The organism is Streptomyces sp. So13.3, from assembly GCF_005860785.2.
Classification (GTDB): domain Bacteria; phylum Actinomycetota; class Actinomycetes; order Streptomycetales; family Streptomycetaceae; genus Actinacidiphila; species Actinacidiphila fildesensis.
Map to the genome: position 1 here is coordinate 6,247,261 of NZ_CP048835.1, position 57,671 is coordinate 6,304,931.

43 protein-coding genes (2 of these 43 only partly in view) are annotated in these 57,671 nt (G+C 72.2%); 27 read left to right on the forward strand and 16 right to left on the reverse strand.

What is annotated here, in order from left to right; all coding sequences use genetic code 11:
- Positions 1 to 775, reverse strand: the 5' portion of a protein-coding gene (locus tag C8250_RS28265; RefSeq protein WP_232484645.1) for a diiron oxygenase. 116 nt of this gene lie to the left of the window's left edge; only the first 775 of its 891 coding nucleotides appear in the window; it begins with the start codon at positions 773 to 775; its stop codon lies beyond the left edge, outside the window.
- Between the two features lie 182 nt (positions 776 to 957).
- On the opposite strand from C8250_RS28265, the gene C8250_RS28270 reads away from it, so the two are divergent.
- From C8250_RS28270 to C8250_RS28280, 3 genes are all read left to right on the forward strand, one after another.
- The gene (locus C8250_RS28270; protein WP_138350872.1) at positions 958 to 2,073 is read left to right on the forward strand and encodes a ferritin-like domain-containing protein; all 1,116 of its coding nucleotides are present in this window, start codon (positions 958 to 960) and stop codon (positions 2,071 to 2,073) included.
- Positions 2,074 to 2,133: 60 nt separating this feature from the next.
- Complete coding sequence (locus C8250_RS28275; protein ID WP_138350871.1) at positions 2,134 to 3,273, forward strand: CapA family protein; 1,140 nt, start codon at positions 2,134 to 2,136, stop codon at positions 3,271 to 3,273.
- 106 nt (positions 3,274 to 3,379) lie between these two features.
- The gene (locus C8250_RS28280) at positions 3,380 to 4,150 is read left to right on the forward strand and encodes a polysaccharide deacetylase family protein (protein ID WP_138350870.1); all 771 of its coding nucleotides are present in this window, start codon (positions 3,380 to 3,382) and stop codon (positions 4,148 to 4,150) included.
- Positions 4,151 to 4,189: 39 nt separating this feature from the next.
- Here the strand turns inward: C8250_RS28280 and C8250_RS28285 are convergent, their stop codons facing one another.
- On the reverse strand, positions 4,190 to 5,641 hold the full coding sequence (locus C8250_RS28285; protein WP_138350869.1) for a penicillin-binding transpeptidase domain-containing protein: 1,452 nt from the start codon (positions 5,639 to 5,641) through the stop codon (positions 4,190 to 4,192).
- Positions 5,638 to 6,987 (reverse strand): FtsW/RodA/SpoVE family cell cycle protein, encoded by a 1,350-nt coding sequence (locus tag C8250_RS28290; protein WP_138350868.1) that lies wholly within the window; start codon positions 6,985 to 6,987, stop codon positions 5,638 to 5,640. Before C8250_RS28290 ends, C8250_RS28285 begins: the two co-directional genes overlap by 4 nt.
- 96 nt (positions 6,988 to 7,083) lie before the next feature.
- Here C8250_RS28290 and C8250_RS28295 point away from each other — a divergent pair, with 96 nt between their 5' ends.
- The 3 genes from C8250_RS28295 to C8250_RS43010 all read left to right on the forward strand — a co-directional run bounded on the left by C8250_RS28295 (position 7,084) and on the right by C8250_RS43010 (position 9,176).
- Positions 7,084 to 7,737, forward strand: a complete 654-nt coding sequence (locus tag C8250_RS28295) for a pentapeptide repeat-containing protein (protein ID WP_138350867.1) — start codon at positions 7,084 to 7,086, stop codon at positions 7,735 to 7,737.
- Between the two features lie 37 nt (positions 7,738 to 7,774).
- Complete coding sequence (locus tag C8250_RS28300; RefSeq protein WP_138350866.1) at positions 7,775 to 8,263, forward strand: glutathione peroxidase; 489 nt, start codon at positions 7,775 to 7,777, stop codon at positions 8,261 to 8,263.
- Positions 8,264 to 8,543: 280 nt separating this feature from the next.
- A complete protein-coding gene (locus C8250_RS43010; RefSeq protein ID WP_198356987.1) occupies positions 8,544 to 9,176 on the forward strand; it encodes a hypothetical protein in 633 nt (210 codons plus the stop codon).
- Between the two features lie 303 nt (positions 9,177 to 9,479).
- On the opposite strand, the gene C8250_RS28310 is transcribed toward C8250_RS43010, so the two are convergent.
- Entirely contained in the window at positions 9,480 to 9,671 is a 192-nt protein-coding gene (locus C8250_RS28310; protein WP_138350865.1) for a hypothetical protein, read from the reverse strand.
- A 154-nt stretch (positions 9,672 to 9,825) separates the two neighbouring features.
- Complete coding sequence (locus C8250_RS28315; RefSeq protein ID WP_138350864.1) at positions 9,826 to 10,833, reverse strand: LuxR C-terminal-related transcriptional regulator; 1,008 nt, start codon at positions 10,831 to 10,833, stop codon at positions 9,826 to 9,828.
- A 384-nt stretch (positions 10,834 to 11,217) separates the two neighbouring features.
- Here C8250_RS28315 and C8250_RS28320 point away from each other — a divergent pair, with 384 nt between their 5' ends.
- The 8 genes from C8250_RS28320 (at position 11,218) to C8250_RS28355 (ending at position 22,362) form a co-directional block, all read left to right on the forward strand.
- A complete protein-coding gene (locus tag C8250_RS28320) occupies positions 11,218 to 13,038 on the forward strand; it encodes a fatty acyl-AMP ligase (RefSeq protein WP_138350863.1) in 1,821 nt (606 codons plus the stop codon).
- A complete protein-coding gene (locus tag C8250_RS28325) occupies positions 13,035 to 14,813 on the forward strand; it encodes an acyl-CoA dehydrogenase (protein ID WP_138350862.1) in 1,779 nt (592 codons plus the stop codon). Before C8250_RS28320 ends, C8250_RS28325 begins: the two co-directional genes overlap by 4 nt.
- 38 nt (positions 14,814 to 14,851) lie before the next feature.
- Positions 14,852 to 15,145: an acyl carrier protein gene (locus C8250_RS28330; RefSeq protein ID WP_138350861.1), complete on the forward strand. Its 294-nt coding sequence runs from the start codon at positions 14,852 to 14,854 to the stop codon at positions 15,143 to 15,145.
- Complete coding sequence (locus C8250_RS28335) at positions 15,145 to 18,180, forward strand: type I polyketide synthase (protein WP_138350860.1); 3,036 nt, start codon at positions 15,145 to 15,147, stop codon at positions 18,178 to 18,180. The genes C8250_RS28330 and C8250_RS28335 overlap by 1 nt, the downstream gene beginning before the upstream one ends.
- On the forward strand, positions 18,177 to 19,196 hold the full coding sequence (locus C8250_RS28340) for a 3-oxoacyl-ACP synthase III family protein (protein WP_138350859.1): 1,020 nt from the start codon (positions 18,177 to 18,179) through the stop codon (positions 19,194 to 19,196). Before C8250_RS28335 ends, C8250_RS28340 begins: the two co-directional genes overlap by 4 nt.
- A 29-nt stretch (positions 19,197 to 19,225) precedes the next feature.
- Positions 19,226 to 21,199, forward strand: coding sequence for an HAD-IIIC family phosphatase (locus tag C8250_RS28345; protein ID WP_138350858.1), 1,974 nt, complete (start codon positions 19,226 to 19,228; stop codon positions 21,197 to 21,199).
- Complete coding sequence (locus C8250_RS28350; protein WP_138350857.1) at positions 21,196 to 21,450, forward strand: phosphopantetheine-binding protein; 255 nt, start codon at positions 21,196 to 21,198, stop codon at positions 21,448 to 21,450. The genes C8250_RS28345 and C8250_RS28350 overlap by 4 nt, the downstream gene beginning before the upstream one ends.
- Positions 21,451 to 21,513: 63 nt before the next feature.
- A complete protein-coding gene (locus C8250_RS28355) occupies positions 21,514 to 22,362 on the forward strand; it encodes a 4'-phosphopantetheinyl transferase superfamily protein (protein WP_138350856.1) in 849 nt (282 codons plus the stop codon).
- A 30-nt stretch (positions 22,363 to 22,392) separates the two neighbouring features.
- On the opposite strand, the gene C8250_RS28360 is transcribed toward C8250_RS28355, so the two are convergent.
- The gene (locus C8250_RS28360) at positions 22,393 to 23,424 is read right to left on the reverse strand and encodes a LuxR C-terminal-related transcriptional regulator (RefSeq protein ID WP_138350855.1); all 1,032 of its coding nucleotides are present in this window, start codon (positions 23,422 to 23,424) and stop codon (positions 22,393 to 22,395) included.
- A gap of 197 nt (positions 23,425 to 23,621) precedes the next feature.
- Between C8250_RS28360 and C8250_RS28365 the strand changes: the two genes are divergently transcribed.
- Positions 23,622 to 23,795: a hypothetical protein gene (locus C8250_RS28365; protein WP_187145010.1), complete on the forward strand. Its 174-nt coding sequence runs from the start codon at positions 23,622 to 23,624 to the stop codon at positions 23,793 to 23,795.
- Between the two features lie 41 nt (positions 23,796 to 23,836).
- Here C8250_RS28365 and C8250_RS28370 read toward each other — a convergent pair whose 3' ends face one another.
- The gene (locus C8250_RS28370; RefSeq protein WP_138350854.1) at positions 23,837 to 24,559 is read right to left on the reverse strand and encodes a 4'-phosphopantetheinyl transferase superfamily protein; all 723 of its coding nucleotides are present in this window, start codon (positions 24,557 to 24,559) and stop codon (positions 23,837 to 23,839) included.
- 337 nt (positions 24,560 to 24,896) lie between these two features.
- Here C8250_RS28370 and C8250_RS28375 point away from each other — a divergent pair, with 337 nt between their 5' ends.
- The 3 genes from C8250_RS28375 to C8250_RS28385 all read left to right on the forward strand — a co-directional run bounded on the left by C8250_RS28375 (position 24,897) and on the right by C8250_RS28385 (position 29,133).
- Positions 24,897 to 25,742 carry a metallophosphoesterase gene (locus C8250_RS28375; RefSeq protein WP_138350853.1) on the forward strand — a complete coding sequence of 282 codons (846 nt, stop codon included), beginning with the start codon at positions 24,897 to 24,899 and terminating at the stop codon, positions 25,740 to 25,742.
- A 240-nt stretch (positions 25,743 to 25,982) separates the two neighbouring features.
- Complete coding sequence (locus C8250_RS28380; protein WP_138350852.1) at positions 25,983 to 28,832, forward strand: LuxR family transcriptional regulator; 2,850 nt, start codon at positions 25,983 to 25,985, stop codon at positions 28,830 to 28,832.
- A gap of 79 nt (positions 28,833 to 28,911) precedes the next feature.
- Positions 28,912 to 29,133, forward strand: coding sequence for an MbtH family protein (locus C8250_RS28385; protein ID WP_138350851.1), 222 nt, complete (start codon positions 28,912 to 28,914; stop codon positions 29,131 to 29,133).
- Here the strand turns inward: C8250_RS28385 and C8250_RS28390 are convergent.
- The 3 genes from C8250_RS28390 to C8250_RS28400 all read right to left on the reverse strand — a co-directional run bounded on the left by C8250_RS28390 (position 29,098) and on the right by C8250_RS28400 (position 31,168).
- Entirely contained in the window at positions 29,098 to 30,015 is a 918-nt protein-coding gene (locus C8250_RS28390) for a hypothetical protein (protein WP_138350850.1), read from the reverse strand. The two genes, C8250_RS28385 and C8250_RS28390, sit on opposite strands and share 36 nt — an antisense overlap.
- Positions 30,016 to 30,777, reverse strand: coding sequence for an SAM-dependent methyltransferase (locus tag C8250_RS28395; RefSeq protein ID WP_138350849.1), 762 nt, complete (start codon positions 30,775 to 30,777; stop codon positions 30,016 to 30,018).
- 148 nt (positions 30,778 to 30,925) lie between these two features.
- The gene (locus C8250_RS28400) at positions 30,926 to 31,168 is read right to left on the reverse strand and encodes a hypothetical protein (RefSeq protein WP_187145011.1); all 243 of its coding nucleotides are present in this window, start codon (positions 31,166 to 31,168) and stop codon (positions 30,926 to 30,928) included.
- Positions 31,169 to 31,460: 292 nt separating this feature from the next.
- Between C8250_RS28400 and C8250_RS28405 the strand changes: the two genes are divergently transcribed.
- Positions 31,461 to 32,414, forward strand: coding sequence for a polyprenyl synthetase family protein (locus C8250_RS28405; RefSeq protein WP_244809414.1), 954 nt, complete (start codon positions 31,461 to 31,463; stop codon positions 32,412 to 32,414).
- Between the two features lie 26 nt (positions 32,415 to 32,440).
- Here the strand turns inward: C8250_RS28405 and C8250_RS28410 are convergent, their stop codons facing one another.
- The 5 genes from C8250_RS28410 to C8250_RS28430 form a co-directional block, all read right to left on the reverse strand.
- Positions 32,441 to 34,231: an AMP-binding protein gene (locus C8250_RS28410; protein WP_138350847.1), complete on the reverse strand. Its 1,791-nt coding sequence runs from the start codon at positions 34,229 to 34,231 to the stop codon at positions 32,441 to 32,443.
- Positions 34,222 to 36,486: a LuxR C-terminal-related transcriptional regulator gene (locus C8250_RS28415; RefSeq protein WP_138350846.1), complete on the reverse strand. Its 2,265-nt coding sequence runs from the start codon at positions 36,484 to 36,486 to the stop codon at positions 34,222 to 34,224. The genes C8250_RS28410 and C8250_RS28415 overlap by 10 nt, the downstream gene beginning before the upstream one ends.
- Positions 36,487 to 36,568: 82 nt before the next feature.
- A complete protein-coding gene (locus C8250_RS43730) occupies positions 36,569 to 39,337 on the reverse strand; it encodes an AfsR/SARP family transcriptional regulator (RefSeq protein WP_138350845.1) in 2,769 nt (922 codons plus the stop codon).
- Between the two features lie 91 nt (positions 39,338 to 39,428).
- Positions 39,429 to 40,430: an AfsA-related hotdog domain-containing protein gene (locus tag C8250_RS28425; protein WP_138350844.1), complete on the reverse strand. Its 1,002-nt coding sequence runs from the start codon at positions 40,428 to 40,430 to the stop codon at positions 39,429 to 39,431.
- 315 nt (positions 40,431 to 40,745) lie between these two features.
- Positions 40,746 to 42,182 carry an AAA family ATPase gene (locus tag C8250_RS28430; protein WP_138350843.1) on the reverse strand — a complete coding sequence of 479 codons (1,437 nt, stop codon included), beginning with the start codon at positions 42,180 to 42,182 and terminating at the stop codon, positions 40,746 to 40,748.
- Positions 42,183 to 42,428: 246 nt separating this feature from the next.
- Between C8250_RS28430 and C8250_RS28435 the strand changes: the two genes are divergently transcribed.
- Positions 42,429 to 43,796: an MFS transporter gene (locus C8250_RS28435; protein ID WP_138350842.1), complete on the forward strand. Its 1,368-nt coding sequence runs from the start codon at positions 42,429 to 42,431 to the stop codon at positions 43,794 to 43,796.
- Positions 43,797 to 43,823: 27 nt separating this feature from the next.
- On the opposite strand, the gene hypE is transcribed toward C8250_RS28435, so the two are convergent.
- The gene (gene hypE, locus C8250_RS28440; protein WP_138350841.1) at positions 43,824 to 44,831 is read right to left on the reverse strand and encodes a hydrogenase expression/formation protein HypE; all 1,008 of its coding nucleotides are present in this window, start codon (positions 44,829 to 44,831) and stop codon (positions 43,824 to 43,826) included.
- A gap of 228 nt (positions 44,832 to 45,059) precedes the next feature.
- On the opposite strand from hypE, the gene C8250_RS28445 reads away from it, so the two are divergent.
- The 7 genes from C8250_RS28445 to C8250_RS28475 form a co-directional block, all read left to right on the forward strand.
- On the forward strand, positions 45,060 to 46,583 hold the full coding sequence (locus C8250_RS28445) for an amidase (RefSeq protein WP_138350840.1): 1,524 nt from the start codon (positions 45,060 to 45,062) through the stop codon (positions 46,581 to 46,583).
- An 8-nt stretch (positions 46,584 to 46,591) separates the two neighbouring features.
- Positions 46,592 to 47,362 carry an alpha/beta fold hydrolase gene (locus tag C8250_RS28450; RefSeq protein WP_138350839.1) on the forward strand — a complete coding sequence of 257 codons (771 nt, stop codon included), beginning with the start codon at positions 46,592 to 46,594 and terminating at the stop codon, positions 47,360 to 47,362.
- Positions 47,363 to 47,542: 180 nt separating this feature from the next.
- Entirely contained in the window at positions 47,543 to 48,298 is a 756-nt protein-coding gene (locus C8250_RS28455) for a hypothetical protein (RefSeq protein WP_138350838.1), read from the forward strand.
- Positions 48,299 to 48,301: 3 nt separating this feature from the next.
- Positions 48,302 to 50,134, forward strand: coding sequence for a non-ribosomal peptide synthetase (locus tag C8250_RS28460; RefSeq protein WP_138350837.1), 1,833 nt, complete (start codon positions 48,302 to 48,304; stop codon positions 50,132 to 50,134).
- 92 nt (positions 50,135 to 50,226) lie between these two features.
- Entirely contained in the window at positions 50,227 to 51,255 is a 1,029-nt protein-coding gene (locus C8250_RS28465) for a methyltransferase (RefSeq protein ID WP_187145012.1), read from the forward strand.
- Positions 51,256 to 51,278: 23 nt separating this feature from the next.
- On the forward strand, positions 51,279 to 51,527 hold the full coding sequence (locus C8250_RS28470; RefSeq protein ID WP_138350835.1) for a phosphopantetheine-binding protein: 249 nt from the start codon (positions 51,279 to 51,281) through the stop codon (positions 51,525 to 51,527).
- 250 nt (positions 51,528 to 51,777) lie between these two features.
- Positions 51,778 to 57,671, forward strand: the beginning of a protein-coding gene (locus C8250_RS28475) for a type I polyketide synthase (RefSeq protein ID WP_244809415.1). It continues 9,718 nt past the right edge of the window; 5,894 of the gene's 15,612 nt are visible here — the first part of the coding sequence; its start codon is at positions 51,778 to 51,780; its stop codon lies off the right edge, out of view.

Genomic DNA, 57,671 nt, shown 5'->3' on the forward strand with positions numbered 1-57,671 from the left:
GGCCGCTGGCCTTCACCTGCGCCATCGCGTAGGCCGGGTTCAGCCCGACCGCCGCGTACACCTTCGGGCTGACCAGCGAGCCCGCCACGATCCTGGCGGTCTCCCCGGAGGTCAGCCGGGTGAGCTCGCGCTCCCAGCGCGGGGCGGTCGACATCTGGCGGGTCAGCTCCTCACGGGCGTACCGCACGTGCCGGGCCTCCTCGACCACATGGATGCGGGTCACCCCGCGCACCAGCGGCTGGACACGCTCGTCCGGGAAGGTCAGCCGCTGCATCCAGTCGAGGATCTCCTCGACGAGCAGCGTCCCGGTGAAGGCGCCGGGCGTCGTCGAGTACGTCTTCAGGATCCGGCCGAGGTGCAGATGGAGCTTGCTGGGCCGGTAGACCGGGGTGCCGGACTTCTTGACCAGCCGGCCGAACATCATCGAGTGCCGGCACTCGTCGGCGACCTCGGTCAGCGCGTACCGGACGTGCTGGCTGGTCGGGTCGAGGGCGTAGATGTGCCGGGCGAGCAGCTGCATCAGGATGATCTCGAACCAGATGCCCATCGAGGCGATGCTCGCGCCTTCGTGCCGGCTCAGCTCGATCCGCTGCTCCTGCGACATGTGCTTCCACAGCGGTGTGTCGTAGAGCGAGCACAGCTCCGGGGGCCAGAACCACTTGCCGTCCTCGAACGGGGCGTCCCAGTCCAGCTCGGTGTCGGGGTCGAAGGAGTGCTTGGCGGAGGCGTCGAGCAGCCGCTCCGCGACCTTCTCGCGCTCCGTGATTTTGGTCATGATGGGGGCCATACGCTTATGAGACTGCGTGTCAGCAAGGACGTCAATCCCTCGCGCAGAACTTGTTGACCCGGCGGTAACCGGCGTGTGAGTCTGCGAACGACCGCCAACGACCGCCAACGACCGCACGGCCAACGACCGGACCCCGTAACGAATTTCGGGCGAGCCACGAGGAGGCGTCAGTGTCGACGCACGAGCTCTACACGACAGCACCGACCGAAGCGCTCTGGGAGGTCACGGCGAGCGGCGCGGCCCGCTTCTCCTGGGAGTACGACGACGGGCGCGACCGGCTGCTGGCCCTCTACCAGAAGGGCAAGGACAAGCAGTGGGACGCCGTCCGGAGGATCGACTGGGACCTGGAGGTCGATCCCTACGACCCGCTCGGCGTCCCGGACGAGGCGCTCACCGTCTACGGGACCCGTTACTGGGACAAGATGGACGAACAGAACAAGAAGGACCTGCGACGGCACTACGCGTCCTGGCAGTTCAGCCAGTTCCTGCACGGCGAGCAGGGCGCCATGGTCTGCGCGGCCCGCATCGTCGAATCCGTCCCCGACCTGGACGCCAAGTTCTACTCCGCGACCCAGACCATGGACGAGGCCCGGCACGCCGAGATATACGCCCGGTTCCTGCAGGAAAAGGTCGGGATGCTGTATCCGATCAATGATTCCCTGCAGGGTCTGCTCGGCGACACCCTGCGCGATTCCCGCTGGGACATGCCCTATCTCGGAATGCAGGTCCTCATCGAAGGACTCGCCCTCGCCGCGTTCGGCATGCTCCGCGACACCACGGACAAACCGCTGCCCAAGCAGATCCTGGCCTACATCATGCAGGACGAGGCCCGGCACGTCGCTTTCGGGCGGATGGCCCTGCGTGACTACTACCAGCAGCTCAGCGACGGTGAACTCCGGGAACGTGAGGAATTCGTCATCGAGGGCTGCTATCTGATGCGCGACCGGCTGCGCGGGGTCGAGGTCCTGGAGAACTTCGGAATCCCGCGAAAGGACTCCGAGGAACTCAGCGAGAACTCCGAGTACCTGCACCTGTTCCGGAAACTGCTCTTCAGCCGGATCGTGCCCTGTGTGAAGGACATCGGTCTGTGGGGCCCCCGGCTGCAACAGGCCTATGTCGACATGGGCGTCTTCGACATGGGCGACTCCAGTCTCGATCTGCTCATGGCCGAGGACGAGGAGATCGCCGAGAAGCTCGACGCCGAGCGCTTCGCCGCCGAGGAGTCGGCCCGCGTCGCGGAGGTCGCCGACGCGATCACCCTCGGCTCGGGAACGGAGACCGCCTGAATCCCGGGGAGAGTTCCCAGGACGTCAAGAACATCTGCTCGGGAGTCGTACGCTTGCTCGATGCTTGAAGGACCGAGAGCGCGACGGCGCGTACGCATGGCGCTGGGGCTCGCACTGCTGACCCTCAGCGCCGCCTGTGGATCCGGCTCGAAGCCGTCGCCCGAGGTACTGGCGCCGGTGTCCGCCGCGCCCACCGCACAGGTCGACGGCCTGCCCGAAGGCTCGGTGGCGCCGGAGGCGACGACACCGGCCGCACCGGGGACGATCACCCTCGCGTTCGGCGGCGACGTGCACTTCACGGAGCGTACGCAGCCCCGGCTGGTCAACGGGATGACGGAGCCGGCGATCGGTCCGCTCTCCAAGACCCTCGCGGCGGCCGACTTCTCCATGGTCAACCTGGAGACGGCGATCACCACGCGGGGCACCCCGCAGCCCAAGACGTACCACTTCAGGACCCCCGCCACCGCGCTCGACGTCCTCAAGAAGTCGGGCGTGGACGCGGTCTCGATGGCGAACAACCACGCCGTCGACTACGGCGCGCAGGGGCTGACGGACACCCTCGCGGCGGTCAGGGACGCGCCGATCCCGGTCGTCGGCATCGGTGCGAACGAGGCCCAGGCCTACCGTCCGTATCTGAAGACGATCCGCGGGGTGAAGCTCGCCGTCCTCGCGGCCAGCCAGGTGCAGGACATCACCAACCAGAACTGGCGCGCCACGGCGTCCAAGCCGGGCATCGCCTCGGCACTGGAGCAGACCAAGCTGGTGGCGGCGGTCAAGGCGGCGAAGAAGAAGGCCGACGTCGTGGTCGTCTATCTGCACTGGGGAACCGAGGGGCAGTCCTGCCCGGGGCCCGAGCAGAAGTCCATCGCGGCCAAGCTGGCGGCGGCCGGGGCCACCGCGGTCGTCGGCACGCACGCACACGTGATGCTGGGCTCCGGGATGATGCGGCAGACCTATGTCGCCTACGGCATGGGCAATCTGCTCTGGTACGGCACCTCGCCCTACCCGAACTCCAACGACACCGGCATCACCACCCTGACCATCGCCAAGGGGAAGGTCGCGGGCGAGCGCTTCACGCCGGCCTTCGTCGACAACCACGGTGTGCCCATGCCCCAGGAGGACGCCGGGGCCAAACGCATCAACGACCGCCGCGCCGGGCTGCGCGGCTGCACGGGATTGTCAGCGGCGCCGAAAAAGTAGGAACCGCCGCGCTGTCACCGGCATCTATCACTGCAGATGTACGGGGGTTTGGCTGTGTGTTCAGTCCTGCCGTGCTGCGACGCGACGAGAGAAGGGGACTCAACCCATGGCGCGACTCACCGCGAGCCAGCGGAACGTAGCGATAACCGTTGCCTCGGTCATCGCCCTGATAGCCGCGATAGCCGGTGCCCTGGCGGTGTCCGGATACAACAAGGCACAGGCGGACGCGAAGGAATCCAAGCCCACGGTGGACGCCAAGCCCGCCCGGCCGGTGCCGATCGAGATCGTGCACATGCCGGAGAGCGGCGGCAAGGCCGTCAACATCACCATCGACGACGGCCCCGACCCCACCTGGACGCCCAAGGTGCTCGAGGTGCTGAAGCAGAACGATGTGAAGGCCGTCTTCTGCGTGATCGGTCCGCAGGCGAAGGCCCACCCCGACCTCATCCGGCAGATCGTGGCCGCCGGACACCGGCTCTGTGACCACTCGATGACGCACGACACGGGGATGGACAAGAAGTCCGAGGCGTACCAGAGCCAGGAGATCCTCGACGCGCAGCGGATGATCGAGGAGGCCTCCGGCGGTGTGAAGGTGCAGTACTGGCGGGCCCCGGGCGGTGCTTTCACCCCCTTCAACCGCAAGCTCGCCGCGGCGCACGGAATGCGGCCGCTCGGCTGGAACGTGGACTCCAAGGACTTCGAGAAGCCCGGTGTCGGCGCCATCGTGAGCACCGTCAAGAAGGAGGTGGCGGGCGGTCCGACCCTCCTCTTCCACGACGGCGGCGGTAAGCGCGAGCAGACGGTCGCGGCCCTGGAGAAGGTGCTTCCGTGGCTGAAGCAGCAGGGCTACGCGTTCAGCTTCCCGAAGATCTACTAGACCCCGCAGCCCCGCAGCCCCGTTCAGCGGTGGCGCCGGTCAGCCCAGGACGGCCCGCATGACGTCGCGGGCGATGGGGGCCGCGCTGCCGCCGCCGGAGATGTCGGCCCGGACGGCCTCGGCGTCCTCGACGACGACGGCCACCGCGACGGCCGGCTGGCCGGCGGCGGACTTGGCGTAGGAGATGAACCAGGCATACGGCATGCCCTTGTTGCCGACGCCGTGCTGGGCGGTGCCGGTCTTGCCGCCGACCGTGATGCCGGGGATGGCCGCGTTGGTGCCGGTGCCCTTGGTGACGACGGCCTCCATCATCTGCTGGAGCCGGACGGCGGTGCCGGAGCTGACGGCCTGGTGCAGGAGGCGGCCGGCGGCCGCGGCGACCGTGACCCCGTTGGAGTTGGTGATCCGGTCGACGAGGTACGGGGACATCAGCTCACCGCCGTTGACGACCGCCGCCGCGACCATCGCCATCTGCAGCGGGGTCGCGGTGGTGTCGAACTGGCCGATGGACGACAGGGCGACCTGGTCGGGTCCCATCCTGGTGTCGAAGTTGCTCGGGGCGACGCTCGGCGGGATCCGCAGCCGGTGGTCGTTGAAGCCGAACGCCTGCGCCTGCTTCACCATCCCGTTCAGCCCGACGTCCACGCCGAGCTTCGCGAAGACGGTGTTGCACGAGACGGTGAAGGCGACGACCAGGGTGGCGTCGGCGCAGCCCGCCGCCTCGTTCTCCAACTGGGTGGTGGTGCCGGGCAGCGTGTAGGGCTCGGGGGTCTTCGTCGGGGCCTTCGGATCGGTGACCTTGCCCGACTCCAGGGCCGCGGCGGCGGTGACGACCTTGAAGGTGGAACCCGGCGGGTATGTCTGGCGGATCGCCCGGTCCAGCATCGGCTGCTCGGGATCGGAGGTGAGCCGGGCCCACTCGGCGTTGACGTCACGGCCGGTCCCCGCGATCCCCGAGGGGTCGTAGGAGGGCGTGGAAACCAGCGCCAGGATCCGCCCGGTGGCCGGGTCGAGCGCGGCGACGGCGCCCGTGCGGTCGCCGAGCCCGGTGAAGGCGGCCTCCTGGGCGGCCGGGTTGATGGTGGTGTGGACGTCACCCCCCTTCTGCCGGGCGCGGGTGATCTCGTTCCACAGCGGCAGCGAGGCCAGCTGCGGGTCCGTGCCGGACAGCACGGCGTCCTCGGTGCCCTCCAACATCCTCGTGCCGTACAGCTGCGACACATAGCCCGTGACGGGCGCGTACAGCGGCCCCTGGGTGTAGGTGCGCAGATACGTCAGCTGGTCGTCGGTCTCCCGGTAGCCGGTGACGGGCCTCCCCGCGACGAGGATGTCGCCGCGCGGCTGGTCGTAGCGGGCGATCATCGCGCGGCGGTTGGCCGGATTGGCGTTGAACGAGTCGGCCTGGAAGATCTGCACCCGGCTGGTGTTGATCAGCAGCGCGACCAGCAGGACCAGACAGCAGGCGGCGGCCCGCCGGATGTAGCGGATCACCAGGCACCCGCGTCCGGCAGGGGACGGCGCGCGCTGTCGCTGAGCCGGATCAGCAGCGCGACGATGATCCAGTTGGTGACGACGGACGAACCGCCCTGGGCGAGGAACGGCATCGCCATGCCGGTGAGCGGGATCAGGTCCATCACCCCGCCCGCGATCACGAAGACCTGCAGGGCCAGGATCGAGGCGAGGCCGATCGCCAGCAGCCGGCCGAACGGGTCGCGCAGCGCCAGCCCCGCCCGGTAGCCGCGGGCCACCAGCAGCGCGTAGAGCACGAGGAGCACCGTCAGCCCCGCCATGCCCAGCTCCTCGCCCACCGTGGAGAGGATGAAGTCGGACTTGGTGGCGAAGCCGATCAGATACGAGTGGCCCTGTCCGAGGCCGGTGCCGAGCATGCCGCCGGCGCCGAAGGCGAACAGCGACTGGGCGAGCTGGTTGGGTCCGTCGCCCGCCTCGATGCTGGCGAACGGGTGCAGCCAGTCCTCCACCCGCGCGTGGACATGCGGTTCGACCGCACCGACGGCGAAGGCGCCGAGCGCCGACAGCAGCAGCCCCACCGCGATCCAGCCGGTCCGGCCGGTCGCGACGTACAGCATCACCACGAACAGCCCGAAGAAGAGCAGCGAGGTGCCCAGGTCCCGCTCCGCGATCAGCAGGCACACGCTGAGCAGCCAGATCGTCACGATCGGGCCGAGCACCCGGCCGGTGGGCAGCTGCAGCTTCCAGAAGGTGCGGCCGGTGTACGCCAGGGCGTTGCGGTTGGTGGCGAGATACGCGGCGAAGAACAGCGCGAGCAGGATCTTGGCGAACTCGCCCGGCTGGATCGAGAAACCGGCGACCCGGATCCAGATCTTGGCGCCGTTGATCGCCGGGAAGGAGATCGGGACGACCATGAGGAACAGGGCCGCCGCGCAGCAGACGTACGCGTAGCGCGACAGCACCCGGTGGTCGCGCAGCACCAGGACCACCGCGATGAAGAGCCCGATGCCCAGCGTCGACCAGACCAGCTGGGTGGGAGCGCCCTCGGCACCGAGCACCGGCTCCAGATCGAGCCGGTAGATGAGGACCAGCCCGACCCCGTTGAGCAGGACGGCGATCGGGAGCAGCAGCGGGTCGGCGTAGGGCGCGCGGGCCCTGACCGCGACATGGGCGAGCAGGGCCAGCACGCCGAGCCCCGCTCCGTACCCCGCCGCGTCGGGCGGCACGGCGCCGTTCCTGGCCAGTCCCACTTCCGCGTAGCCGTACACCGAGATGAGAACCGCACCGATCAGCAGGGAGAGCTCCACGCCGCGCCGCTTCGGCAGCAGCACGAGGGGCGGGGGAGCGTCGGTGGTCGTTGCGCTCATGGGCTGCAACGTAGCAAGCGGCGGGGCCAATGTCCCTTATGTGACCGATGGGCACCGCGAGCCCCGCTGTCGGAGCCGGGACGTAGGCTGCAGGATGTGACACCACCCGAGGAGCTCGCCGACCTGCGCTACGCCGACCTGCTGCGCCCGCACGAGGGCGGCCTGGAGGTCGACGAGCGGTACGACACCGTGCACTTCGACCGGCTCACCTTCGAGGACGAGAAGGCCTCGGGGGCACACTTCCTCGAGTGCGCCATCACGGACTGCAGCTTCACCGGCACCCCGCTGCGCGGCGCCCGGTTCAACGACGTCTGGGCGCAGGCCACCCGCTTCACCGGCACCGCGCTCGCCGAGTCCTCCTGGCTCGACACCACCTTCTCGGCGTGCGCCCTGGCGGGCATCGAGGCGTACGGCTCGGTGCTGCGGCGGGTGGTGTTCCGCCAGTGCAAGTTCGACTCGGTGAACCTGCGGGCCACCACGCTGCACGACGTGGTCTTCGAGGACTGTGTGCTGCGGGACGTCGACCTCGGCGGCGCCAAGCTCACCGGGGTGACCTTCCCCGGCACCCGGCTGGAGCGTGTCCACCTCGCCCGCGCCACGCTGAAGAAGACCGATCTGCGCGGCGCCACCACCCTCGAACTCGCCGACGGCCATGAATCGCTCAAGGGTGCCCTCATCACCACCCTCCAGCTCTTCGACCTGGCCCCGGTGCTCGCCCAGACCCTCGGCATCACCGTCAAGGACAAGTAGTCAAGGACAAGTAGTCAAGGACAAGTAGGAGACCCCTGTGAGCCTGTACGACATCCCGCTGCGCACCCTGTCCGGCGAGCCCGCCTCGCTGGCGGACCAGCGCGGCAAGGCGCTGCTCATCGTCAACGTCGCCTCCAAGTGCGGTCTCACCCCGCAGTACGAGGGCCTGGAGCGGCTGCAGCAGCGGTACGCGGAGCGCGGCTTCACCGTGCTCGGTGTGCCCAGCAACCAGTTCGCCGGCCAGGAGCCCGGCAGCGCGGAGGAGATCCAGACCTTCTGCTCCACCAGCTACGGTGTGAGCTTCCCGCTCCTCGAGAAGGCGGACGTCAACGGCGAGGAGCGGCACCCGCTGTACACCGAGCTGACGCAGGCGAAGGACGCCGAGGGCGAGGCCGGTGACGTGCAGTGGAACTTCGAGAAGTTCCTGATCGGCCCGGACGGCGAGGTGGCGGGAAGGTTCCGGCCGCGCACCGAGCCCGAGGCCGCTGAGCTGGTCGAAGCCATCGAAGCCGTGCTGCCCGCCTGACCTCGCAAGATCGCCTCGGGGGCTCCTAAGGGCGAGGCCACGCCATGGCGCGATCCGGCACGTTGGAACTCATTGTCCGGGTGGTCGCTCTCCTGCTTTTCTCTTCTTACCGCCTCGGCGAGGAAGGGACAGCGGAGTGCAGGAGAGCGAATTCCGTACCGGGCATCTATGCGTGGACACGGATCCTGCGCTGTGCCTCCCCTGCCAGGAGCGGTTGGATCGGCAACTCGCCTTGCTTCCCCGGGTATATGGCGAGTTGGAGGCTGCGCTCGTTCCGGCTGTGGACGGTGGCGACCGTGTCACCGCAGGTGGCCGGCCCGGCATCCCGCTGAACGGGCCGGCTGTCGATGCGCGCGCCGACATCCGAGGCACCCTCGCCTCCTGGGCCGATCTGATAGTCGAGGGCCGCACCGTCCGCCTCCCCCTGCGGACGGTGCCGGCCCTCGCCGCATTCCTACGACGCCATCTGGCGTGGCTGGCCGTCCACCCCGCGGCCGAGGACGCCGCGGCCGAGGTCGACGCACTCGTGCGCCGCTGCATGAAGATCGCCCGACCCCGTCTGGAGCGCCGTATCCCCGTTGGCCCGTGCATCGTGCAGTCCTGCCCCGGCCGCCTCACCGCCGTCGTCCGTGAACCCGGTTCCACGCTTCCCCCGGCTGTGGAGTGCGATACGGAGCGCGCGCATGTCTGGCCGCCGGAGCGCTGGCGCGCCCTGTACCGGGGCCGGGCCTGTGACGGGGTCCCGCCCGGGCTCAGCGCCCGCGAGATCTCCTCGGCCTGGCGGATTCCCGCAGGCACCGTCTACTGGCTCGCCAATGAGCACCAGTGGCGGCGCAAGCGCGACGGGCGGCAGGTCTTCTACGCCCAGGAGGACGTGCTGCGGACGCTGGGCCGCGACCGCCTCACGGGCTGAGCGCGCCCCGGCCTGCACGGAGCGGACCCGGGCCGGCGACGGTCCGTGAGCGGCCGGGCGAGAACGGCTGAAAAGATTCGGTGCCGGCTGGCCGGGAACGGCCCCTCATGGCTGAAAAGGCACCCTTGCCTCGTGCCGCACTCCGTAACCCGCGTAACCACGCATCCGGGCGGCCTTCCGAGCGACATGGCTGAAAATCGCTGTCGCTCTGGCCGAAACGCGTCCGGACGTACACAGCGCTGTACGGCCCGCGGCGTAGCCGCGAGCCGTACAGCGCTGTGGGGGAGGGGGGAAGGTCTGTTGTCAGGCAGTCGCCGAGGCGGGCACCCAGATGGCGGGTGCTGCTGTCTGGTCCCACAACTCCGGGCTGGCGCTCTGTGACGTGCGCTGCGACTCCGTGCCGGAGTCATGCGTCGCTGCCATGGCGGTCCCGCCGACTGAAGAAAGGGCGAGCACCAGGGCTGCGACCGCAGTGATCTTGGTCAGGTGCTGCATGCTCGACATCGTGATCCTTGTCTGGGAAGGCAGGAGATTGCTCACGGGTTCGGGATGCCCTTGTAGCAATGCCAGAGTGCCAAAAATGGACGGCAAGTGGCCAGTTAGGGCAGGTGCGTAAGTGCGCAATGGCGCGAATCGGAAGGTCATGAGGTCAGATGAACCCATGAGTGACGGCGAGGACGCCGGCCTGGAACCGGCTCTCGGCCTGCAGGTATCTCATGACCTCGGAGACCAGGCGGCTCACCGTACGCAGTGAGATCCCCAGTTTCCTGGCGATCCGCTCATCGGTGAGTCCATTGGCCAGGAGACGCATGGCGGTGCGGTGCTGTTCGGTCAGCTCGCTCGCGGAGTCGAACCGGTCAGCCACTTTGGTCGAGTACGGCACGGAGCGCAACCAGCAGTCCTCGTAGAGGGCGCTGTAGGTACGGACCAGCGCCCTACCGCGGACCAGGAGCGCGGCTTCCGACGGGTTGTCGGGGTTGGCCGCGAGGATCGCGGTGTGCATGTCGCCGATGCTCAGGTCCAGCGGGACCTGGGGCGCCAGCCGGACCTCCACACCCGCGGAGGCCAGCTCGGAGAGGTACTTGCGCTGCCGCGGCGCCGAGTTGATGCCCTGGGTGTAGATCGCCTGCACCCGGATACCGCGTTTGACCATGTCGGCGTCGCCCTGCAGGGACTCGGCCAGTACCTCGGCCGGCGGCAGCGGCCCCGGATGCATGGACCGCGAGCGGGTGGTGAGGGTGGCGTAGTAGTCACCGACCATCTGCCGCTTGCGGCCGTCACCGGTGATGATCTCGACCTCGACCTTGGCCGCGTCCCGCTGGACCGCGGGACGGTAGCGCTCCATCAAGGACTCCGACGCCCTGACGATCGCGGTCAGCTCTTCACGCTGCGCCTGCAGTGCGGCCCGCTGCCGGTCCAGCAGGCTGATCAGCGCGGTGTCCGGATCCACGGGGTCGACCTCCTCCGGGCTGCGTCCGGCGCGAATCAGCCCCAGCTCCCGGAGCTCAGCCCAGCCGGTCGCCGCCTCGGTGGCGGTGAGACCCAGTCGTGCCGCGGCCGTCGCCGGTGGGCACGACCCCTGATCACGCAATGCCTGGTACAAGGCAAGACCGACATCGTCGGATTCCGCCGCCCCGCCTCGAACAGTCACAGCCATGGCTACCCCCTCACCCAGAGGCGACTTTAGCAACGGTTGTGCCATATGCCAGCGGCCCGCTGCCAGCAGATGGCCGGTCATCGCGGTCGCACGTCGCCGCCGGGCCGCTGTGGCCGGGCCCCGGGGGCGGGGGGAGGAAACACTGTCCGGAATGCCGGGCTCCGCACGGCTCCTCCGGGAACTGCCGGGGGTCCGCTCCGCAGGATCGGTGACGCACGTCACCAACCTCCAATCCATCCTCTTGGCCGCTGGTCGGCCGTGTCAACCGGTTCACGCAACCGCTGCTTTAGCCACTCGACCGATCCTCCAACGACATGTGCGGGACCCGTTCCACGCCGGTCTGTCAGCGGACCGGTGGCTGCGCCGCGAGGGGATGTCGAGGGGATGTCATTGTCAGGCTTCGCCACTTTCACCGAGCTTGTCCTGGAACGGGCCGCGGAGCTCGCCGACGCGGACGCCCATGTCTTCCTCCGGGACGCGGGACCGGCCATGGCGGCCGAGCATCTGACCTACGCGGAGCTGGACCGGGAAGCGCGGCGGATCGCCTCCGTCCTGCAGCTGCACGGCGTGGAGGGGCAGCCGGTGCTGCTCCTGTACCCGACGACGGCCGAGTTCCTGAAGGCGTTCATCGGCTGCCTGTACGCCGGAGCGGTGGCCGTGCCGGCGCCGCTGCCCGGTGACGCCGGCCAGGAGAAGCGGCTGAGCCGTACCTCCGCGGTGATCCGGGACTCCGGAGCGAAGCTGGTGCTCACCGACCGGGCCAACGCGCCGGACATCGCGCTGTGGCTCTCCCGGGCCCGCCGCGAGGACGTGGTCTGCCTGGCCACGGACAACACCGGCTTCGGCGACCCGGCCGCCTGGCAGCCCGTCGCGGCCCGCCCCGACGACCTGGCGTTCCTGCAGTACACCTCGGGCTCGGTCTCCGACCCGCGCGGCGTCATGGTCTCGCACCGCAACCTGATGGCCAACGAGGCGGCCATCGCCCGGTCCCTGGGCACCACGTCGGAGGACCGGTTCGGCGGCTGGCTGCCGCACTTCCACGACATGGGCTTCATCGCCCACCTGCTGCACCCGCTCTGGCTGGGCAGCTCCTCGGTGCAGATGTCGCCCACCTCCTTCATCAAGCGGCCGGTGCGCTGGCTGCAGGCGATCGACGAGTACGGCGTGACCGCGGGCGGCGGCCCCAACTTCTGCTTCGAACTGTGCCTGCGCCGCGTCACCGACGAGCAGATCGAGGCGCTCGACCTGTCCCGCTGGCGGCTCGCGCTCAACGGCGCCGAGCCGGTCCGCGCCGACACCCTCAAGGCGTTCGCCGAGCGCTTCGCCCCCGCCGGGCTGCGGCCCCAGGCGCTGTACCCCTGCTACGGGCTGGCCGAGGCCACCCTCATCGTGTCCGGCGGCGTCCCCGACGCCCCGTTCACCGAGAAGCAGGCGGACACCAAGGCCCTGGAGCGCGACCAGCTGGCGGCGGCCGAGCCGGGCAAGCCGCAGCGGACCCTGGTCAGCAGCGGACAGGTCACCGACTTCGACGTACGGATCGTGGACCCGGCCGGCTACCGGGAGCTGCCGGCCGGCGCCGTCGGCGAGATCTGGCTGCGCGGCGACAGCGTCGCCCAGGGCTACTGGCAGCGGCGGGAGGAGTCCGACGCGACCTTCCACGGCACCTTGAACGACGGTGAGACCGGGTTCCTCCGCACCGGGGACCTGGGCGTGCTGGACGACGGCGAGCTGTTCGTCACCGGCCGCCTCAAGGAAGTGATCATCATCAACGGGCGGAACGTGTACCCGCAGGACGTCGAGTTCGCGGTGCGGGCCACCAGCCCGGCGCTCGGCCACGGCGCGGGAGCGGCCTTCAGCGTCGAGGCCGGGCGCGAGCAGCTGGTGGTGGTGCAGGAGGTCAAGGGCGAGGGCGCGAGTGCGGCGAGCCTGCGCGCACTGGCTCAGCAGGTGCAGGCGATGATCGGCCAGGACTTCAACATCCCGGCGGGCAACGTCCTGCTGGTCCGGCCGGGCACGGTCCGCAGGACCACCAGCGGCAAGGTGCAGCGCACCCTGATGCGGCAGCTCTTCCTCGACGGTGAGCTACGCGGCGAGTACGAGGCGCTGGACCCGGCCGTGCACGCCGTGGTGCGGGCCCGTGACACCCTGCTCGGCGAGGACCTGCTGCAACCGGAACCGGCCGGCGGGAGAGGCAGGCCGTGGTGACCAGACCCGCGACCGGCAGTCCCGCCGCCCTCGCCGAGGCGCCCGCACCGCAGCAGCGTGAGGCTGCGGTGCAGGCGCGTGTCGCCGAGCTGGAGGCGCTGCTCGGCGACCCCACCGACCCCGGCAACCCCTGCGGCTACCAGGCGGTGCTGAACGCCGACCGGGCCGCGGTGCCGTTCAGCCGGGGCGAGGGGCTGCTCGACGACTTCGGGATGAACCGCGAGTTCGTCCCCAGCAGGCTCGGCGGCCGGCTGGACTCCATCGACACCCTCGTCCGCGTCATGCGCCCGGTCTTCCGCCGGGACGTCGGGCTCGGCATGAGCTACGGGATGATGTCGTACATGGCCGCCTCCGACGTCTGGATGGCGGGCAGCGACGAGCAGCAGGAGTGGCTCGCCGGTTCGATGCTGCGGGGCGCGAAGGCGGCCATCGCGCAGCACGAGACGGCGCACAGCAACCAGCTGGTCCGCAGCCAGGTCGCGGCGCGGCGGGCGGACGGCGGCGGGTTCCTGCTCAGCGGCGGCAAGCCGGTGATCAACAACCTGGCCCGTTCCGAAGCCCTGGTGCTTTTCTGCCGCACCGACCCGGCGCCCGGCAGCCGCAGCCATTCGGTGCTGCTGCTGAACCCGGGCGAGCTGCCCGTGGACCGCTCCAGGATCGTGCCGCACCAGATGCCGGTCGGACTGCGCGGCAACGCCTTCGCGGGGCTGGAGTTCGACGACTGCCCGGTGCCGGAGTCCGCGCTGCTCGGGCCGGTCGGCAGCGGTATCGAGACGGCGCTGCGGTCCTTCCAGATCAGCCGTACCGTCATCGCCGCGACCGCGCTCGCGGCCGTGGACACCAGCCTGCGCACGGCGGTCCGCTTCGACCACGAGCACCGTGGCGGCGGCTGGGCCGGCGCCCGTTCCGACGCGCAGCGCACCGACGCCGCCGCGACCGGAGCCTTCGTCAACCTGCTGCTGTACGACAGCCTGGCGCTCGTCGCGATGCGCGCGATCCATCTGCTGCCGACGCAGACCAGCGTGTACTCGGCGGCGCTGAAGTACCTGCTGCCCCGGATCCTCACCGAGACGATGTACGACCTGTCGATCGTGCTCGGCGCCGGGTTCTACACCCGCGAGGGCACGCTGGGCATCTTCCAGAAGCACGTCAGGGACGTGCCGGTGCTCAGCCTCGGGCACGCCGGATCGGTGGCCTGCCAGGCCACCGTCATCCCGCAGCTGCACCGGCTGGCCCGGCAGTCCTGGTTCGTCGAGGACGACGCGCCCGCCGGGCTCTTCCGGCCGCGCGCCGAACTGCCGCCGCTGCGCACCGAGTCGCTCAGCCTGGCCTGCGGCCGCGACAGCCTCAGCGCGTCGCTGCTGTCGGTCGCCGCCGCGATTCCGGGCCGCAGCCCGGTGGAGAAGGCGCTGCGCGGGCTGGCCGGGCAGTTGGTGGAGGAGTTCCGCGATCTGCGCGACCGGGTCCTGGCCCTGGAGCCCGCGGACCGCACCACCCCGGTGGGTCCTGCCTCGTTCGCCCTGATGGACCGGTACGCGCTGCTGCTCGCGGCGTCCGCCGTGCTGGGGGTGTGGCGGCACAACCAGGACGGCTCCGACCCGTTCCTGGCCGACCCGGCCTGGGCGGCCGCTGCCTTGCACCGCATCGCGCGGCGGCTGGGCGCGAAGGTCCCCGATCTGCCGGGGGAGTGCGAGACCCGGCTCCGGCACGAAGTCCACGTCCGTTTCAGCGCCCAGCGCAGCTACGACCTCTACAACACTCCCATTCCCGGCTGACGGTTCATGGGCCTGACGCGTACCCAAGGAGTCCAGCGATGACCGCTCCGACGACCCGGCACAGTGCTGTGCTCGCCGACAACCTGCACCGTGGCTGGTTGCTCGACCGGCTCGCGCTCTACCTCAACCGCCCGGCCGACAGCATCGACCCGACGGTGCCGCTGGCCGAGTTCGGCATGGACTCGGTGGCCGCGCTGAGCCTGTGCGGTGACCTGGAGGACCAGTTCGGGCTGTACGTGGAGCCCACCCTGCTGTGGGACCACCCGACGGTCGAGAGCCTCGTCGGGTACATGGCAGTGGAGATCCCACGGGTCGGGGAGGACAACCGCTGATGGACTCCATCGCCATCGTCGGGCTCGACTGCGCGTTCCCCGGAGCGCCGGGCAGCGACGCGTACTGGGACCTGCTGATGCGCGGCGGCGACGCCGTCGGCGACATTCCGGAGCAGCGCTGGAACCCCCGCGACTACGCCTCGCAGGAGCCCGGCGCCGTGCACTCGGAGATGACGCGCGGCGGCTTCATCGACGACGCGGACGCCTTCGACAACGACTTCTTCTCGGTGGCGCCGCGCGAGGCCGCCGCGATGGACCCGCAGCACCGGCTGCTGCTGCAGTGCGCCTGGCGCGCCCTGGAGGACTCCGGGCGGGCCCCGGGCGCGCTGGCCGGCACGGACGCCGGTGTCTTCGTCGGGGTGATGGGCGGCGAGTGGGGCCGGCTGCGGATGGGCGACCACACGGAGATCACCCCGCAGCTGGGCGCGGGCAGCAGCGCGGGGATGACCGCCAACCGGATCTCGTACCACCTGAACCTCACCGGGCCGAGCCTCGCCGTCGACACCGCCTGTTCCTCGTCGCTGGTCGCCGTGCACCTGGCCGCCAACGCGCTGCTGTCCGGCGAGTGCGACACGGCGCTGGCCGGCGGGGTGAACCTGGTGCTGTCCCCGGCGCTCGGCATCGTCTACACCCAGTTGGGGCTGGCCTCCTCGGACGGCCGCTGCCGTCCGTTCAGCGCGGACGCCGACGGCATCGCGCGCAGTGACGGCGTCGGCCTGGTCGTGCTGCGCAGGACCGCGGACGCGCTCGCCGACGGGCAGCGGATCTACGCGGTGATCCGCGGCACCGCGGTGAACCAGGACGGCCGCAGCAACGGTGTCACCGCCCCCAACCGCTGGTCGCAGCAGAAGGTCGTCGAGGCCGCGTACCGGCGGGCCGGCGTCACCCCGGAGCAGGTCTCGTTCATCGAGGCGCACGGCACCGGCACGGTGCTGGGCGACGCCATCGAATGCGCGGCGCTGGGCACGGTGCACGGTGTGGAGCGCGCCGAACCGTGCGCGATCGGCTCCGTGAAGGGCAACCTCGGGCACACCGAGGGCGCGGCGGGCATCGCTGGGCTGATCAAGGCGGCGCTGGCGCTGCACCACCGGATCGTCCCGGCCAGCCGGTTCGCGGACCGCGAGAACCCGCAGCTGCGGCTCGCGGAGCGCGGGCTGCGGCTGCTGAAGTCGCCGCTGCGGCTGCCGCCCGGCGAGGCCGTGGCCGGGGTGAGCAGCTTCGGCATGGGCGGTACCAACGCGCACGCGGTGCTCGCCACCGCGCCCAGGACCAGGAACAAGGCCGTCGGGTCCGGCGTCCGGCGGGACACGGCCGCCGGCGCGGCGGGCGTCTTCACCCTCACCGGCGACACCCCGGAAGCGCTGCGCCGCAATCTCGCGGACCAGGCGGAGGCCGTCGCGAAGCGGCCGCGCGGCGAGGCGGCGGCGCTGTGCTGGAGCAGCAACCGGATCAAGACCGGGCTGCCGTTCCGCTTCGCCCTCACCGCCCGCGACACCGCGGAACTCGCCGCGGGGCTGCGGCAGGCCGCCGGGCAGGACCTGCCGGGCGGGGTCGCGCACCGGCCGTGGAGCCGGCCCGTGGTGGCGTTCCTCTTCACCGGCCAGGGCAGCCAGTTCCCGGCGATGACCGCCGGGCTCCACCGTGACTCCGCCGTGTACCGGCACTTTCTCGACGAGGCCGACGCGGCCCTCGCCCCGCACACCGGGGGCTCCGTCCGCGATCTGATCCTGGGTGGTGAGCAGCGCATTCACGAGACCGGCACCGCGCAGCCCGCCCTGTTCGCGGTCGGCTACGCCCTGGCCCGTACCCTCACCGAACTCGGCGTCCAGCCTGCCGCCGTGCTCGGCCACAGCATCGGCGAGTACCCGGCGGCGGTGCTCGCCGGAGTGCTGAGCCTGGACGAGGCGGCCCGGCTGGTGGCCGTCCGCGGCGCGCTCATGCAGGAACTCCCCGCGGGCGGCGGCATGCTGGCGGTCAACGCGAGCCCCGCCGATCTGCGGAGCCTGCTCGACGACGAGCCGCAGGTGGGCCTCGGCGCGGTCAACGGGCCCGCCGACGTGGTGCTGTCCGGCGCCGTGAAGGCGCTGGAGCGGATCGCGGAGATCCTGCGCTCGCGGGGGGTGCGGACCAGGGCCGTACCGGTCTCGCACGCCTTCCACTCACCGCTGATGGCCCCGGCGCTGTCCCGGTTCGCGGAGACGGCCGGCACCGTCGCCGCCGCGCCGCCACAGGTGCCGCTGGCCTCCACCCGCTACGGGCGGATGCTGCGCGACGAGCCGATGGACGGCGCGTACTGGACCGGCCAGGCGGCCGAGCCGGTGCTCTTCTCGTCCGCGCTGGGCGCGCTCAACGAGGCGCTGGCACCCACCCATCTGATCGAGATCGGCCCCAAGCCGCAACTGCTGCCGCTGGCGGGACGGGCCGGGCTGCGCGGGGACATCGAGTTCCTGCACCCGGCGCCGGGCGCCGAGGCGTCCGGCCGGGACCTGGCCGAACTGGTCGCCGCGCTCTACCGGGCCGGGCTCGACCCGGAGTGGGACGCGCTCTACGCACCGCGGCAGCGCACGGCCGAACGGCTGCGGCCGTATGTGTTCTCGGACCGGCACCGCTTCTGGAACCGGCCGGCCGAGCCGTCGGAGCAGACCGCCAGGAGCCCGAAGGCCGCCGTACGCCCGGTGGAGCCGGTGCTCGCGCTGGGCCCCCCGGCCGCGCTCCCGGCCGAGTTCGCCGAGCCGGCGGACGCTCCAACCGCCCGGCTGGACGTGCTGTCGCAGGAGCGGGACCCGGTGCTGGCCGCCGTCGTCGAGGCCGTCGCGGAGGTCGGCGGCTATCCGCTGGAGCAGGTGGTGGCCTCGGCGCGCTTCTACGAGGACCTGGGATTCGACTCGGTGATGATCATGCAGCTCAAGGACCGGATCGAGGCGCGGCTGTCGAGCGCCGGCGAGATCTCCGTACAGCAACTCCTGCCCGCGCTGCGGTCCGTCGGCTCGCTGGCTGAGTTCCTGACCGAGTGCGTCAGCGTGCGTACGCCATGACCGGGACGACGGCGTACCTCGCCTCCACCGGTACAGCGCTGCCCGGAGCGCCGGTGGACAACAGCACCCTGGGGAAGCTGCTCAGCGTGAGCGAGGAGTGGATCGACATCTTCGTCGGCACCAGGACCCGGCACTTCGCCTGGGACCTGGCCACCGGCGAGGTCCACCAGAGCCTCACCGACCTGTGCGCGGAAGCCGGGGACCTGGCCATCGCCGGCGCCGGACTCGACCCCTCCGACATCGAGTTCCTGGTCCTCGCCACCGCGACCCCCGACACCCTGCTGCCGACCACCGCCGCCCGGGTCGCCGACCGGCTCGGGCTCAACTACCTGCCCGCGTACCAGCTCCAGGCCGGCTGCTCCGGCGCGGTGCAGGCCATCGACCTGGGACGTTCGCTGATCGCCGGCGGCTGCGGAGCGGGGCTGGTGATCGGCGGGGACGTGACCAACCGCCATCTCGACCTGCGCCGCGACCTGAGCCGGATGCCCACCGAGGAGCTGGTGAACTACGTGCTGTTCGGGGACGGCGCGGGCGCCGCCGTCCTCACCGCGGAGCCGGCCGGGGAACGGGTCGCGCTGCGCGGGGTGCTCAACCGCTTCGCCGGGCTCGGCCGGCCGCCCGGCCAGATCATCGACTGGTACGGGATCACCGACCGGCACACCGAACGCCAGATGATCTCCGAGGACTACAAGGAGATCGAGGAGAGCGTCCCCGTCATGGCCGTGGAGATCCTCTGGGACCTCCTGGGCCTGCTGGACTGGGGCATCGACGACCTCGACTTCCTGCTGCCGCCGCAGCTCTCCACCCGGATGACCCAGCGCATCGTCGAGCACCTGGCGGTGCCGGGGGCCCACGAGATCAGCTGTGTCTCCGACACCGGCAACACCGGCAACGCCCTGCCCTTCCAGCAGATCGAACGACTGCTGCCGGAACTGCGGGTCGGCCAGCGGGCGCTCGCCATCGCGGTGGAGTCCAGCAAGTGGATCAAGACCGGGCTCGCTCTGGAGAAGGTCTGAGAAGGTCTGAGAAGGACGGATTGCGTTACATGACAACAGGACTGGAACGGCTGCGCGAGCTCAAGGCACTCGGGCGGCTCGAGGCGGAGTACGACCGGGTCGCCCCGCTGCTCGCGGAGCTCACCGACGACCCCGGCACGTCCGCGGCCGCCGATCTGCCGCGCGCCGGCCGGCTGCTCGCCGGCCTCGACCGCGCCGCCGTCCTGGCCGCCCATCCGGGCACCCCTGTCGTCACCGTCGCCGTCACCGGCCAGTCCACCGTGGCCCAGCTCGTCGACCCGCTCACCGCGGAACTGGCCCGGCACGGGCTGCTGCTGCACCCCGTGCTCGGCGACCACGGCGCCTACCTGCACGATCTGACCTCCGAGCAGGGGCTCTTCCACGGTCTGGGAGCCGACCTCTCGCTGTGCCTCCTCGACGCCGAGACCGTCTTCTCCGAGGTGATGCTGCCCTGGGACGTCGCCGCGCTGTCCCGCGCCGCCGACGGCGTACTGGAGCGGCTCACCGGCCTGGCCGCCGAGCACGCCCGGCTCGCCGGGACGGCGGACGGAACCGGCGGCACGCTGGTGCTCAACACCCTGCCGCTGCTGCGCCGCCACACCCACCAGCTCGTCGACCACCGCTCGCGGGCCCGACTCGGCGCGGTGTGGCGGGAGTTCAACGCGGCGCTGCTCCGGCTGACCGAACGCTTCCCGGGCCTGGCCGTCATCGACCTCGATCCGCTGATCGCCGACACCGGCCCCGTCTCGGATCCCCGGCTGGCCGGCTACGCCAAGGCCCAGTACACCGCGGCGCTGCTCGCCGCCTACGCCCGGGAGGCCGCGCATCTCGCCAGGTCGCTGCGCGGGATGACGAAGAAGTGCCTGGTCCTCGACCTGGACGACACGCTCTGGGACGGCATCCTGGGCGACGCGGGGGCGGACGGGATCGCGGCGGCGGGGACGCTGCGCGGTGAGGCCTTCGGGGCGTTCCAGCGGACCGTCAAACAGCTCGGCTCGCAGGGCGTGCTGCTCGCCGTGAGCAGCAAGAACGATGCGGAGCCGGTACTCGCCGTGCTCCGCGACCACCCCGACATGGTGCTGCGTGAGACGGACTTCGTGCAGGTCAACGCCAACTGGCGGCCCAAGGACGGCAATGTCGCCGATATCGCCGACCGCCTCGGCATCGGCCTCGACTCCCTCGTCCTCGCCGACGACTCCCCGGCCGAACGCGCCCAGGTGCGGCACGGCGCCCCGCAGGTCGCCGTCGTCCCGCTCGACGACGAACCCGCGCTGCATGTGACGCGGCTGCTGGCGGACGGCTGGTTCGACACGCCCCGGCTGACGGACGAGGACCGGGCCAGGACCGGGCAGTACCGGGTGGAGCGCGAACGCCGGGAGCTGCGCGAGGTCAGCGGCTCGCACGCGGACTTCCTTCGCGAGCTCAAGGTGGGGGTGGAGCTGAGCGCGCCCCTGGGGCACGAGTTCGCCCGGCTCGCCCAGCTCACGCAGCGCACCAACCAGTTCAACCTCACCGGACTGCGGCTGGCGCAGCCGGACCTGGAGGCACGGGCCGCCGATCCGCGGCAGCTGGTGCTCGTCGCGCGCGCGACCGACCGGTTCGGCGACAACGGGCTCGTCGGGGCGGTGCTCGGCCATCGCGCGGCCGACGGACTTCATCTGGACAACATCTGGTTGAGCTGCCGAGTTCTGGCAAGGGGCATCGAGCAGGGCTGCGTTGCCGTCCTGCTGGAGCGGGCGCGGGACGCCGGACTCGCCGCGGTGCACGCGCGGTACCGGCCGACCGCGAAGAACCACCGGGTGCGGGACTTCTATCCCTCGCTCGGCTTCGAGGAGGTGGGGGAGGACGGCGACGGTGCCGGCGTACTGCTGCGCCATGACCTGCGAACGGTCCTGCCGGTGCCGGAACACCTCACCCTCGACGCCCGGATCGAACGGCTCGACGCGGGCGGCCCGAACGACGGGCATGACCGGAACGACGGACCGGAAGGGGACCGCCGATGAGCGGCATCGACGACCTGGGCGGCTTTCTGCGGCTGCTGCGCACCGAACTGGGCCTGCAACTGTCCGACCGGGACGCGTACACCGACCTCGCGGACGTCGAGGGCTGGGACTCGCTGCACCTGCTCCGGCTGGTGTCACTGCTGGAGGACGAGACCGGGCGCCGGATCCCGGTCCGGCAGGTCCTGGAGGCCCGCACCTTCCAGCAGATCCACTCCCTGGTCGCCGGCGGCGCGAGAGCCGCCGCACCGTGAGACCCGCGCCACCGCGCACCTGGAACACCCAATGCTGTTGATCCACCGTCTGGAGGAGCAAGGATGACCGTCCCCGGGAACTCCACTCTCGGCCCACCCCTCGGCGAGCCGGTCGAGGTGGGCGCGAGGGTTGCCGCCTGGGACAGGGTCCGCGCCGACCTGACGGCCTACGGAACCGCGCTGATCTACGCCCAGCTGGCCGATCTGCAGCCGGACCTGCCCGAGGGCGAGGAACTGCGCGCGCTGCTCGGCCGGGACTGGTCCCGCTATCTCGACCTCGCCCACCCCGCCGTCCGCAGCCGCTACGCCGCCTCGCGGATCCTGCTGAAGTTCGCCGCCGGCGCGGTGCTCAACGGCGACCCCGACGACCTGGAGCTGGCCTACGGGCCGACCGGGCGGCCGTATCTGCGCGGCTGCGACCAGATCGACATCAGCCTCAGCCACACCGAGGACCTGCTGCTGGTCGGCCTCACCACCCGCGGTCTGATCGGCGTGGACGCCGAACGGACCGACCGGCAGATGTACGGCAGCGGCCTGGGCCGCCATGTGTGCACGCCGTACGAACTGGTCACCCTCGCCTCGCTGGAACAGGAGCAGCGCAACCCCAGCCTGGTGCGGCTGTGGACCCTCAAGGAGGCGTACAGCAAGGCCATCGGGCAGGGCATGCAGTTCCGGTTCAGCGAGTTCGGGTTCGGCCCGGACGGCAAGCCGGTACGCGTGCAGCGCCCGGACGGCACGGCCGGGACGGGGTCCGAGTGGGCGTTCCGTACCTTCGTGCTCGACACCGGCTACTGCGTGAGCGCGGCGGTGTACGACGCGGGCTTCGGCGCGGTGCTGGACACCGACATCACGACCATGCTCGACCAGGACGCCGCGGAGGCGATCACCGCCGCGCTCAATGAGCAGGAGTGACGTTTCTCCGGGTCGCTGTCCCCGGGGTCGTCACTCCTTGAGGCCGAACTGGTCCAGCATCCCGGACAGCGCGACGTTGAACCCCGCCTGGAACCGGCTGGTGGCCTCGAGCTGTTCGGTGATCTCCGATATGTGGCGGCGGCAGGTGCGTACCGACATGCCGAGCCGGCGGGCCACCATCTCGTCCTTGTACCCCTTGGCCATCAGCCGGATGATCGACGCGCGGAGATCGTCGGTCCCCGAGGACGTCGACTGGCTGTCGGGGTTGAACGGGGTGGCGCCGTCCCACAGGTGCTCGAAGACCGCGCAGAGGAAGGCGACCAGCGTCGGTTCGCGGACGATCGCCGCGCCGGGGGTCTTCGAGGCCGACTTGCGCTCCGGCAGGAAGACGGTCTCCCGATCGTAAATGATCATGCGGTCGATGAGTTCGTCCGCGGTGCGGACCTCGGCGCCCTCGGCGGAGATGTCCCGGACATACGCCCTGGTGGCGAGGTCGCTGCGGGCCGTGTGCTGGTAGATGGTGCGGATCCGCACCCCCCGGTCCAGCGTGTTCAGCGCGCGCTGGCGGGCCGACGCCAGCGACGGTGACGAGCGGGCGCCGCCGGGCTGCACCGTGAGCAGCTCCTTGCGGCACTGCTGCGTCAGGTGGTTGATCATCGACTGGATGGTGTCCTTGTCGCTGATGACATCGAAGGCCTCCAGCCGGTTGCGCATCCGGCGTCCCTCGAAGTACCGCGGCATCAGCGAGAGCAGCTTCGACCGCACATCGGTGACGGCCTGCTGCAGATCCCGGATCTGATGCTCGGCGGATCCCACCAGATCCGCGGCCGCGACGTCAGGTCCCACCGGAACCAGCACGTCGGGATCACCCGGCATCGGCTGCAGAAGATGCAGAAGTCGCAGGACGTGTTCCACCCGGTCGACCTCGGGCGTGGTGAGCGAAAGTCGCTCCGCGATGTCCGCCCGGTCGAACCGTCCGAACTCGACGGCGGCCCCGTAGGCGGCAGCGCTCAAGTCGTCCAACTCGGCGAACTCCGAACTGGAATTGCCGCTTCCGGCCATCCGTGGCGCTCCCCCGTGAGCTGTGAAGTTGCTGCCATGCAAGCTTAGGCCATCGGGTTGGCCTTGGAGCGGGGATTCGAACCTGGGCATTGTGTGCGGGTCGGACAGTGGCTCTAGTGAGCCTCAAGTGACGGCAGCACAGCAGTGAAGTCCGTTAGACCGATCCTTTTGGGGGAAACATGAGGGTTTCGGCGAATATGAAGAGTGTGACCGTACGGGCGATACTCGTCGCAAGTGCGGTCGCGGCGCTGGCGGTCGGGTACTCCCCGGCGCAGGCGCAGACCTTGGAACGTCAGGCGGGGGATGCCATCAGCACTCCTGCGGCTTACAACACGGGGCACGTACACGCTGATGACGACGAATGGGACTGACCATCCCGGGGGACTGACCATCCCCGGTCGTTCGGCCTGATTCACGCAGCGCTCCCTACCAGGATCTGGTAGGGAGCGTTCTGCTGTGCCCCCACCGTCGCGGGAACCGTGGCCGGAACCGCGATCGCACTGACCAGTACGCCACCGCCCGCCGACCAGCGGCCGCTGAAACCCGTGGGGTCCCCCTCTTTCAGGGCGGACGCCGGCAGCAGCAGCCGGGCGCGGAAGGTACGCGCCACCGGGTTGACGGTGATGAGCGCGTCCTCGAAGTCCAACTCCCGGCCGGTGAGCGGGAACCAGGCCTTGTAGACCGACTCCTTCATGCTGAACAGCAGCCGGTCCCAGCACACCTCGGGGGCCGTCCGCATCAACTGACGCACCCAACCCCGCTCCTGGGGGAGCGCGATGGACTCCAGGATGCCCTCCGGTAGGGTGTCGTTGGGCTCGGCGTCGATCCCGATCGCCGCGATGTCACTGGTGCGGGCCACGGCCGCCGCACGGTAGCCGTTGCAGTGCGTCATGCTGCCGACCACGTCCGGCGCCCACTGCGGCGCGCCACGGGTGCCGGGGAGTATCGGCATCGCCGGCAGGCCGAGCCCGGCCAGGGCGCGGCGGGCGCACCAGCGCGCCGTGGTGAACTCCAGCCGCCGCTTCTCCACCGCGTTGCGGATCTGCTCCGCCTCCTCCGGGAACAGGGTCGCCTCGGGCGGATCCATCGTCGCGTCCACGGCGACGACCTCGGTGGGAAGCAGCTGCGCGATCATGGGAGCCCCGTTTCGTCCGACGCCTCGTCGGCGTCTGCTGCGTGCTCGCTCCGGTGTGTGGCGAGCGATTTCCACGCTGCCGTTCCGGGGGGTCACGGGACAACGAACGATGCTCCGGCGGCGCTGACAGGGCAGGTCACAGACCCGATTCATGGTCGGCAGCTGCTATCCGGGAGCGGGCGTGCGGACGGCCTGCCGGTCGGCAGGCACGGGCGCGCGCCGGCTTGCCATGCGGTTGCTACACGCCATGACAAGGCGGCCCGTGGGGCCGGGGGCAGGGGGTGCCTGCCCGGACTTAGGGGTTCTTCCCCACTCTTCGCCGTTCTACCCTCATCGGATGTCTCAAGGGAAGTTGCTGGGCATCAGTGACCTGCATGTCGCGCATCCGGAGAACCGGAAGATCCTCGAGGAGCTGCGCCCGGACAACCCGTCGGACTGGCTGATCGTCGCGGGCGACGTGGGCGAGATGCTCGAGGACATCGAGTGGGCGCTGGAACTGCTGAGCCTGCGCTACGCCCATGTCGTGTGGGCGCCGGGCAACCATGACCTGTGGACCCCGCACGGCGATTCCGTGCAGCTGCGCGGCGAGGCCCGCTACCGGCATCTGGTGGAGGTCTGCCGCTCGCTGGGCGTGCACAGCCCGGAGGACCCGTATCCGGTGTGGAGCGGCCCCGGCGGCCCGGTCGTCGTCGCGCCGCTGTTCCTGCTGTACGACTACACCTTCCGCACGCCCACCGCGGGCACGAAGGAGGAGTCGCTCGCGCAGGCCTACGAGGCCGGCATCGTCTGCACCGACGAGTTCCTGCTGCACCCCGATCCCTACCCCTCGCGGGACGCGTGGTGCCGGGCCCGGGTGGCGGAGACCGCGCAGCGGCTGGAAGCCTGCGATCCCGAACTGCGGACCGTCCTCGTCAACCACTTCCCCCTGGTGCGGGACCCGACGAATATCCTGCGTTATCCCGAATTCGCCCAATGGTGCGGAACGGAGCTGACCGCGGACTGGCACACCCGATTCCGGGCCGCCGCCGTCGTCTACGGCCACCTGCACATTCCGCGCACCACCTGGTACGACGGCGTGCGGTTCGAAGAGGTGTCGGTCGGCTACCCCCGTGAGTGGCGCACTCCAGGACACCCCAGGAACGTACCGCGGCAGATCCTTCCGGAGCCCGCCACGGCCCTCTGACCTGCCCCGCCCGACAGCACCCCGGGCGGGCACTCGCGCGCCGCTGGAGTACTTACTGCAGGGCAACTTCCGGCCACCGTGGGGCGCGAGTTCCCTGCCTACACTGGATTCCTGATTCAACGGGGAGAATCCTCCGTTTCAATTCGCCAGTGCCAATGCGCTTCCCCTGGGGAAAAAGGCCGGTTATTCCGGCCGGTGGGAGCGCGGACCGCACTGGATTACGGGGACAGTGGGGCGAAGATGGTGCTGATCGACCGTGAGGCGGAACTGGCGCTACTGGATACGGCCTTGGCCGGATGTATGGCAGGACATGCCCGGATCGTGCTGGTGGAAGGCGCGGTCGGCTGCGGGAAGAGCGAACTCGCCGACACCGTCGCCGAGTCGGCCGAGAAGGCCGGTGCCGTCGTGCTGCGCGCGATGGGATCCGCGGCGGAACGGGCCCTGCCACTGGCTGTACTGGGGCAGCTCGTCAACAGCGCGCCGCCCGGGACACTGCCGGAACCGGCGCAGAACCAGGGCCCGTCGAGGATCGAGGCCATGCAGGCGTTCAGCGACGCCGTCCATGACCTCAGTACGCGGACGCCGGTGGTGATCTGCGTCGACGACCTGCATCTGGTGGACGACCTGTCCTGCCGTTATCTGCTGCAGCTGGCCCGCAGGGCCCGCAACGCCAGGATCCTGCTGGTGCTGACCGAACCGGTGCACGAGCGCAGCGACGACCCGGTGTTCGGCACGGAGCTGCTGCGGCAGCCCAACTTCACCCGGGTCCGTCTGGAGCGGCTCGGCCGGTACGCCGTCGCCGAGGTGCTCGCCCAGGGACTCGACGGGCAGCCGGACACGGCGGGGGACGAGCGGCTCGCCGACCACGCCGGCCACTTCTGGACCGTCAGCGGCGGCAACCCGCTGCTGCTGCGCGCGCTTGTCGAGGAGTACCGGGTCGCCCGGCGCAACTCCCCGGCGGGCGCGATCCCGGAGCCGGAAGCGGGCGGCGCGTTCACCCAGGCGGTACTGGCGTGCCTGTACCGCTGCGGGCCGCGGACCACCCAGCTGGCCGAGGCGCTGGCCGTCCTGGGCAGGACCGGCACCGCGGAACTGGCCGCGCAACTGCTGGGCATCACCCCTCCCGCGGCGGTCCAGGGGGTCGCCGCGCTGAACGCCGCCGGGATCCTGGAGAGCTTCCGCTTCCGGCACCCCGCGGTGCGCCGCTCGCTCCTCGACCGGATGGATCCGGCCGCCCGCACCGGACTGCACCGGCGGGCCGCCCGGCTCGCGCACCAGTACGGCATGCCCGCGTCGGCCGTCGCCGGCCAGCTGCTCGCCGCCCAGCACGCGGACGAGGACTGGGCCGTGCCGGTCCTGCGGGCGGCGGCCGAGCAGCTGCTCGCCGACGGCAAGGCCGTACCGGCCGCCGCCTGCCTGGAGCTGGCGTACCAGGGGTGCACCGACGACGAGCAGCGCGCGGAGTTCCGCACCCGGCTGGCCGCCGTGACCTGGCGGACCAACCCGGGCGCCGCGGAACGGCACCTCGCCGAACCGCTGGACGCGCTGCGCGCCGACCGGCTCGCCCCCGCCCGGATGGGCCCGCTGGCCCGGCTGCTGGCCGCCCAGGGGCGGATCGACGAGGCCGGCGACGTACTCGCTCGGCTCGCGACCGCGACCGGTGACACGGGCCGCCGGCCCGACCCGCAGCACGGCACGGCACCGGTCTCGTCGCTGGGCTCGGCGCTCGGCAGCAGACCCGGCGGCCAGCTGCCGGGGCACCGGGACGATCCGCTGGACGGGCTGTCCGCCTTCCCGCGCTGGTCCGGCGGGCGGACCCGCGCCGCGGGCTCGCCGCCACCGTCCACCGCCGCGCACTCCAGCGTCAACGCCGCCACGGTGGCCGTCGCGCCGGCCGCCCTGTGGGCGATCCCGGACGGCGTGCAGGACGGCACGGCCGCCGAGGACGCCGAACTGTTCCTGCGCGGCACGACCCTCGCGGCCGCCACCGTGGAGCCGATCGTGCAGGCCCTGCGGGTCCTGCTGCACCTGGGCGGCGCGCAGCGGGCCGTGCACTGGAGCCAGGTCATCGGCGAGGAGGCCGCCCGCCGCGAAGCCCCGGGCTGGCAGGCGCTGTTCACCTCGCTGGGGGCCGAGGCCCTGCTGCGCCAGGGGGATCTGCAGGGCGCCGAGGAGCGGGCCGCGCATGCCCTCAAGCTGGTGCCGGAACGCGGCGGCAGCGTCTTCCTGTGCGGGGTGGCGGCGACACTGGTCCGCGCCCGTACCGCGATGGGCCACTACGACGCGGCCGCACGGGTGCTCAGCCAGCCGGTCCCCGAGGGCCTGGCCGGCAGCTTCCACGGGCTCGGCTATCTGCGCGCCCGCGGTCAGTACCACCTGGCGACCAGCCGCTACCACGCCGCGCTCGGCGACTTCCTGGACATCGGCCGGCGCACCAAGCGCTGGGGGCTGGACCGGCCGCTGCTGCTGCCGTGGCGCACCGACGCCGCCGAGGCGCTGCTGCAGCTCGGCGAGGCGCACCAGGCGGAGCGCTTCGTGACCGACCAGCTCGCCACCCGCGACGCCGCCAACCCATGGGTGTCCGGTATCTCGCTGCGGCTGCGCGCCGCGACGCGTGAGCCCAGGGAGCGGCAGATCCTGCTCGCCAAGTCCGTCGACGAGCTGCGCCGGTCGGGCGACCGCTACGAGCTGGCCCGGTCCATGGCCGAACTCGGCCAGGTGCTCAAGGAACTGGGCGAGCCCACCCGCGCCAACATGGTCAACCGGCGGGCCTGGCACCTGGCGCAGGAGTGCGGGGCCGAGGCGCTGCGCGAGAAGACCCTCCCGGGGCACAGCGCCGCGGGCGGGGTGCCGGAGGATCCGGCGCCGGTGGCGGCCTACGCGGACCTGGAGGCCAAGCTCAGCGACTCCGAGAAGCGGGTGGCGATGCTCGCGGTGCACGGGCACACCAACCGGGAGATCGCGATGAAGCTCTACATCACCGTCAGCACCGTCGAGCAGCACCTGACGCGGGTCTACCGCAAGCTCAGCATCAGCAGCCGGCAGGAGCTGCCGGTGGACCTTCAGCTCAGCGTCACCGAAATGGCGTGACCGCCGAACTCACGTGAGTCGCGCACTTGTTGGAAGTCCACAAACCGCAGCAACCCGTACCCAGGGAGAGGACGAGCAGTTGAGCACACCGTTCGAGGACCCGGACGCCACCTATCTGGCACTGGTCAACGACGAGGGCCAGTACTCCGTGTGGCCCGCCGCCAACGACGTGCCCGCCGGCTGGCGGATCGTCCTGGAGAAGAGCGGCCGGCAGGCCTGCCTGGACCACATCGAGGCGCACTGGACGGACATGCGGCCGGTGAGCCTACGCACCGCCATGAGCGGGCAGCCGGGCGAGTGACGCGCGGGCGTACACCACCTGGTAGCCCGGCAGGATGAACAGCGACTCACGGAACGACGTCGTCGACTCGGGCATCAACTCCGGTACGGAGTCGGGCTGTTCGTACATGAGTGCCCGCTCCAGCCGGAAGAAGTACAGATTGTGGGCGTCCACCCGGCGCTGGTAGGACCACCAGTCGCGGCACTCCTCGGGGCTGCCGCGCTCCCGCAGGTACGCGGCGACCAGCCGCTCCTCCAGGCAGTGCGCGAGCCGTTCCGACGCGAACTGCGACCGGACCGAGCGCCCCGGGCGGGCCCGTTCGTACAGGCAGTGGCCCAGCTCGTGGGCGATGCCGGCCAGGGCGTCGATCGTGGGGGCGTCCTGGCCCAGCACGATCGCCCGGCCGTTGTCGTCGTCCACCGTGCGGAACGGGGTGCCGGTCTCCTGGAGCGAGGACTCGGCCAGGATCCGCGTCACCTCCGGGCGCCGGTGCCGCAGCTCCGGCAGCCCGGCCAGGATCTCGGCGGCGGGCGCGTGGGTGGGGTGACGCAGGATGACGCTGTCGGCCGGGATGGGCAGCGGCAGTTCGGCGAGGAACGTCAGCATCGAGCGGCGCAGCGGCAGGACGTCCGCGTACTCGGGGCGCGCCATCACCTGCTGGACCTGCCGGTGGGTGCTGTCGATCAGCCGCCGCAGCCAAGGGGTTCCGCGGAGTCCGGCCAGGGCCGCCCGGCGGCCGCGCAGCACGCTCTCGATCAGCTCGCCGCGCCCCAGGACCGCCTCCTTCTGCAGCAGGCGGCGCTGGTCCCGGTACGCGGCCACGGCGGTGGCGTCGCCCGGGAAGACGGCATCGGCGGGTACGCGTGCGTCGGGTGCGTCAACCGCGGTGTTCCGGGGGCTCATTCACCAGGTGGCCGGCTCGGCCGGCTCGGAGCGGAACGGCGTCAGCAGGGCCAGGACGGCGCGGTCGACACGGTGCGGAACGGCGGCCGGGAGGTAGAGCGGGCTCGCGAAGGGGACGTTGGCGAGCAGTTCGCACAGCGAGCCGACCCGGCCCCATGCCACGGCGGAGGTGCCGTCCGCGGCCGGGCCCGCCTCGACCAGGCAGGCGGGGTGCTCGGCGGCGTAGGCCCGCAGCAGCAGCCGCTGGAGCAGTTCCGCCTGGTCCGCGCCGTCGACGTGGTAGACGAAGGTGTTGAACGCGGGGTTCGGCAGCTGCTGGAAGAGCAGCAGGCGATGGGCGTCGACGACCAGGGTGCCGCGTTCCAGCGGGTCGATCCCCAGGTTGTTGACGGTGGTGGTGAAGTGCGAGACGCCCGGCTCGACATGCAGGGTCAGCTCACCCGCGTCGGCCAGTCGCTGGAGCTGCTGGACGACCGTGACGCCGAGCCGTGGATCGCCGGGCAGCAGGACGGCGATATCGCCGTCGGACCGCGCCCGGTCCAGGATGCGGCCGAGCAGCCGGCCGAAGTCGTCGTGGTCGCGTACGCCGGCCAGGTACAGCGCGTGCAGCGATTCGGTGGGCCGGTCGGTCAGTTCGCGGACGTCGACGGCCGGGTCGACCAGGTGGAGCACCGCTTCGGCTTCCCGCAACTGGCGCAGTCCGGCGAGGGTGAGCTGCTCGATCCCCTGGACGCCGAGCCCGACGACCCTGATGCGATTCATCGCGGTTCCTTCCCGGTGGCGGTGCCGCGCTACGGCGGGGTGGTGCGGGTGCGGGTGCGGGTGCGGGTGCGCGGGGCGGTGCGTGCGCGCGGGGCGGTGCGTGTGCGCGGGGCGGTGCGGTCGTCAGGACCGCACCGCCCCGGCGGTGTCACGCGTCGCCGTTGTCCGCGTCGATGTCCTCGAGGATCTGCGCGAGGTCGGCCGGGACGACGCTCTGCAGGCGCGGGGTGTTGGCGTTGTTGTTGCCGTTGTTGTTCGAGTCGTTGTTGTTCATGTTGCTGTTGTTGTCCGCGAAGTTCGTGGTCGCGTTGTTGTTCACGTTCGCGTTGTTGTTGGAGCTGTTGTTGCTGTTGTTCGAGTCGTTGTTGTTGTTCGACGAGTTGTTGGACACGAGTCCTCCTGCAGCAGTGCTGTGGGTCGGGCGTGGTGCCCGGTCTGCCCGCGTCGAGCAGCACCCCCATGAACCGACACCGCGCTAAAGCCGGGTATGCGCGGGGTTTGTGCCGGACCACGGCGCCATGACAAGCGCATAGCAACCCCCTGCCGGGCGCTCCCGCGGATGGCAGGGAACGGGCTCTTCGGAAGCCGCCGCGCGGCCGTTTCGGCCGGCGGGCCGCCCACCGCCCTTGAGCGGCACCGACCGCCCCGGAAGGCTCGGAGCAGCCGATCCAGGGAGGCTCATCATGACCACGCATCCTCTGCCGCCGAAGACATCCGTCCCCGGGCAACTGCGTGCCGGACTGCTCGACCAGGTGGAGGAGCGGCTGCGCGGCCTGCTGGCCGGGGAGTTCGACCGCTGGCACGCGGTGAACCCGAGGGCGGCGAGCCTGGTCGGTTCGATCACCGAGCTGGTGCGGGCGGGCGGCGACCGGGTCCGCCCCGCCATCTGCGTCACCGGCTACCTTGCCGCGGGCGGCGACCCCACCTCGACCGCGATCGTCGACGCGGCGGCCGCGCTGGAACTGCTCGACACCTGCTTCCTCATCCGCAGCGACATCCGCGACAACGCCCCGCTGCGGCACGGCATCCCCACCCTGCACGTCAGCCACGCCGCCGAGCACGAGCGCAGCGGCTGGCGCGGTGAGTCCCGGCGCTTCGGCGAGGGCACCGCGGTGCTCGCGGGCGATCTGGCGCTCGCCTACGCGGACCGGCTCGCGTCCCGGCTGCTCGCCGCCGCGTGGCAGCTGTGGGACGAGCTGCGCACCGAGCGTGTCATCGGCGCCCACACCGACGCCGCCTGCGCGACCGAATACCTCGACGACCCGTGGCCGGGCCGCTGCATCGCGGGCTGCGCCAAGGGCTGCGGGGCGGGCTGGTACGCCCTGCACCACCCGCTGCAGCTCGGCGCCGCGCTGGCCGGCCGGCAGGACCTCGCCGCCTCGTACCGGGACTACGCCCGCCCGCTGCACGCCGCCTGGCGGCTGCGCGGCTTCCTGGAGGGCGGGCCCGGTTACGACTGGGACGCCCAGATGCTGCGCGAGGTGCTGCTCGGCACGGAGGAGCGGGACACGGCGGAGCGGATCATCTCCCAGCTCGTCGCCCGTGCCGACCGCGTCGTGGACGCCGCGCCGCTCGCCCCCGGCTGGCGCGACGAACTCGCCGCGTTCGCGATCCGGATCTCCGGCCTGTCGGAGTAACCCGGCCCCCGCACCATGAACCGGCCCTACGCGTCGGGCGCGGGGACCGGGACCGGGCGGGGCACGCCCGGCCGGATGCGGGCGAGCCAGCTGCGCAGGCCCTCCTTGCGCAGCTCGCCCCGGTCGTCCCTGGGCAGCGAACCGACCAGCTCCAGCCGGGTCGGCAGGAACGCGGCGGCGACGCCCCGGCCGGCCAGATGGTCCCGCAGTTCGACGAGGCCGGGCGGTTCCGCCTCGGTGGTGGGCACGACGACGGCGCACGGCATCTCGCCGTACTCCGGATCGACGTAGCCGACCACCGCGGCCTCGCGCACCCGGGGATGGGTGAGCAGCCGCTCCTCCAGCTCGGCCACCGGCACCAGGAAGATGCCGCCCAGCCGCTCACCGGCCCGCCGCATCACCTGGACGCCGCCGAGACCGTCGGCCTTGGCGAGGTCCCCGGTGTCGAGCCAGCCCTCGTCGCGGTCCCAGGTGATCAGCGGGGCCGGTCCGCCGCCGCGCTGCCACGTCGCCAGGCAGACGGAGGGACCGCGGACCCGGAGCTGGGACGTCCGCGCGTCGCCGACGCCCTCGGCGGGCACCACGGAGACCTCAAGACCCGGCAGCGGGCGCCCGTCGCTCTCGGCGTTGCGCTCGGCCGGGGTGTCGCCGCGGGTCACCGTGCCCATGCCCAGCTCCGGGGCGCCCCAGACGGTACGGACCGGGGCGCCCAGCGCCCCCGGCAGATCGGCGAGCAGCTGGGCCGGTGTGCTGGTGCGCCCGCCGGAGAGCAGCAGGCGCAGGGCGCCGAGCTCGCGGGGGCGGTGCTGCTGCGCGGTGAGCACCTCGGACCAGTAGACGGGCGCCGCGTACGCCTGGTTGACCCCGGCGGCGGCCATCAGGTCGAGGCAGCTGCCCGGATCCCAGACGTCCTGGTAGACCCCGGTGCCGCCGACCGCGAGCGGCCAGCAGACGCTGTAGAGCAGCGAGGCGAGGGAGGTGAGCGGCAGCGCCGAGTAGAAGACCTCGCCCGGCCGCCGGCCCGGTCCCGCAGGGTCCCGCTGGGTGCTGATGTTCGCGTACAGGGTGTTGGGGGTGTGCAGGGCGGCGGCGTAGGCGTCGCCCAGGCTCATGACGGTGATCATGAGGCTGATCCGGTCCGCCCGGTCGGAGCGCAGGCCCAACCGCCGTGCCCGCGGGCCGCGTTCGTGCGGGGTGCGCTGGAAGTACCCGGCGAAGTCGAGGGCTCCTGTCGCGGCGGCGTCACCGATCACCACGCGGTGCCGCAGCCAGGGCAGCGCCGGGGCGAGATCGGCGAGGGCCTGCGCGTGCGGGAAGCCCTCCCAGACGTCGGGCACCACACAGATCCGGGCCCGGCTGCCCTCCAGGATCCGCTCCAGGCCGTGCGCGCGCACGGTCGGCAGGACGGGAACGGCGAGCGCGCCCACCCGCAGACAGGCCAGGGTGAGCGCGGCGGCCTCCCACCAGCTCGGCAGCTGGAAGGCGACCGGATCGCCCGCGCCGATCCCGAGACGGTCGAGCGCGGCGGCGAACCGGTCGACGTACAGCGCGAGTTGTGCGTAGCTGACGGTGACCGTACGGCGGTCGGCGGGGCGGTGGATCCGCTGGGAGACGATCGCGGGCCGGCCGGGATCGGTGGCCGCGGTCCGGTACAGGTCGTACAGGAACGTCTCGTCCCGCCACCAGCCCTCGGCCCGGAACCGGGCCGCCACCTCCTCGGGCGGTGCGACGGCGGCCAGCAGCCCGGACAGGTGTCCGGTCGCCTGCTCCGCCGGGTCCGCGGCCGCCTCCGTACGCCCGTTCACGGTTACGGCCATCGGCCGACCGACCAGGCCACCTGCACCCGGGAGGTGCAGTTGAGCCGGCGCATCACCTGGCGGACGTGGTTGACCACCGTCCATTCGGAAATGCCGAGCTGACCGGCTATCTGCCGGTTGGTCAGACCCTCCGAGACGAGCATCGCGACCTGGACCTGGCGCGGGGTGAGCGGCTGGGCCGCCGGGCTCTCCTGCTCGGCGTGCGGGGCGGGCACGGCCGCCGCCAGCGCCTCCGCCACGGCCGCGCCGGGCGCCAGCCGCAGCCCCTCGGCCCACGCGGTGGCGAAGCCCGTCCAGTGCAGCCGCTCCCGCAGCCCGGCCAGCGCCTCCTCCAGCACCCCCCACCGCTCGTCGGGCACCTTGCCGCCGAAGCCGCGGCGCAGCGCGTCGGCGGCCGCGATCAGCCGGACGGCGCGCGGCTGCTGGCCGGGGGAGGCGCGGAGCAGCAGCAGGGCGAACGACTCCAGGGTGGCGGGGAGTTCGGTGCGCTCGCCGATCGAGTCGTACAGCCGCAGGCTCTCGCGCAACGCACGGTCCGCCGCGTCCAGGTCCCCGGCGTCCTCGGCGAAGGCCGCGGACTCGCGCAGCGCGGTCGCCAGTCCGCGCGGGTCGCGGATCCGCCGGTACGCGTCGAGCGCGCGGTCCAGCAGCTCCTTGCCCTTACGGGTCTCGCCCTGGACGCGCAGCGCCCCGGCCAGGGCGGTGCCGGCCTCGGCCGCGGGTCCCGCCGCGCCCAGCGACTCCAGGGTGGCCAGCGCGGGGCCGAGCGCCGCCTGCGCCCCGGACGGATCGCCCAGGAGCAGCAGCGCCCTGCCCATCCGCGCCGTCACCAGCGCGCCCTGCCGGCGGTCGCCGAGCCGCTTGCACAGCGCGAGCGCGCGGCGGTGCCGCCGTACCGCCATGTCCGGGTCGCCGAGCGCCGCGGTGAAGGTGCCCGACAGGTCGACGAGCCGGGCCCGCACCGGCTCCGGCAGCGTTCCGCCGCCGTCACCCGGCCCGTCCTCGGCGAGGCCGTCGCACCAGTCGAGGCCCTCGCGCAGCCGCCCCTGGACGAGCCACGGCTGCCGGCACGCGGTGACCACCGCCGCGACGGCCTCCCGGTCGCCCCGGGCGCGCAGCCGGCGCAGCGCCGCGCTGATGTTGCCGCTCTCCGCGGCCAGGACCCCGAGCCACTTCTCCTGTTCGGTGCCGGCCAGCCGCGGTTCGGTGGCCGTCACCAGCCGCTGGTACTCGCTCGCGTGCCGGTCCAGCGCCGCGTCGGTGCCGCCCGCCTGCTCCAGTTCGGTGAGCAGGAACGACCGCACCGGCTCGGGGACGGCGAACCGGGGCTCGCCCCGCTCCTGGTCGACGACGGTCAGCAGGTTCTTGTCGATCAGCGTCTCCAGCACGTCCTCGGCGCCCACCCGGACCAGCATCGCCAGTCCGAATCCCCGCTCGAAGACGGCCAGCTGCTCCAGGTGCGCGCGCTGTCCGGGGTCCAGCTGCCGGCAGCTCCATCGCGCGAGCGCCGTCAGCGACCGGTGCCGTTCCGGCGCGTCCAGCGGGCCGCCGGCCAGGATCGTGGTCCGGTGCCGCAGCCGGGTGAGCAGGACGTGCGGCGGGAACAGCCGCAGCCGCCCGGCGGCCAGCTCGACGGCGAGCGGCAGCCCCTCCAGCAGAGCGCAGATCTCCGCGACGGCCGCGACGTTCTCCGCCGTCAGCGCGAAGCCGGGGTCGGCGTCCCGGGCCCGCCGGATGAACAGCGCGACCGACGGAACGTCCTGGACCTCCTGCACATCGGGTTCCGCCGCTGCGGCCGTCTCCGGCACCGGCAGCGGTGCGACGGGCAGCAGCCGCTCCCCGTAGACGCGCAGCGGCTCCTGGCCGGTGGCCAGCACCACCAAGTGATCGTTGGACGCGATGAGTTCGCCGATCCCGGCGACCGGGGGGACGTCCGGCTGGTCGCAGCCGTCGAGGACGAGCAGCACGTGCCCGTCCGGCACCCGGTCGGGCAGCGCCTCCCGCGCCAGGTCCACGCACCGCACCTCGTCGAAGAAGTCCGCCGCCCCGGCGGCGGCCTCCGCCGCGAGCCGGCTCTTCCCGACCCCGGCGGGCCCCGTCAGGGTCAGCAGCCGCACCGACGGATCCCGCAACCGCCCGGCCAGTACGACCGTTTCCGTCTCCCGCCCGACCAGACTCCGGCGCGGTCCGAACCGTTCAGGACCTGCCTGCGGGCGGTCGTGCCGCCGTTCCCGTTCCTGCTGCGATACCGGCATCGTTCCCCCTGCCCTCATAGGACGCGGTCATGGTCGGCCCCTCGGCCAAAGCAGTACTAAAACCTGGCGCCGGGCGTGTGGATCAGGCGGTAAGGGCCGCAAGACGGCCGGGCGCCGGGAGCGGCGACCGGCGTGGCGCCGGGGCCCGCAGCCGCCAGATGCCGGGGCGTACTTCGAGGTCGGTGGGCTTGCCTGCGGCCGGTGCCGGGTCACGCAACGCCCGCAGCGCGCGGCGGGCGTACGCCTCCAGCCGGCGGTCCTTGAGCGCCGTGGCGAGGTCCAGGCACTGGGTGAACCGGGCCCGGGCCGCTTCCGGGCCCTCCGCCTCCAGGGCGAGCAGGGCCAGTGCGCGCAGCGCGTCGTACCGGCCGCGGGCCCGGGCCGGGGCGGCGAGGGCGGCCAGGGCCGGTTCGAGCAGGGCGGCGGCCGCGGACGTGTCGCCGTTGTCCAGGTGGAGGTCGGCGAGGCCGACCAGGGCGCGGCCGTACTCGTACGGGTCGTCGCAGAGTTCCGCGGTGTCCCGGGCCCGCGTGTACAGGTCGGCGGCTTCGGCGAGCCGCCGGTTCTGCCAGGCGAGGTCACCCAGCGAACGCAGCATCCGGGCCTCGCCCGCCCGGTCGCCGCTCTGCCGGGCGGCGTCGAGCGCGAAGGTGTGGGTGGCCTGCCAGTCGGCCCAGGAGGCGTGCGCCTCCAGATAACCGGTCATGGCGTCGACGAGACGCAGCGCGGCGGACCACAGCCCGGCGGCGTGCGCCGCGCGGACCGCGTGCACCAGGGCCGGCTGCTCCTGGGCGAACCATTCCTGCGGGTGGTCGGTGACCGGACCGGGGACAGCCACCGGTCCGGTCACCGGTCGCGGGGTGAGCGCCGCGTCGGCGCGCTCGGCGGCCTGCGTGTACGCCTCGCACATCCGCTCGGTGGCGGCGCGTGCCGACTCCGGGGTCTCCTCGGCGGCGAGGAGTTCGGTGGCGAGGATCCGCAGCAGCTCATGGAAGTGGTAGCGGCCCTGGCGGAGCCCGTCGTGCACGGACGCCTCCAACAGCCGCCCGTCGACCAGGTTCTCGACGATCCGGCCGGCCTCGCCCTCCTCCAGACCGAGGACGGCGGCCGCCGCCCACAGCCCGAACGGTCCTGCGGGCAGCAGCCCCAGGAGACGGAACGCGCGCTGCGCGGCGGGGGAGGAGTCCAGATAGGCGACCATCAGGGTGCCGCGCACGTCTAGATCGCCGAGCTGGAGCTCGGTCAGCCGGGAGCGTTCGTCGCGCAGCCGGGCGGAGAGCGAACCGGCGGTCCAGTGCGGCCGGGCGCGCAACTGGGCGGCCGCGATGTGCACGGCGAGCGGCAGATGGCCGCAGAGCTCCACGATCTCGGCCGCCGCAGCGGGCTCAGCGGCCGCCGGGCCGGGCCCCGCCAGCGCGTCGAAGAGCCGCAGCGACTCCTCGGGGCCGAGGGCGTCCAGTACCACCGGGCGGACGCCGCCGAGTCCGGCGGGCAGCCGGCGGCCGGTGATGAGAGCGGTGGAGCCCGCGGTGGCGGGCAGCAGCGGGCGCAGCTGCGCCTCGGAGGTGGCGTTGTCCAGGACCAGCAGGATCCGGCGGTCGGTGAGCAGATGGCGCAGCGCGTCCTGGAGGTCCTGCGCCTCGGCGGGCAGGGTGACCTGCGTTCCCGCGCGGCGCAGCAGCCGGGCCATCGCGTCCGCCGCGCCGAGCGGCCGTCCGGGGTCGGGTTCCAGGTCGAGGAAGATCCGGCCGTCGGGGAAGGCGTCGGCGCTGCGGTGCGCGGCCTCGACGGCCAGCGCGGTCTTGCCGACGCCGGGCTTGCCGGTGAGGGCGACGCTGGTCCCGGCCGGGGCGTCCCGCAGCAGCCGCTCCACCTCGGCGAGCACCGCATCGCGGCCGGTGAACGCGCCGTCCGCGGCGGGCAGCGAGGTGACGGCCTGGAACGCGGGCCGTTCGGGAAGGCTCTGCGCCGGCCCGTCCGCAGCACCGGATCCGGACCCGGTCGCCGTTCCGACGACGACTGCGCCGCCGTTGCCACCGTTGGAGCCCGAGCTCAGCAGAGCCGCGTCCCCGGCCAGAATGCGCCGGTGCAGCCGCTGGAGCCGGGGGCCGGGCTCGATGGCCAGCTCGTCGACGAGGGTGCGGCGCACCCGTCCGAACGTACGCAGCGCCTCCGCCTGCCGGCCGGTCCGGTACAGCGCCACCATCAGATGGGCGTGGAACTCCTCGCGCAGTGGGTGCTCCGAGGCCAGGGACTGCAGTTCGGCGATGAGCCCGCGGTGCCGGCCGAGCTGGAGGTCCGCGCGGATCCGCTGGTCGAGCGCCGTCATCCGGGCCTCGGTCAGCCGGACCGCCGCACCGCCCAGCAGCGGGCCGTGCGGGGTGTCCGAGAGCAGCGGTCCGCGCCACAGCGCGATGGCCCGCTGCTGCAGTTCCGCGGCGGACGCGTAGTCCTCCGTCTCCAGGGCCTTGCGTCCGCGGGCGTGCAGCTCCTCGAACGTGGTCATGTCGAGCCGGTCGGGCTCCAGCCGCAGCAGATAGCCGGGCGGGCGGGTCAGCAGGGTGTCGCGGCCGTGCTCGGGGTCCGCGGAGTGCAGCAGCTTGCGCAGCTGGGAGACGTAGACCTGCAGGGTCGTGGTGGCGGTGCGCGGCGGGTTGTCCTGCCACAGCTCGTCGATCAGGCTCTCGACCGACACCACCTCGTTCGCCCGCACCAGCAGGGCGGCCAGCACGACGCGCAGCTTGGCGGCGCGCGGTGTGTAGGAGACGGCGGGCGTGGCGGCGCCGTCGGGGCCGGCCTCCGGCCCGTCGTCCCCACCGATCTCCATCGGGCCCAGAATCCAGAATCTCATCGCGTTACCCCCGTCCCGCTCTGCGTTCCCGCGTGCAAGGTTTGTGCAAGGCCTGCTGTCGTACGTACAAGGACCGGTCGGTGGCGCCGGGTCAGAAGTCCTGGACCACGGTGGTCCTGGCCTCCGCCACGGCACGCCGCCGCTGCGTCACCGTCAGCGTCACGGGCACGGCCGGCCGGCCGTACTCGTCCCGGCCGAGCGCCCCCGGCACCGCCGTGCAGCGCAACGGCAGTTCGGGCTCCGCGTAGCTGCGGAAGTGCACCTCGGACGAGGTCGGCGTGCTGCGTGCGGGGGCGAGCCCGAAGGCCCGGCCGGCCGCCAGCAGCGAGGTCTGGCGCAACGACTCCAGCAGATGCGTCCCCGACAGGTGGCCGCCCTCGGGGGCGAAGACCGGATTCGGGTTGTCGGTCAGCACCCACGTCGTGAGCCGGCCGCGCGAGGACTCCGACGGCTCGCTGACCACGACGTTCGAGACCGCGGAGCGGCCGACCTCGGCTGGGTCCACCGGCCGCAGCGCCCCGTCCGGGGCATCGTCCAGCTCCGGTGCGGCGCGCAGCGCCTGGCGGTTGTGGGCCAGGTGGTTGCGGTGCAGCTGCGGCATCAGGAAGACCAGCCCCGCCGTGCCGGTGCAGCACGGCATGTCGTTGATCTTCACGTCGATCTGGAAGTCGAGGCCGCGCGGTACGCCGTTCATCGCGTTCGCGGGCTTCGCGGTGATGCCCGTCGTCATCCTCGCCGTGCCCGAGTCCGTCGCGTTGGCCCAGTCGGTGCGCCAGGCGCGCAGCTCGGTGAGGTGCAGGTTGAAGCCGAAGAAGAGCCCCGGCCGGTCCTGCGGCACCCCGAAGTAGCGGTGGCCGACGAACTCGCCGATCTCCCGGATCGTCTCCGTGACGATCTGCGCGTCATGGAAGTGGCCGGGACCGTCGTTGAACAGCGGATGCGCCCGCGGCAGCTCACCGGCCAGCACGAAGTGTTCCTCCCCGACGCTCGGGGCATCCAGCAGGTAGTGGTCCCACGACGGCGGGCAGTGGATGAGGTGGCGGGTGCCGTTGCCGAGTGCCAGTTCAGCGGTGGCCGCGCTTTTTACTGTCATGGCGTCTCCTTGGTCCGGCGTCTTCCCCGCGGATGCGGCGTCGGGAGTCTCCTCGTCCAAGGTTCCGGAGCCAGGGGGGTCCGGGCCAGCTGAGAGCGGTGGCAGCAAGCTGCACGGCCGGAACTCCGCCCCGTTGATCCTCCGGTGAGGCTTTAGCGAAGCCCATGAGGTCAGGCGCACGCTCGTACCGCTGCCCCCGCTCCCTTACTCCCCCGCATGGGAGCCCTGGGCAACCCGCGAGCCCCGCCCCCGGGTCTTCCCCCGGACCCCTGGGCGGGGCCTTCGCCATACCCGGGCGCCTCGGGCCCCTCGCTCCTAGAGGTGACGGCCGCCGCGCCCCACCAGATGGGCGACCTGCGTACGGGACACGACACCCAGCTTCTTGAAGATCCGGCTCAGATACGTCTCCACGGTCTTGGGGCTGAGCTGCATCCGCCCCGCGATCTGCTGATTGGTGAAGCCCGCGCTGACGAGCACGGCGACCTGGACCTCACGGCGGCTCAGTGACGCCAGCTCGACGGCGCCGGGCCCGTCCGGCAGGTCGGCCGTCAGGTCCTCCGCGTCCATCGCGTCCGTCATCGCGGACAGCGGCATCGGCTTGCGGGCGGGTGCGGCGGTCACCTGAGTGCTTCCCTGCGCTGTTCCCTGCGTCGATCCCTGCGCGGTGGCCCGCAGCGCCCGGCCCTGCGCGCCGTAGCGCCAGCCGGCGTCGGTGGCGCGCAGGACGAGGCCCGCGACGGCCGGGTGCCGGAAGCGGAAGCGGCGCAGATGGCCGTCGGGCCGGATGAGGCCCTCGCTCTGCAGATCGTCGAGCCCGCCGAGCACCCGTTCCAGCGGCAGTTCCGCCACCTCGGCGACGGTGCCGGGCGTGAACGGGTCGCCGAGCAGGGCGGCGGCGCAGGCGGTCCGCCAGGCCACCGGGGACAGCGCGCGGAAGTCCACGGAAGCGGCGTCCGGATTGACCGGCAGCCGGCCCGCGTCCCGCAGGGCGTGCAGCAGCCCCGGTACCCCGGCCGCGTCGCGCAGCAGCAACTGGCGCCGGATCGGGTCGAGTCCGGGCGGCAGCAGCGCGGCGGCGTCCCGCTCGGGGAGCGGGGCGACGTCCAGGTGTCGCCAGGACGGCGTGGCGCCGTGCGCCCGCAGGGTACGCAGCGATGAGAGATGGCGCGCGGTGGGGGAGTCGCGGTAGGCGAGCGCGATGAGCACCGGTGCCTGCGGCGGATGCCGGACCAGGTGGTCCAGGAGCTGCAGCGACAGCGGATCGGCCCGGTGCACGTCGTCGAGGACCAGCAGCAGTCCGTTCGCCTCCGCCGCCCGTCCGATCAGGGCGCGCATCGCGCGGATCAGCCAGTACGCGTCCGGGTCGGCCGGGGCCGGCCCGGACGGCTCCTGGCGCCCCGCGGCCAGCGCGGGAAAGACCCCGGCGAGCCGGTCCGCCTCCCCGGGGCCCAGCCGTTCGGCCAGGTCGGGGCCGATGCGCGCCAGCTGGTCGTCGAGCGCGTCGACGAACACCTCGAACGGCACGGGTCCGCCGAGCCGTCCGGCCCGGCCCGCGGCCACTGTCCAGCCGCCGTCGTGCGCCGCGGCGATCAGCTCCGCCAGCAGCCGGGACTTGCCGACCCATGGCTCACCGGCCAGCGAGACGATCCGCGCCGACGTCCGGGCGAGCCGCAACGACTCCTCCAGGACCAGCAGTTCCTTGTGACGGCCGACCGGTGCGGAGCCGGTGGCCTGCGACAGGGCGGTCTCCACAGGCGGCACGTTGTCCTCGCTGTCCTCGGTGATTCCAGGGTCCCGGTGATCTCGGCGGCACTCGCAGCGTGCCCGCCCCCGGGGGACCCGGCCAAGAGCGTTCCCCTGTCCGGAAGCTGCACGACAGGAAGTGCCATGTGGGGGAATTCCCCGACTTCCGCCAAGGCTGCCCGTTGGTCAGGCTCGGGGGCAAGTGGGCCTGGCGGCATCCCGCCACGTCCCCGACCGATGTCGGAGGAGCACGTCATGACGGCCGTCGAACCCGAACAAGCTGTCCTGCCGGCGCGGCCCCGACCGCAGGCCGCGCCCGCCGTCCCGGGCGCGCGCCTGCGCTTCGGCTACGCCTCCGGCTCGCTGGTCACCGGCACGTTCAACACCCTGCCGGGCCTTCTGCTGCTGCCCTATCTGACCGACACCCTCGGTATCGGGGCCGCCCTGGCCGGCACGGTCGTGCTGCTCCCCAAGGTGTGGGACGCGGTACTCAACCCGCTGGTCGGCCGGGCGAGCGACCGCACCCGGACGCGCTGGGGCGCGCGCCGGCCGTATGTGCTGCTCGGCGGTCTCGCCGCGGCCCTGACGTTCGCGCTCATGTTCTCGGGCGTGGCGGCCGGTACGGCGGGCGCCTGGTTCACCGGCGCCGGATTCCTGCTCTCCGCGACGGCCTTCGCGTTCTTCCAGGTGCCGTACGCGGCCATGCCCGCCGAGATCACCACCCGGCGCCAGGACCAACTGCGGTTGGTCGGCGGTCGGGTGGCCGTCATCGGTATCGCCGCGCTGATCGCCGGCGCCGCGGGACCCGCCATCGCGGACGCGGGCGGCGGGGGCATTCCCGGACACCGCTGGGTCGGCCTGTTCGGCGCGCTCGTCATCACCGCCGGAGCGGTCGGCGCCTTCCTCGGCACGGCCGGAACCCGCGGTGACCGGGTCCTGGAGAGCGAGCCGAGCCTGCGCCACCAGTTCGCCGTGGCCCGCGCCAACGCCCCGTTCATGGCGCTGCTGCGCTGCGGCGTCGTCCAGTCCCTCGCGACCGGCTTCATGCTCGTCGGAGCCCCGTACTTCACCGACCACGTGCTGCACGATTCGGACGCCACCGGGCTGGTCGTCGGCGCCTTCGTCCTGCCGAACCTGCTCACCGTCAACCTCTGGTCGCGGCTCGGCTCCCGTAGCGGCAACCGCCAGGGATACGCCACCGCCTGCGGGCTCTTCATCGCCGGCTGCCTGCTGCTGCTCGCCTCGCCGGACCTGCCCGTCGCCGTGGTCGCCGTCGCCATCGCCGTGACCGGCACCGGGCACGCCGGCCAGCTGCTCTTCCTGTACGCGATGCTCACCGACCGCACCACCCACGACACCGAACGCACCGGCCGCCGCCAGGCCGGTGTCTTCTCCGGCGTCTTCACCACCGGCGAGATGCTCGGCCTCGCCCTGGCGCCCTTCCTCTACGGGCTGGTCCTGCAGATCTTCGGCTATGCCTCGTCCACCGACGGCGAGTCCGCCCAGCAGAGCTCCACGGCCGAACTGGGCGTGCTGCTCGGCTTCACCCTGCTGCCGGTCCTCGCGACCGCCGCCGCCCTGACGCTGCTGCGCGGCTACGACCGGCTGGTCGCGGCGGCCTGAGGGGTTCCGCCGCGCGGGGCGCGGCCGTCAGCGCAGCCGCGGTGGTTCCGCGCTGCCCGGCGGCACCCCGGCGGGCAGCCGGTGGACCGGCCCGTCGGGGGAGCGGAGCTCAACGGCCCCGGCGGTGTCGTCGGTGACCGTGCCGACGATGGCGGCCTGGCGGCCGTACGGGTGGGAGCGGAGCGCGGCGAGGACCGCGTCGGCCGCCGCCGGTGGCGCGAACAGGCACATCGAGCCGGCGTTCGCGGTGTGCAGCGGTGCCAGGCCCAGCAGTTCGAAGGCGGGCCGCGCCTCGTACTGGACGGGAAGCGCCCCCTCGTCGATCCGCAGCGTGAGCCCGCGGGCCGTCGCGCAGGTGCGCAGCGTCGCGGCGAGTCCGCCCGAGGTGATCGGTGCGGCGGCCCGGACCGCGCCCGGCGGCAGCCCGTTCAGCAGGGACGTCAACGGAGCGCAGTCGCTGGGCACATGGTGTTCGAAGCCGAGTCCGGCCCGCAGCGACAGCAGATGGACGGCGTGGTTGCCGAGCGGCGCGGTCACCAGGACGCGGTCGCCGGGCCGTACCGCGCCCAGCGACAGCGGCGGACGGCGGTGGACCCCGATGCCGGTGGCGGTGAGGAACAGCTGGTCGGCGTCGCCCGCACGCACCACCCGGGTGTCGACGGCGGCGATGGCGATCCCCGCCTCATGGGCGGTGTCGCGGATGGACTCCGTGATGCGGTGCAGGAGTTGCAGCGGTGTCCCGGCCTCGACGATCAGCCCGAGCGTGAGGGCGTACGGGTCGGCTCCGGTCGCGATGAGCGCGTTGACGGTGCCGGCCACCGCGAGCCGGCCGAGGTCGCCGTTGCCGAAGAACGGCGGGTCGACCACGTAGCTGCCGGTACGGACGGTGAGCGGCTCGCCGGACAGCGGCGGGAGCCCGCCGGGCGCGAGCCCCGGTCCGAGGACGTCCAGGACCAGAGCCGTCAACTGCCGTGGGCCGGTTCCGGAGTCGTCGGCGAGCGCGACCTGCCCGACCGGCCAGGAATTCACATCCATTATCAAGGAAGGCTCCCCCGTGAACCGGCCGAATAGGCCCTCAGAGCCCGGACGGGCACGGTCGCACCATGTTCCCCGTGGGCCCTTTCACGGTAGTCGGGGGAAGTTCTGACAGCAGGTCGACAGGGGGTGCTAGGGGGCAGGAAAGGGGGTCTGGACCACAATTCCCCTTACCTAGACTCGGAGTCCGAATTCAGCAGGGATCGGCCGAGGACAGGATGGACGGGAATGGCTGACGTCAGGACCCGGGTGGCAGAGGCGTTCGACCGGGCGGACCGGCTCGACCCGGTGCTCGGTACGTATCTCGGCCGGTTCACCGAACAGGCCGCCGCCACGGCGGAGCAACTGGACACCGCCGTGGCGGACGGTGCCGAGGCCGGGCCGCTGCACGGGCTGACGCTGGGCGTGAAGGATGTCTTCGCGACCCGTGAGGCGCCCGCGACCTGCCAGAGCCGGGTGCACGACGCGGACTGGTGGGCCGGGCGCGACGCCGTACCGGTCGCCCGGCTGCGGGCGGCGGGCGCGGTACCGCTGGGCCGCACCACCATGGCGGAGCACGCGCTGGGCCGGCCCGACCCGGCGCTGGACTTCCCCGTGCCGCGCAACCCGTGGGACCTCAACCGCTGGACGGGCGGCTCCAGCTGCGGCAGCGCCAACGGGCTGCCCGCCGAGCTGTTCGACGTCGGCCTCGGCACGGACAGCAACGGCAGCATCCGCATCCCGGCGGCGCTGTGCGGCGTCACCGGCTTCAAGCCCACCCACGGCCTGGTCCCCGACGGCGGCTGCCGCCCGCTGAGCCGCTCGCTGGATGTCGTCGGCCCGCTGGCCCGCAACGTCAGGGACTGCGCGAGCACCCTCGCGGTGCTGGCCGGGCGGCCGGACGCCACCGGCTGGCGGACCGACCTGCGCGGCGCCCGCATCGGCGTTCCGGCGAAGGCGCTCGAGGAGTCGGCGCAGCTGTCGGAGGACTGCGCGGCGGCGTTCGCCGGCGCCCTCGAAGAGCTGCGGGAAGCCGGCGCCGAGATCGTCACCGTGGAACTCCCCGAGGTGTACCCGCTGTTCGCGGCGCAGTTCATCACCCTCCTCGCGGAGGCGTTCGAGCTGCACGGCGCCGGGCTGCGCACCCGCTGGGCGGAGTACGGGCGGCCGTTCCGCCGGACCGCCGTCCTCGGCGGCCTCGTCGGCGCGCCCACCTATCTGCACGCACAGCGGGTCCGCGCCTCGGCCGCCGCGAGCCTGCGCGAACGCTTCGACGGCCTCGACGCGATGGCCACCCCGACCTGGCCGACCACCGCGCCCCGTTACGACGACCCCGCCGCGCTGGGCACCGTCTCCTGGCTGCCCGGCCTGTGGAGCGCCGTGGGCTTCCCGGCCGTCGCGGTCCCGATGGGCTTCGGCGGCGACGGCATGCCGCTGTCGCTGCAGCTCGCGGGCCTGCCGTGGAGCGACTTCGGGCTCGCGGCGCTCGCCGACGTCTACCAGTCGAACACCAACTGGCACCTGCGCCGCCCGGACCTCGCCGCCGGATCGCTGCCCGCCGCCGTCCCGGTCTCCGAACCGCAGGCGTCCCCGGGCGACCCGGAGAAGCAGCGGTGGCTCGCCGCCGCGCTGCGCGACACCGGAGTGGACGTCGACGACGCCGAGGTCGCGGAATTCACCGGGATGTGGGGGCTCACCTCGATGCTGTTCGGCTTCCTTCCCGAACTCCCGGTGGACCAGGGCCCGCTGACGCCCACCCTGCCCCCTCTGTGAGGAGAACCATGACCAGCACCGCCCCTACCACCAGCAATCAGTACATCCGGCGCTACCACACCGCCCTCGCGGGCACCCCGCGCCTGGTCTGCTTCCCGCACGCCGGCGGATCGGCGAGCTTCTACTTCCCGGTGTCGCAGGTGCTCGCCCCGGACATCGACGTACTGGTCGTGCAGTACCCGGGCCGGCAGGACCGGCGCAAGGAACCGCTCATCGACACCATCGCGGAGCTCGCCGACCGGGTCTTCGAGGACCTGCGGGAGTTCGCCGACGAACCGCTGACGTTCTTCGGCCACAGCATGGGCGCCACGGTGGCCTTCGAGGTCGCCCGGCGCATGGCGGACGCCGGCCTGCCCGCGCCCGCCCGGCTGATCGCCTCCGCCCGCCGCGCCCCGTCCCGTACCCGCGCCGACCGGGTGCACCAGAAGGACGACGAGGGCCTGATCACGGAGTTGCGCCGGCTCAGCGGAACCGATTCGCGGGTGCTGGGCAACGAGGAGATCATGCGGCTCGCCATCCCCTCGATCCGCAACGACTACAAGGCGGTCGAGACCTACCGCGCGGACGCCGGGGTGCGGATCGACTGCCCCGTCACGGTGTTCGTCGGCGACGACGATCCGACGACCACGCTCGCCGAGGCCGCTGCCTGGAGCGACCACACCACCGGCGCCTGCGAGCTCCAGGTGTTCCCCGGCGGCGGCCACTTCTACCTCGCCGACCGGCCGAAGGAAGTGCTCGACGCCATCACCCGGCGCATGGGCGTGGCCGTCGCGGGCTAGCGGCTGTCCGACCCCTGCGCTCGTGACGGTTAGGGGTGCGGCGGGCGTGCCTAGGGGGTCCGCCCGTCAGCACCTTTCGTCTAGCGTCATGCCAACGGAAGAATTCCTGGAATCGGCTGGATTGGGAATCACGTGAGTCTCCTTTCATGGAAATCGCTGACAAAAGGCGACCGGGACGAATTGATTCTGTCGGTCGATTTCAGCACCAGCGGGCGCACCCAGGCGAGTTTCGCCGACTTCGCTCCCCGGCTGGACCCGCCCGCCGCCGCCTTCTGGACGACGCTCCCGCCGACCGCGGACGACGCGGTCGCCCTCGACGGCTATGTCGACTGGTGGCTCACCGACGTACGGGAGAGCGGCCGGCGCGTCACCGCCGTCCTCGGCTACTGCGCGGGAGCGGTCTTCGCCGCCGCGCTCGCCGAACGGATCGGTGCGTGGCAGGACACCCCGGCCCTGGTGCTGTTCGACCCCGAACTGCCCAACACGGTCGGCCTGTACAAGGACTTCCACGCCGCGGGCGACTCGCTCGCCTCGCTGCTGATGCCCGAGGAACTGACCGAGTTCCACGAGGCGGGACGGCAGATCGAGCGGCGCTACGCCGACGACCTCGCGGCAGTCGGCCCCGAACTCGCCCTGATCTTCACCCGCGCGGTGGGCACCGCCGCCGAACGCCTCGAACTCGACGACGACATCCGCGACGATCTCGCCGGAGTCTTCGGCTCGCTGGTCGGCTACCTGGCCGCCGCCTCGTCCATCGACCCGCTGCCGCTGTGGGCCCGCGGCATCGCGATCACCTCGGGCCCGCCGTCGTACCCCGTCGGCCGGGAGATCCGCTTCGACGTCGACCACGACGACCTGCTGCGCATCAACGGCGTCGCCCGCGCCCTGTCGGAGCTGCTCTCCGGCGACCGCACCGAATCAACCGCAGGCAGGTGACCCATGGCTGACCACGGGGGAATCGACGCCGGTCCGCGCAGGACCGACACGACCGACAGCACGGACGGCGGGCTGCTGCCCGCCCGGATCGAGGAGCAGGTACGGCGCACGCCCGGGGCCGTCGCGGTCTCCGACGGCGGTACTGAACTCACGTACGCCGAACTGAACGCACGGGCGAACCGCCTCGCGCACCACCTGATAGCCGGCGGCGCGGGACCCGAACAGCTCGTGGCCGTCGGGATGCGCCGCTCCCTCGATCTGGTGGTGGCGTTCCTCGCCGTGCTCAAGGCCGGGGCCGCCTATCTGCCGCTGGACCTGGACAACCCGGCCGAGCGGCTCACGTTCATGATGGCCGACGCCCGGCCCGCGCTGCTGGTGACCACCGCGGCCGAAGCCGGCTCGGCCACCGGCGACCAGCCAATGATCGCGCTCGACGACCCGGAGACCGCCGCCCTCGTCGCGGCGGCACCGGCCATCGACCCCGGTGACGCCGACCGGACCGCGCCGCTGCGCCCGGACAACCCGGCGTACGTCATCTACACCTCGGGATCGACCGGCCGGCCCAAGGGCGTCGTCGTCACGCACCGCCCGCTGGCCGCCTACCTCGACTACGCCCGCGCCACCTACCCCAGCGCGGCGGGCCGGGCCCTGCTGCACTCCTCCGTGGCCTTCGACATGACCGTCACGACCCTGTACGCGCCGCTGATCTCCGGCGGCCGCGTCCAGGTCGGCCCGCTGGAGGAGGTGCGCGAGCGGCCCACGTTCCTGAAGGTCACCCCGTCGCACATGGCGCTCCTCGCGACGCTGCCGCCGGAGTCCGCGCCCACCGGGGAACTGGTGGTGGGTGGTGAACTGCTGCTCTCCGAGACCGTCGAGACGTTCCGCAAGGACAACCCGGGCGTCACCGTCGTCAACGAGTACGGCCCGACCGAGGCCACCGTCGGCTGCTGCGTGCACATCCTGGCGCCGGACGACGAGCTGCAGCCCGGCGCGGTGTCCATCGGACGCCCCACCCACGCCAGTGAACTCCACGTCCTGGACGGGTCCCTGCGGCCCGTCCCGGCGGGGAGGACCGGCGAGCTGTACATCGCGGGCGGCCAGCTGGCCCGCGGCTACCTCAACCGGCCGGGACTGACCGCGGAACGCTTCGTCGCCGACCCGTTCGGCGCCCCCGGATCGCGGATGTACCGGACCGGCGACCGGGTGCGCCGCTCGGCCGACGGCACCCTGGACTTTCTCGGCCGGTTCGACGGCCAGGTCAAGATCCGCGGCTTCCGCATCGAACTGGGCGAGATCGAGTCCGCGCTGCTGCGCCGGCTGGAGGTCGGCCAGGCCGCGGTGACGGTCCATCAGGAGGGCGCAGGCAGCGCCCACCTGATCGCCTACGTGGTGCCGTCGTCCAAGGGCGGCATCGACGTCGGCCGGCTGTCCGCGTACGCCGCCGAGACACTGCCCGAATACATGGTCCCCAGCGTGATCCTCACCCTGGACGCCCTCCCGCTGAACGCCAACGGCAAGCTGGAGGCCGGCTCCCTGCCGGTACCCCGCTTCGCCTCCCTGACCGCGTTCCGCGCCCCGTGGACCAAGGTCCAGACGCTGCTGTGCGAGCTGTTCGCCCAGTACTCCGGGGCGGCCAGGGTCGGCGTCGACGACGACTTCTTCGCGCTCGGCGGCACCAGCCTCGGAGCCGCCCAGGTGGCCAACAAGGCCCGCAGGAGCGGCGTCCGCTTCAGCCTCCAGGACGTGGTCGACCACCGCACCGCGCTGCGGCTGGCCGCGGCCGTCTCCGAGGACTCCGACGGCGCGGCTCCGGTCCCCTCGCTCTCCAGCACGTAGGTCCCCGTACCACCACACAGGTCCCGTACCACCACACAGGTCCCGTACGTCCCTCCTGCCCTTCGGTCTTCAACCAGTAGAGGATGAACACGATGTCGCTCTTGCAACTCGCGGGCATGGGGTGGATCTCCCGCTCGCTCAGCGTCGCCGCCCGGCTCGGTATCGCCGACCACCTCGCGGACGGTCCCAAGTCGCCCGCGGAGCTCGCGCAGCTCACCGACTCCGACCCGGACGGGGTGCTGTACCTGCTGCGGGTGCTCGGCATCGTCGGCGTCTTCAAGGAGAACGAGGACGGCACGTTCGAGCACACCGAGACGTCGCAGCCGCTGCGCGACGACCACCCGCAGTCGATGCGCTACTGGTGCGTACTCGGCGGCGAGATGTACTACGACGTCTGGCGCGACCTGCTGACGACCGTCAAGACCGGCAAGCCGGCCTCCCAGTCCGAGTACGGCGGCTCCATCTACGCCTACATGGACCAGGACACCGACGCCGGCGAGATCTACGACAAGGCCATGGCGGACATCACCCGCCCGGCCGCCGCCGAGCTCGCCCGTGACTTCGACTTCTCGTGGATCCGCAAGGTCGTCGACATCGGCGGCGGCACCGGCCACCTGCTCAAGGGCATCCTGGGCGCGCACCCCGACGTCGAGGGCGTCGTCGCCGACCGCGCCGACGTCGCCGAGCGCGGCACCAAGGAACTCGCCGCCACCGGCGACGAGGACCTCATCCGCCGGCTGACGTTCGTCGAGTCGGACTTCTTCGCGGAGGTTCCGGCGGGCGGCGACGCGTACTTCCTCAAGAACGTGCTCCACAACTGGAGCCCGGACAGCAGCGTCAAGATCCTGGAGACCGTGCGCAAGGCCATGGTCCGCACCGTCGAGGACTCCGAGGGCCTGGCGGCCGAGCCGGTGCTCTTCGTGATCGAGCCGCTGCTCGGCCACGACAACGCGTCCGCGATCCGCTCGCTCTTCCAGATGGTCGTCTGCGAGGAGGGCACCCGTATCCGCTCCGAGCCGGACATGCGCAAGCAGGCGGAAGGCGCCGGCTTCGAAATCCGCTCGATCAAGCACCTGTCCACGGAGCACAGCGTGGTCGAAATGATCCTGGCCCGGGACTGACGGGACAGAAAGGAAGCATTCGTATGTGGGACGCCCAGTTCGAAGAAATCGTCAGGCCCCATCTCTCATTCCTGCCCGAGGACGCCGAATTCACCCCCGAGCTCGATCTTCGGGAATTCGGCCTCGACTCCCTCGGCATCGTCGACCTGCTGATCGCGCTGGAGAACGCGTACGACGTCAAGTTCACCGACGACGCGCTCGCCATGGAGACGTTCGAGACGCCGGGCGCGTTGTGGGGAACGCTGTCGGGTCTCCTGGTCCCCGTCGGCTGACGGTCGGCCGACCGGTTGGTTGACCGGCCGGTTGGCCGGCGAAGAGGGCTTGGAACAGTACATCGGGGGCACGGCATCCTTGGCGGGATGCCGTGCCCTGCGGCGTTTGCGGCGGCCCCTCTGTCCACCCCTGCCCACCCCTGACCGCCATCGCCGGATAGGGGTGGGCAGGGGTGGTTGGTCCGGAAGGGCCGAAATAGCGTGACCGGAACGAATGGCTGTTCCAGTTCTTCCTCATGAGGTGGACCACGTGTCGAAAGAGTCGAATGAAGAAAAGCTCCTCGACTACCTCAAGCGGGCTACGGCCGAGCTGAGGGAGACTCGTCGGCGCCTCCGTGAAGAGGAGGACAAGCAGCGCGAACCGATTGCCATCATCGGAATGTCCTGCCGGTTCCCCGGCGGTGTACGCAATCCCGAGGAACTGTGGGACCTGCTCGCCGCCGGCGGCGACGCGATATCGGACTTCCCGTCGGACCGCGGCTGGGACGTCGAGGGCATCTACGACCCCGACCCGGACACCGAGGCCACCGGCAAGACGTACTCCCGCGAAGGCGGCTTCGTCCACGACGCCACCGAGTTCGACGCCGAGTTCTTCGGCATCAGCCCGCGCGAGGCCCTGGCGACCGACCCCCAGCAGCGGCTGCTGCTGGAGGCGTCCTGGGAAGCGTTCGAACGCGCCGGCATCGACCCCGCGACCATGCGCGGCAGCTCCACCGGCGTCTTCGCGGGCATCATGTACCACGAGTACGGCACCGACCGCACGGTCGTGCCCGAAGGCGTCGAAGGCTTCCTCGGCACCGGCACCGCGGGCAGCGTCCTGTCCGGCCGTGTCTCGTACACCCTGGGCCTCGAAGGCCCGGCCGTGACCGTGGACACCGCCTGCTCCTCCTCCCTCGTCACCGTCCACCTGGCCGCCTCCGCGCTGCGCCAGGGCGAATGCTCGCTGGCCCTCGCGGGCGGTGTGACGGTCATGGCGACCCTTGACACCTTTGTCGACTTCAGCCAGCAGCGCGGCCTCGCCGCGGACGGCAGGTGCAAGCCGTTCGCCGACGCGGCCGACGGCACGGGCTGGGGCGAAGGGGTCGGCGTCCTGGTCCTGGAGCGACTGTCCGACGCGCGCCGCAACGGTCACCGCGTACTGGCCGTCGTGAAGGGGAGCGCGGTCAACCAGGACGGCGCCAGCAGCCAGCTCACCGCCCCCAACGGGCCCTCCCAGCAGCGCGTCATCCGGCAGGCCCTGGCCGGCGCCCGGCTCTCGGCCGAGGACATCGACGCCGTCGAGGCGCACGGCACCGGCACCCGGCTCGGCGACCCCATCGAGGCGCAGGCGCTGCTCGCGACGTACGGACAGGAGCGGGCGGACGGCCGTCCGCTGTGGCTCGGTTCGGTCAAGTCCAACCTCGGCCACACGCAGGCCGCCGCGGGCGTCGCCGGCATCATCAAGATGGTGCTCGCCCTCGGGCACGAGGAACTGCCCCGCACCCTGCACGTGGACGCCCCGAGCTCGCACGTGGACTGGACGGCGGGCTCCGTCGAGCTGCTGACCGAGGCCCGGCCGTGGCCGGCGGGGGAGCGGACCCGCCGTGCGGGTGTCTCGTCCTTCGGCATCAGCGGGACGAACGCGCACGTGATCGTGGAGGAGGCTCCGGCCGAGGCCGCTGTTGAAGACGTCGTGGCGCCCGTGGTCCCGGCGCTGCCGGTGGTGCCGTGGATGCTGTCGGGCAAGTCGCCCGAGGCGCTGCGGGCGCAGGCGGCACGCCTGCGGGAGTTCGTGCTGGCCGACGCGGGTCTCGACCCGGCGGCGGTCGGTTCGGCACTCGCGACGACCCGCGCGGTGTTCGCGCACCGGGGCGGCGTCGTGGCCGCCGACCGTGATGGTCTGCTGGCCGGACTGGCGGTACTCGCCGAGGGCGGGAGCGCCCCCGGCGCGGTGCAGGGCCTGGCCGGCTCCGGCCGGACGGCGTTCCTCTTCACGGGGCAGGGCAGTCAGCGGGCGGGGATGGGGCGTCAGCTGTACGCCGCCTTCCCGGTGTTCGCGGAGGCGCTGGACGCGGTGTGTGCGGCGCTCGACGCTCACCTTGAACTGCCGCTCAAGGACGTTCTGTTTGCCGAGGCGGACAGCCGGTTGGACGAGACGGGCTTTACGCAGCCGGCTCTGTTCGCGCTGGAGGTCGCGCTGTTCCGGCTGCTGGAGTCCTTCGGGGTCCGGCCGCAGGTGCTGGCGGGTCACTCCATCGGTGAGCTGGCCGCCGCGCATGTCGCGGGGGTGTGGTCGCTGGAGGATGCGGCGCTGCTGGTTGCGGCTCGTGGCCGTCTGATGCAGCAACTGCCCGCCGGTGGTGCGATGGCGGCGATCCAGGCCACCGAGGCCGAGGTCCTGCCGCAGCTCACCGACAGGGTGGGGATCGCGGCCGTCAACGGGCCCACCTCCATCGTCGTCTCGGGTGACGAAGACGCCGTCGCTGCCGTCATCGCGCACTTCGACGCGACGGGTCGCAAGACCAAGCGCCTCACCGTCAGCCACGCCTTCCACTCCGTCCACATGGAGCCGATGCTCGAGGAGTTCCGTGCCGTTGCGGCCGGGCTCACGTACAACGCGCCCTCGATCCCGATCGTCTCGACGCTGACGGGCAAGGCCGCCACCGACCAGGAGCTGACCGACCCGGCGTACTGGGTCCGGCACGTCCGCGAGGCCGTGCGCTTCGCCGATGCCGTCACCACGCTCCAGGACCAGGGCGTCAGCACCTTCCTGGAGCTCGGCCCGGACGCGGTCCTGACCGCCATGGGCGCCGACAGCGCCACGGAGAACACGACCCTCGTCCCGGCACTGCGCCGCGACCACGACGAAGCGCAGATCTTCGTCACCTCCCTCGCGACCCTCCACACCCGGGGCGTCCCCGTCGCCTGGCCGGCCTTCTTCGGCACCGGTCGCGCGCTCGTCGACCTCCCCACCTACGCCTTCCGGTCGAGCCGTTACTGGCTGGACACCCCGGCGGCCTCGGCCGCCGGTGACATGGCCGCCGTCGGCCTCGTGGACGCGGGGCACCCGTTGCTCGGCGCGGCCGTCGTGCTGCCGGAGTCGGACGGGCTGCTGTTCACGGGCCGGCTGTCGCTCGGCTCCCACCCGTGGCTGGCGGAGCACGTGGTCGCGGGCACGGTCGTCGTGCCGGGGGCGGCGCTCGTCGAGATCGCCGTGCGCGCGGGCGACGGGACCGGCTGCGGTGTGCTGGACGAACTCACGCTGCACGCACCGCTGGTGGTGCCCGGCACCAGGACCGTTCAGTTGCGGGTCCAGATCGGTGAGCCCGGTCGGGACGGACGGCGGACGGTGGTGGTGTTCTCGCGTATCGAGGACGCCTCCGAGAGCGCCTGGACGCGGCACGCCGACGGTCTGCTCGCGCCCCATGACACCGCAGCCGCAGCCGGTTTCGACCTGGCGCAGTGGCCGCCGACCGGGGCCGAGGCCGTAGCGGTCGACGGGCTGTACGCGGCGATGGCCGCGAGCGGCCTGGAGTACGGGACGACGTTCCAGGGAGTGCGGGCCGCCTGGCGGCACGGCGAGGAGATCTTCGCCGAGGTCGCCCTGCCGGAAGGGGTCGAGGCCGCGGGCTTCGGCATCCACCCCGCGCTGCTGGACGCCGCCCTGCACGGAATCGCGCTCGCGCAGCCGGACGGCGGCGCGGCCGAGCTGCCGTTCGCCTGGTCCGACGTCGCTCTGCACGCGGCGGGCGCGACCGCCCTGCGGGTGCGGATCACCCCCGCGGCCTCCGGCTACACCCTGCGGCTGGCCGACCCCCAGGGCGCTCCCGTGGCCACGGTGGGTTCGCTGGCACTGCGCCCGGTCGCCACCGGTGAGCTGCAGAGCGCGCACGACCGTGAGCTGTACGAGATCCGGTGGAGCCCGCTGCCGCAGCAGGCGTCGCACGAGGACGCGGGTGCGGCAGCGGCAGCGGCAGCGGAGATCCTGAACGTCCCTGCGGGGGTCGACCCCGCCGAGGCGGTCACCGGAGTCCTGGCGCGGCTGCAGGAGTGGCTGGCCGACGAGGAGGCGTCCGACGCACGCCTCGTCGTCCGCACCCGGGGCGCGGTCGCTGCCCTTCCCGGCGAGGACATCACGGACCTCGCGCAGGCCGCCGTCCACGGCCTCGTCAGGGCCGCACAGACGGAGCACCCGGGCCGCATCGTCCTCCTCGACACGGAGGCGGACACGGACACGGACACGGACACGGACGACATCCCGGACGCTGTCACGGTCTCGGGGGAGCCGGAACTGGCGCTCCGGGAGGGCCAGTTGTTCGTACCGCGCCTGGCGCGCACCGTTCCCGCCACCGGCGGAGTGACGTGGCGTGCCGACGGCACCGTACTGATCACCGGTGGAACCGGCGGCCTGGGCGCGCTCACCGCGCGCCACCTGGTCGCCGAGCACGGAGTCCGCAACCTGGTGCTGACCAGCCGCCGCGGCCTCCAGGCCCCCGGCGCCACCGAGTTGGTGGCCGAGCTGGAGACGGCCGGTGCTTCGGTGAGCGTCGCCGCCTGCGACGTCTCCGACCGTTCCGCGCTGGCCCAGCTGCTCGCCGAGGAGTCGATCACCGCGATCGTGCACGCGGCGGGCGTGGTCGACGACGGCATGATCACCTCGCTCACCGCCGACCGGGTGGCCGCCGTCCTGGCCCCCAAGGCGGACGCGGCCCGGCACCTCCACGAGCTGACGGCCGACGCCGACCTCGACGCGTTCATCCTGTTCTCGTCCGCCGCCGGCACGTTCGACGGTTCAGGGCAGGGCGGTTACGCCGCCGCGAACGCCTACCTCGACGCGCTGGCGGTCCACCGCCGGAGCCAGGGACTGGCCGGGCTCTCGCTCGCCTGGGGCCTGTGGGACCCGGCGGTCGGCGGCATGGGCGCCGAGCTGACCACGGCGGACGTGGAGCGGATGGAACGCTCCGGCGTCCTCGCGATCGGCCGGCAGCAGGGACTGGCCCTGCTCGACGCCGCGCTCGCCGACAACCACGCCCACCTGCTCCCCGTCGCCTTCGGCAGGAGCGCCCTGGAGCAGCGGGCCCGGCTCAACACCCTCCCCGCCGTCCTGCGCGGTCTGACGCGTCCGGCCCCCACCGCCCGCAAGGCGGCGGCATCGGCCGCCACGGACGCCGCCGGGCTGGCGGAGCGCCTCGGCGCACTGACCGGAGTGGAACGGCGCCGGCTGCTCCTCGACCTCGTCCGGCGCCACGTGGCCGCCGTGCTCGGTTACGACGGCGTGCAGAAGGTCGCCGGCGACAAGCCGTTCAAGGAGTTCGGCTTCGACTCGCTCACGGCGGTGGAGTTCCGCAACCGCCTCGGCGCCGAAGCCGAGGTGCGGCTGCCCGCGACGCTCGTCTTCGACTACCCGACGCCGCTCGCCGTGGCCGAGTTCCTGCTGGTGGAGCTGCTGGGCGAGGAGGCCGCGAGCGCGGCCGACGTGACGGCCGCGGTGGTCCCGGCGGCGGGATCCGTGCTCGACGAGCCGATCGCGATCGTCGGGATGGCCTGCCGGTTCCCCGGCGGGGTCTCCTCGCCCGAGGAGCTGTGGGCACTGCTGGCGAGCGGTGGCGACGGGGTGTCGTCGTTCCCGGTCGACCGTGGCTGGGACGTCGAAGGCATCTACGACCCCGACCCGGACGCGGTCGGCAAGACGTACTCGCGCCACGGCGGATTCCTGGACCGGGCGGCCGACTTCGACCCCGGCTTCTTCGGGATCAGCCCCCGCGAGGCACTCGCGATGGACCCGCAGCACCGGCTGTTGCTGGAGTCGTCGTGGGAGGCGTTCGAGCGCGCGGGCATCGACCCGGCGACCGTACGCGGCAGCTCCACCGGCGTCTTCGCCGGCGTGATGTACCACGACTACACCTCGGTGCTGGAGCAGTCTGCCCACCGCAACACCGAGGGCTTCATGGGCGTCGGCGGCAGCATCGCCTCCGGCCGTGTCTCGTACACCCTGGGCCTCGAAGGCCCGGCCGTGACCGTGGACACCGCCTGCTCGTCCTCGCTCGTCGCCGTCCACCTGGCCGGCCAGGCGCTGCGCTCGGGCGAGTGCTCGCTCGCCCTCGCGGGCGGCGTGACGGTCATGGCGACCCCGGACACCTTCGTCGACTTCAGCCGCCAGCGGGG

Excerpts from the sequence above, each read along its gene's own strand:
- C8250_RS28275 (WP_138350871.1), top strand. The coding sequence starts at position 2,134 with ATGCTTGAAGGACCGAGAGCGCGACGGCGCGTACGCATGGCGCTGGGG.
- C8250_RS28280 (WP_138350870.1), top strand. The coding sequence starts at position 3,380 with ATGGCGCGACTCACCGCGAGCCAGCGGAACGTAGCGATAACCGTTGCC.
- C8250_RS28290 (WP_138350868.1), bottom strand. The coding sequence starts at position 6,987 with ATGAGCGCAACGACCACCGACGCTCCCCCGCCCCTCGTGCTGCTGCCG.
- C8250_RS28310 (WP_138350865.1), bottom strand. The coding sequence starts at position 9,671 with ATGCAGCACCTGACCAAGATCACTGCGGTCGCAGCCCTGGTGCTCGCC.
- C8250_RS28315 (WP_138350864.1), bottom strand. The coding sequence starts at position 10,833 with ATGGCTGTGACTGTTCGAGGCGGGGCGGCGGAATCCGACGATGTCGGT.
- C8250_RS28320 (WP_138350863.1), top strand. The coding sequence starts at position 11,218 with ATGTCATTGTCAGGCTTCGCCACTTTCACCGAGCTTGTCCTGGAACGG.
- C8250_RS28330 (WP_138350861.1), top strand. The coding sequence starts at position 14,852 with ATGACCGCTCCGACGACCCGGCACAGTGCTGTGCTCGCCGACAACCTG.
- C8250_RS28335 (WP_138350860.1), top strand. The coding sequence starts at position 15,145 with ATGGACTCCATCGCCATCGTCGGGCTCGACTGCGCGTTCCCCGGAGCG.
- C8250_RS28340 (WP_138350859.1), top strand. The coding sequence starts at position 18,177 with ATGACCGGGACGACGGCGTACCTCGCCTCCACCGGTACAGCGCTGCCC.
- C8250_RS28345 (WP_138350858.1), top strand. The coding sequence starts at position 19,226 with ATGACAACAGGACTGGAACGGCTGCGCGAGCTCAAGGCACTCGGGCGG.
- C8250_RS28350 (WP_138350857.1), top strand. The coding sequence starts at position 21,196 with ATGAGCGGCATCGACGACCTGGGCGGCTTTCTGCGGCTGCTGCGCACC.
- C8250_RS28355 (WP_138350856.1), top strand. The coding sequence starts at position 21,514 with ATGACCGTCCCCGGGAACTCCACTCTCGGCCCACCCCTCGGCGAGCCG.
- C8250_RS28360 (WP_138350855.1), bottom strand. The coding sequence starts at position 23,424 with ATGGCCGGAAGCGGCAATTCCAGTTCGGAGTTCGCCGAGTTGGACGAC.
- C8250_RS28365 (WP_187145010.1), top strand. The coding sequence starts at position 23,622 with ATGAAGAGTGTGACCGTACGGGCGATACTCGTCGCAAGTGCGGTCGCG.
- C8250_RS28370 (WP_138350854.1), bottom strand. The coding sequence starts at position 24,559 with ATGATCGCGCAGCTGCTTCCCACCGAGGTCGTCGCCGTGGACGCGACG.
- C8250_RS28375 (WP_138350853.1), top strand. The coding sequence starts at position 24,897 with ATGTCTCAAGGGAAGTTGCTGGGCATCAGTGACCTGCATGTCGCGCAT.
- C8250_RS28380 (WP_138350852.1), top strand. The coding sequence starts at position 25,983 with ATGGTGCTGATCGACCGTGAGGCGGAACTGGCGCTACTGGATACGGCC.
- C8250_RS28390 (WP_138350850.1), bottom strand. The coding sequence starts at position 30,015 with ATGAGCCCCCGGAACACCGCGGTTGACGCACCCGACGCACGCGTACCC.
- C8250_RS28395 (WP_138350849.1), bottom strand. The coding sequence starts at position 30,777 with ATGAATCGCATCAGGGTCGTCGGGCTCGGCGTCCAGGGGATCGAGCAG.
- C8250_RS28405 (WP_244809414.1), top strand. The coding sequence starts at position 31,461 with ATGACCACGCATCCTCTGCCGCCGAAGACATCCGTCCCCGGGCAACTG.
- C8250_RS28410 (WP_138350847.1), bottom strand. The coding sequence starts at position 34,231 with ATGGCCGTAACCGTGAACGGGCGTACGGAGGCGGCCGCGGACCCGGCG.
- C8250_RS28415 (WP_138350846.1), bottom strand. The coding sequence starts at position 36,486 with ATGCCGGTATCGCAGCAGGAACGGGAACGGCGGCACGACCGCCCGCAG.
- C8250_RS43730 (WP_138350845.1), bottom strand. The coding sequence starts at position 39,337 with ATGAGATTCTGGATTCTGGGCCCGATGGAGATCGGTGGGGACGACGGG.
- C8250_RS28425 (WP_138350844.1), bottom strand. The coding sequence starts at position 40,430 with ATGACAGTAAAAAGCGCGGCCACCGCTGAACTGGCACTCGGCAACGGC.
- C8250_RS28435 (WP_138350842.1), top strand. The coding sequence starts at position 42,429 with ATGACGGCCGTCGAACCCGAACAAGCTGTCCTGCCGGCGCGGCCCCGA.
- hypE (WP_138350841.1), bottom strand. The coding sequence starts at position 44,831 with ATGGATGTGAATTCCTGGCCGGTCGGGCAGGTCGCGCTCGCCGACGAC.
- C8250_RS28445 (WP_138350840.1), top strand. The coding sequence starts at position 45,060 with ATGGCTGACGTCAGGACCCGGGTGGCAGAGGCGTTCGACCGGGCGGAC.
- C8250_RS28450 (WP_138350839.1), top strand. The coding sequence starts at position 46,592 with ATGACCAGCACCGCCCCTACCACCAGCAATCAGTACATCCGGCGCTAC.
- C8250_RS28460 (WP_138350837.1), top strand. The coding sequence starts at position 48,302 with ATGGCTGACCACGGGGGAATCGACGCCGGTCCGCGCAGGACCGACACG.
- C8250_RS28465 (WP_187145012.1), top strand. The coding sequence starts at position 50,227 with ATGTCGCTCTTGCAACTCGCGGGCATGGGGTGGATCTCCCGCTCGCTC.
- C8250_RS28470 (WP_138350835.1), top strand. The coding sequence starts at position 51,279 with ATGTGGGACGCCCAGTTCGAAGAAATCGTCAGGCCCCATCTCTCATTC.